Raw genomic sequence first — 57,372 nt, 5'->3', positions numbered from 1 at the left:
ACCCTGGCACGTTCACCGGTCATGTCGTTACAGAGTAGCAAGGAACATAAAGTGAACGGAATGACCACCACCGCCGTATGTTCCCCTCACCCTAACCCTCTCCCCGGAGGGGCGAGGGGACTGTTCAGTGCGGTAGCGCCACCGGGCTTTTTTCAGAAGCTGTAGCTCGCCCCGACCTGGAAGGTGCGGTCGCGGCCTATCCAGCAGTTGGTCGCGTCATAGCAGGTGAGCGTCTCTTTGTTGGTGACGTTCTGCGCGCTCGCTTTCAGCGTCAGCCCCTCCAGCGATGGCGCCAGTTCGCCCATGCGGTAAGATGCCGCCAGATCGTACTGCGTCGTACCGCCCAGCTTGCCTGCATCATTGGCTGGCGAGATCTCCATCGGCCCGGTGTAGCGTGCACCAGCCCCCAGCGTTAACCCTCTCAGCGGCGTGCTGTCAAAGGTGTAATCTCCCCACAGATTAAAGGCGTTCTCAGGGACCTGCGTCGGTCGTTTGCCCTGGTACTTGTCATCTTCGGTATTGATGGCGTGGGTGTAGGCATAATTGGCAATCAGCGTCAGGTTATCCGTTGGACGACTAATAGCGGAAAGCTCCGCGCCTTTCGATTCCACTTCCCCGGTCTGGCGGTAGTTGAGGAAGCCCGGATCGCTGGTCACCACATTTTTCTGACGAATGTTAAACACCGAGGCGGTGAAGGTAGTTGCATATTCCGCCAGCAGATATTTCACCCCACCCTCCACCTGCTTACTGGTGGTGGGCTTAACGTCTTTCGCGGTCAGCGTACCCTGCGGCGATACCGGTGCGAAACCTTCCGAATAGCTGAAAAACGGCGAGAGACCATTTTCGAAGGCATAAAGCGCCCCCAGTCGTTTGGTGAGGCGATCCTGAGATACCCAGGCTTTGTCACCGTTTTGCAGATAGTTGGTGGTGACGGAACGGTAGTCGTCAAAGCGCAGGCTGGCCAGCACGTTAAGCCCGCCAAACGCAATCTGATCCTGAAGGTAATAGCCATTCTGCTGATAGCCGAGACGGTTTTTCTGCGCGGTTTCAAGCCCCAGCGCATCGTTATCGATCTGCGAGTGATCCGGATTGCGCATATCGATACCCGGTGTGGACGAGGCGTAACGATAATGGAAGTGAGAGTTAAGCTTCTGGTAGTCAAAGCCCGCCAGCAGATGATGTTGCCAGTCCCCCAGCGCGACGGTTCGGGTAACCTGGTTATCAATGTTGAAGCTCTGCAAATCTTCATCCGTGGTATAGGCGAAGCGGTTAAGCTGGTAGACCTCGCTGCCCGTCCCGGTGGAATAGGCGCTGCGCTGGTGGGTATCCACGTCAAAGTAGCGCGCTTTCTGGTTAAAGCCCCAGCCACTGTCAAACTCATGCTCAAAGCTGTAGCCCAGCATCCACTGGCGCTGTTTGAAGCCGCTCCACTCATCCCCGGCATAGTCACGACGATCGGCGTATTTAGACCGCAGATAGCTTAGCGGCATCGGATCAGACGGCGTCAGGCTCGGCGTATTTTGCGCCAGCGCGTCAATGGTCAGGCGCGTTTTGTCATCCGGCTGCCAGGTCACGGAGGGGGCCACCAGATAGTTTTCATAGCGCGTGGTGTGCGCCTGTTCGTCACTTTCCGTCGCTTTGCCCAGCAGACGATAGTTCCAGTCGCTGTTCGCAATCTGCCCCGTGGAATCCAGGTACCCCTCTTTCAGATTGCGGTTTCCGGTATTAAAGCCCAGTTCCGTTTTCGCCTCTTTCTGCGGCTTTTTACTCTGAATATTGACCAGCCCGCCCGGGGAGCCGCCGCCATACAGCACGGATGACGGCCCCTTCAGGATATCGACGCTCTCAATCAGCAGCGGATCGATTCGCGCTTTGGTGTTCCCGGTGACGTTATAGGGAAGTTGCAGGCCGTTGTAGAACTCCTGATCAACGTTGAACCCGCGGATTTTGTACTCGCTCATGTAAGAGGTGCTCCCGCGCACCTCCGTGGAAACGCCCGGCGCATAGCGCAGGATCTCGTTTACCGAACTGGCGTGCCGCTGCTCAATCTCTTTAGAGGCGATGGTGTTGATCACCTGCGGCGTTTTACTTTCCGCGACGGCTGATTTCGTGGCGCTATTGGTCCAGGCAGGGAGCGCGCTGCCCTGCTCTGTACCGGTTACCACGATGGTGGGTTCTTCTGCGAAAGCCTGTGTCTGCAATGCCAGCGTAACGGCGCCTGCCAACGCGCATAACGCAAAACGTGAGGTGCTCATAGTGTCGTCTTATTATTAGATGATATTGGGAACGACAATTATTATCATTTTTATTACCGAATCAATATCAGCGGAGAAAAACAGATCGTTTGTATTAAGTTTCATGCCAGCGTGCCGATAACCCAGAGACAGTCTGTCATCTATCGAGGAGCCATCTGGCGTGAGTAGCTACAGTGAGCAGTTCCTGAAACAAAATCCGCTGGCTGTATTAGGGGTGTTACGCGACCTGAAAAAGGGCGAGGTGCCGCTGCGCATCAACTGGTCAACCAGCCAGTTTATCAGCAAGATCCTGGACGTGACGGCAGAACACCTGATCGTGGATCTGGGTAGCCAGAGCGATGAAAACCGTGCCGCGCTACAGGCAGAAAACCTCTCGGTGATGGCCGAAACGCAGGGGGCTAAAGTCGAGTTTATACTGCCTCGCCTGACCACGATCGTGTACCAGGGTTTGCCTGCGTTTATCACCCCCCTGCCCGCTAATCTCTGGTTCGTGCAGCGCCGCGAGTATTTTCGCATCAGCGCCCCGCTTCACCCGGCCTACTTCTGTAAGGCGAAAATGCCGGACAAAAAAGAGATCCGCTTTCGTCTCTTCGACCTGTCGCTGGGCGGCATGGGAGCGTTGATGGATATGCCGAAGCCGGAAGGGCTGGTGGAAGGTATACGTTTTAGTCAGATCGAGCTGGATATGGGCGGATGGGGACGCTTCTGGTTTGACGCCCAGCTGATTGCCATCAGCGAGCGCAAGGTGGTGGACGGCAAAAACGAAACCATTACCACGCCGCGACTGAGTTTTCGCTTTCTGAATGTCGGGCCAGGCGCCGAGCGCGAACTACAGCGCATCATTTTTTCACTGGAGCGTGAAGCGCGGGAACGCGCGAATAAAGTGCGCTGAAAGGCGTCGGGCAGCGTGCTGCCGCCCGACAAAGACGTTACATGGCGTCCATTGCTTTCTGTACTTTCCAGATATAACGTGGAGCCTGTGCTGACGGATGATTCTTCACAACGTGTTCGAAGAATTCATCTTTATCCATATCGTTAATCTCTTCTATCGCCTCTTTGCGATCGGATGAGAAGGTTCGGAGCAGCGCGCCAGCTCCGTTAACGTACGACACCACCAGCGCATATTGCATCACTTCCGGATCGTCAATCCCCTTCAGAATGCCATGCTCCAGAATGCTCAGGTAAGCGGTTCCCATAGAGATATTACGTTCCGGGTTTTTCAGCTCGCTGGTGGATGGCTGTCCCTTCCAGCCCATGTAGCGATAGACCTCTCTTCCCGCCGTAGAGGCTTTTAACTGCATCAGCCCCACCGCATTCGATTTACTCACCAGCGTCGGGTTCCCGCCGGACTCCACGGCGATGATCGCGGTGATCAGGCGCGGGCTCACGCCCCAGGCCTTCCCGGCTTGTTCGCTGATCGGCATCCACTGCATGGCCCGCTTTACCGGGACTTCGGGGTTCCAGGGGGGATTTTTATAATCATGTTTTGAACTACAGCCAGCGAGCAACACAATCAAAAAAGCAAACCATCTCAATTTCACGTCATCTATCCTTATAGCCGGTCATCGCGGTACGTCGCCCCTTGAAGCAGGCGGCGTATAAGCGGCATGATATAGACAATTAGATTCTCATTCAGCAAGGAATTGCCATGCCTCAGTTTCATCTCATTGCACCGTCGGGCTACTGCATCAACCAGGAGGCGGCACAGCGGGGCGTTCAGCGCCTGCTGGAAATAGGCCATCAGGTAGAAAATCAGACAATTATCCCCCGCCGCATGCAGCGTTTTGCCGGTACGGAGGCGCAGAGACTGAGCGATATCAACAGCCTGGCGACGCTGGAAGGTGAAAACACCATTGTGCTGGCCGTGCGCGGCGGCTATGGCGCAAGCCGGCTGCTGGAGAGCATCGACTGGGCCGGGCTGGCCGCACGCCAGCAGCAGGATCCGCTGTTAATCTGCGGACACAGCGATTTCACGGCGATCCAGCTCGGCCTGCTGGCGTTGCATAACGTCATTACCTTTAGCGGCCCGATGCTGGCCGGCAACTTTGGTGCGCCGGAGCTGGATGCGTTTACGCAGGACCATTTCTGGCGCGCCCTGCAAAACCCGACGTTTACCGTCGAGTGGCAAGGCAACGGACCGCACTGGGAATGTGAAGGGCAGCTGTGGGGCGGAAACCTCGCGATGCTGGTATCGCTGATTGGGACACCGTGGCTGCCGCAGATCGAGGACGGCATTCTGGTGCTGGAAGATATCAACGAACACCCGTTCCGCGTCGAACGCATGCTGTTACAGCTTTATCACGCCGGGATCCTGGATCGGCAGTCGGCCATTGTGCTGGGCAGTTTCAGCGGGTCAGCCCCCAACGATTACGACGCGGGCTACACGCTGGAGACGATGGTCGATTTCATTCGTTCCCGGCTGGATATTCCGGTGATCGCCGGTCTGAATTTCGGCCATGAGCAGCAAACCGTTACCTTGCCACTGGGTGCCCGGGCGCACCTTGCACACGGTAATTCAGGCAGTCGGTTAACAATCAGCGGTCATCCGGTCTTAAAGGCATAAAAAAGCCGTTATTCCCCCTCAATAAAACGCAGATACAGTTGTTAATATGTTAGGGTTTTAATAACAGCGTTCACATTGAGGTGGGAGTAAGACGACATTGAGTGCCACAGCGATAATCAGTCTTTTCATTCTGGGTTCCATCCTGGTAACCTTCAGCATTTTATTAAGTTCATTTTCATCGCGCCTTGGCATACCTATTCTTGTCATTTTCCTGGCTATCGGCATGCTGGCGGGGGTTGACGGAATCGGCGGTATCCCCTTCGATAATTACCCTTTCGCCTATATGGTAAGTAACCTCGCGCTGGCGGTGATCTTGCTGGACGGCGGCATGCGCACCCAGGCAAGTTCGTTTCGCGTTGCCTTAGGCCCGGCGCTGTCTCTGGCTACCGTCGGCGTGCTAATCACCTCCGGCCTGACCGGTATGATGGCAGCCTGGCTGTTTAACCTCGATATGATGGAAGGCCTGCTTATTGGCGCGATTGTCGGCTCTACCGATGCGGCGGCGGTGTTCTCGCTGCTCGGCGGCAAGGGGCTGAACGAGCGCGTTGGCTCCACGCTTGAGATTGAATCCGGCAGCAACGATCCGATGGCGGTGTTCCTGACCATCACCCTGATTGAGATGATCCAGCAGCACGAAACTGGCCTGAGCTGGATGTTCGCCTGGCACATCCTCCAGCAGTTTGGCCTCGGGATTATCATTGGTCTCGGCGGCGGTTACCTGTTACAGCAGACAATCAACCGTATTACGCTGCCTTCCGGCCTTTACCCGCTGCTGGCCCTGAGCGGCGGGATCCTGATCTTTGCCGTCACCACCGCGCTGGACGGCAGCGGTATTCTGGCGGTTTACCTCTGTGGATTCCTGCTGGGCAACCGACCGATTCGTAACCGTTATGCGATACTGCAAAACTTTGACGGGCTGGCCTGGCTGGCACAGATCGCCATGTTCCTGGTGCTGGGCCTGCTGGTGACGCCTTCCGACCTGCTGCCTATCGTCGTGCCAGCGCTGCTTTTGTCGGCCTGGATGATCTTCATCGCCCGTCCGCTGTCGGTGTTTGCCGGGCTGCTGCCGTTCCGCGGGTTTAACCTGCGTGAGCGGATATTTATCAGTTGGGTGGGGCTGCGCGGCGCGGTGCCGATTATCCTGGCGGTTTTCCCGATGATGGCCGGGCTGGACAACGCTCGTCTGTTCTTCAACGTCGCCTTCTTCGTGGTGCTGGTATCGCTGCTGTTCCAGGGGACGTCGCTGGGCTGGGCGGCGAAAAAAGCCAAAGTGGTGGTACCGCCCGTTGGCTGGCCGGTCTCCCGCGTGGGGCTGGATATTCATCCAGACAACCCGTGGGAACAGTTTGTCTATCAGCTAAGCGCCGATAAGTGGTGCGTGGGTGCTTCGCTACGCGATCTGCATATGCCCGCTGAAACGCGTATTGCCGCCCTGTTCCGGGATAATGCCCTGCTTCACCCGACCGGCAGCACGCGGCTGCGAGAGAACGATATCCTCTGCGTGATTGGCCGCGAGCGCGACCTGCCTGCCCTTGGCAAGCTGTTCAGCCAGTCGCCCCCGGTGGCGCTGGATCAGCGTTTCTTCGGCGATTTTATCCTCGAAGCCAGCGCCCGCTTTGCGGATGTGGCGCTGATTTATGGCCTGGAGGGAGGACTGGAGAATCGCGATAACCAGCAAACACTGGGCGAGATTATTCAGCAATTATTAGGGGCTGCACCGGTCGTCGGTGACCAGGTGGAGTTTGCCGGGATGGTCTGGACGGTGGCCGAGAAAGAGGATAACGCGGTGCGCAAAGTCGGCGTAAGGCCGATGGAGGAGGAGGCGGAGTAGCTGCTTTTTTGCCGGGTGGCGCTAACGCTTACCCGGCCTACGTTCGGGCTTTTGTAGGCCGGGTAAGGCGAAGCCGCCACCCGGCACACACATGTTACACCGTCACAACAGGCACTCTTGACGCCAGCGCGCACATCAGTTCATACCCGACAGTGCCCGCCGCAGCGGCCACATCATCAATTTTAACCTCGTTGCCCCACAGCTCAACCGGTGAGCCGATCCCCGCCTGAGGACATGGCGTCAAATCAATAGCCAACATGTCCATTGAGACGGTGCCTACCGTGCCCGTACGCACGCCATCGACCCACACCGGCGTACCGCTCGGGGCGATGCGCGGATAACCATCTGCATAGCCCCCCGCCACGATACCGATACGCTGTTCGCCCGCTGCCCGATAGCGGCTGCCATAGCCCACCGTATCGCCCGCTTTCAGGGTTTGCACGCCGATAATTTCGCTTCGTAACGTCATCACCGGCTTCAGGCCGCTGTTGGCGATATCCTGCCACTGACCTGAGGGTGACGCGCCGTACAGAACGATCCCCGGGCGCACCCAGTTGTAATGCGCCTCGGGATGCCAGAGCGTTGCCGCTGAGTTCGACAGCGAGCGCGGACAGTCCAGCCCTTCTGCCGCCTGCTCAATGCGGACCATGGCATCGGCAATGCCGTCCGGCTTTTCCGCATCGGCGAAATGCGCCATAAGCGTCATCTCACCGACGTTTTTCAGCGCACGAAGCTGCTGCCAGACCGTGTGCACCCGTTCAGGCTGAAAGCCCAGACGGTTCATCCCGCTGTTCACTTTGAGATAGATATCCAGCGGGGCATGCAGCTTCGCGTCCTGAATCGCCTTGATCTGCCAGTTACTGTGAACGCTGGTCGTCAGGCGGTACTTATCCAGCAGAGGCAGATCCTGCGCATGGAAGAATCCTTCCAGCAGCAGGATCGGTCCTTTCCAGCCGCGCTCGCGCAGCAGGATGGCCTCTTCCAGATTCAGCAGGGCAAAACCATCGGTGGCGCCGAGCGCACTCCAGATACGGTCGATACCATGACCGTAGGCGTTGGCTTTCACCACCGACCAGACACGAGAACCCGGCGCAGCACGGCGAACAATTTGCAGGTTATCCTTCAGCGCCTGCAAATCCAGCTGGGCCAGAATAGGACGGGACATTGCGACTCCTTAATTATGCGCGCCGTGCAGGTGTTGTGGACGCGATGGGGTAAACCCTGATTGATAGCGTGCGGCGCTCAAATCGTCAAACGGAATTGCCGGCGTCCGCCCGGAGATCAGGTCGCTCAGCAGCTGGCCCGAACCGCAGGCCATGGTCCAGCCAAGCGTACCGTGGCCGGTGTTGGTCCACAGATTTTTGTATGGCGTACGGCCCACAATCGGCGTGCCGTCCGGGGTCATTGGGCGTAGGCCGGTCCAGAACGTCGCCTGCTCAATGAAGCCGCCGCGCGGGAAGAGATCGCCCACGACCATCTCCAGCGTTTCACGACGCGGTTTAAGCAGCTCAGTATTAAAGCCCACGATTTCCGCCATGCCGCCGACGCGGATCCGGTTATCGAAGCGGGTGATGGCGATTTTGTAGGTTTCATCAAGAATGGTCGAGACCGGCGCACCGCTGTCCTCTTTCACAGGAATGGTCAGGGAGTAGCCTTTCAGCGGATAGACCGGGATATCCAGGATCCCTTTCAGCATCGCGGTAGAATAGGATCCGAACGCCATCACGTAAGCATCGGCTTTGATCACCTCTTCTCCACACTTCACGCCGTAAATCTTCTCCCCTTCCGACAGCAGCTTGTCGACAGAGGTGTTGAAGCGGAATTTCACCCCGGCCTGCTCACACATGCGCGCCAGACGCTGGGTGAAAAGCTGGCAGTCGCCAGTTTCATCGTTCGGTAAACGCAGGCCGCCCGTCAGCTTGTGCGCGACCTCGGCAAGTGCTGGCTCCACCTGGGCAAGTTGGCTGGCTTCCAGCAGCTGATACGGTACGCCCGCATCTTCAAGCACGGCGATATCGCGGGTCGCGTTTTCATACTGTTGCGCGGTACGGAACAGCTGAAGTGTGCCGCCCTGGCGCCCTTCATATTCGATCCCCGTTGAGGAACGCAGCGCTTTCAGGCAATCGCGGCTGTATTCTGCGAGGCGCACCATGCGCCCTTTGTTTTCCATGTAGTGGCGGGTATCGCAGTTGCGCAGCATCTGCCACATCCACTTAAGCTGGAACTGTGTGCCGTCAAGGCTTATCGCCAGCGGCGCATGTCGCTGAAACATCCATTTGATCGCCTTCAGCGGAACGCCCGGGGCCGCCCACGGCGCAGCGTAGCCCGGGGAGATCTGCCCCGCATTCGCCGCACTGGTTTCCAGCGCCGGACCGGATTCGCGATCGATAACGGTAACCTCATGTCCCGCCTGACTTAAATACCAGGCGCTGGTTACGCCAACGACACCACTTCCCAGTATGACAACACGCATAGCCACTCCATTATGAGCAAAAGAACAATCATCTAATTACAGATTGATAACCTAGCTGAAAATATTATTCAACATATGACTTTTTTATGGTGACTCAACTCACATATCCCGCTGTATCAGGGGATAGCGCTTATTTGGGATCTCCTGCTGCGCGTTATTTTTAACCAGTAGAAAATTCTGCGAGCACCGCTTTTTTTGCCGTATCGAAAACGGGAAATCGCAAAGAAAAAATTTCTGCGCCCCGCGTATTTGAATGGGGTGATCTATGCTTGAAAGGAGGCTCTCCAGTCAGAGAGAGCGACCAACAACGAGGGCGCGCTAATGGCTACACTAGATTCCATGTCAAGGGACAGCACACGTCTGAGCGATGGACCCGACTGGACCTTCGAATTGCTGGATGTCTACCTGGCGGAGATCGACCGGGTGGCCAAACTCTATCGTCTGGACACCTATCCCCATCAGATTGAAGTCATCACCTCGGAACAGATGATGGACGCTTACTCCAGCGTCGGGATGCCGATTAACTATCCGCACTGGTCGTTTGGTAAAAAATTCATTGAAACGGAGCGACTGTATAAGCACGGACAGCAGGGGCTGGCGTATGAAATCGTTATTAACTCTAACCCGTGTATTGCCTATCTGATGGAGGAGAACACCATTACCATGCAGGCGCTGGTGATGGCGCACGCCTGCTATGGACATAACTCGTTCTTCAAAAATAACTATCTGTTCCGCAGCTGGACGGACGCCAGCTCCATCGTCGATTACCTTATCTTCGCCCGCAAATACATTACCGACTGCGAAGAGCGCTACGGCGTGGACGAGGTAGAGAAGCTACTGGACTCCTGCCACGCGCTGATGAATTACGGCGTTGACCGCTATAAGCGTCCGCAGAAGATCTCATTGCAGGAAGAGAAAGCCCGGCAGAAGAGCCGCGAGGAGTATCTGCAAAGCCAGGTGAATATGCTGTGGCGCACCCTGCCGAAACGTGAGGAGGAGAAAACCGTCGCCGAGGCGCGTCGTTACCCTTCCGAGCCGCAGGAAAACCTGCTCTACTTTATGGAGAAGAACGCCCCACTGCTGGAGCCGTGGCAGCGTGAGATCTTGCGCATCGTGCGCAAGGTGAGCCAGTATTTCTATCCTCAGAAGCAGACCCAGGTGATGAACGAAGGCTGGGCGACCTTCTGGCACTACACCATTCTTAACCACTTGTATGACGAAGGAAAAGTCACCGAGCGGTTTATGATGGAGTTTCTGCACAGCCACACCAACGTGGTATTCCAGCCAGCGTATAACAGCCCGTGGTACAGCGGCATTAACCCGTACGCACTCGGCTTTGCCATGTTCCAGGATATCAAGCGTATCTGCCAGTCGCCCACCGAAGAGGACAAATACTGGTTCCCGGATATTGCCGGTTCTGACTGGCTGGAAACGCTGCACTTCGCGATGCGTGATTTTAAGGATGAGAGCTTTATCAGCCAGTTCATGTCGCCGAAGATCATGCGTGATTTCCGCTTCTTCACCGTACTGGATGATGACCGCAACAACTACCTGGAGATCTCTGCGATCCACAACGAAGAGGGCTATCGTGAGATCCGCTCGCGCCTGTCGTCTCAGTACAACCTGAGCAATCTTGAACCGAACATTCAGGTCTGGAATGTGGATCTGCGCGGTGACCGCTCTTTGACGCTGCGCTATATCCCTCACAACCGCGCACCGCTGGATAAGGGGCGTAAGGAAGTGCTGAAGCATGTGCATCGCCTGTGGGGATTTGACGTGTCGCTGGAGCAGCAGAATGAAGATGGCAGCGTGGAGCTGCTGGAGCGGTGTCCGGCGCGGTTGAATACGCTGTAGTGCGTTTTAGCCGGGTGGCGGCTACGCCTTACCCGGCCTACGGGTTTTGTAGGCCCGGTAAGCGAAGCGCCACCGGGCGAAAAAAACCTCTCAATCGAGAGGTTTTTTATTTCAGCGACTCTGAATCGCTAAATCACCCGGCAGGGTTTTCTGCATTCGGTGCCAGATTTCACCGGAGTCGTGGCCATAACGACGCACCGTTTCATAGACCTGATCGTGCAGCCCTTCGGTGCAGAGCTTGCTCAGTTTATGGTAGAAGCCGAGCGCCAGGCTGCGGGCTTCAGGGTTGGCAAAGTAGTGACGACCAATGCGTGTATATAATCCTTTCATTCCATTCAGGATCAGACCGTAAACCGGATTGCCGGAAGCAAACGCCAGACCGCGGAACACGTTGTAGTCGAGGGTCGCAAAGGCGTCCGCGTGGTCTTCCACCTCATTGGCGGTGGCAAGCACCTTCAGCGCATCTTCAGGATGCTGACGAAACGCGGTGCGGATGAAAATGGTAGCGATGTTGGTGCGCACCGAAAGCAGATTGTCAATCAGCTGCGGTACGCTTTCGTGATCGAGACGCGCCAGCGTTTCCAGAATATTCAGCCCGGACGTTTCCCAGAAGTTATTCACCTTAGTGGGTTTGCCATGCTGTATCGTCAACCAGCCATCGCGCGCCAGACGCTGGAGCACTTCTCGCAGCGTGGTACGGGTGACGCCAATCAGTTCAGAGAGTTCGCGTTCAGCAGGTAGAATTGATCCCGCAGGGAAACGATTATTCCAGATGCTTTCAATGATGTACTCTTCCGCGAAACCCGCCGGGCTCTGCGCCTTAATGACCATAGTGAGATTTCCATTACACAGCTTTAGCAAATTGCACTCATCATACCAGAGGCGCGCAGAGGCAGATAGCGCAGCAGAGACAGAAAAGAGGGATCGCCGTTTCATTTTTATGAAATTTACAAAATGGCTTTATCCCCCTCTCCGCCGCCGTTTTTGCGTATACTGATGTCTTGTCTTATTTGACGGGGAAAGGACGTCTGTCGTGGAAATTTCATTTGGGCGCGCGCTGTGGCGCAACTTTTTAGGTCAGTCACCTGACTGGTACAAACTCACTCTACTGGTATTCCTGGTCGTTAATCCCGTTATCTTTTTGCTGGATCCCTTCGTTGCCGGGTGGATGTTGGTCGCCGAGTTTATCTTTACCCTGGCGATGGCATTGAAGTGCTATCCGCTGCTGCCCGGCGGGCTGCTGGCGCTGGAAGCCGTGGTCATTGGAATGACCAGCGCGGAGCATGTTAAAAACGAGATTGCGTCGAATCTTGAAGTCCTGCTACTGCTGATCTTCATGGTGGCGGGGATCTACTTTATGAAGCAGCTTCTGCTGTTTATCTTCACCCGTCTGCTGCTGAGCATTCCGTCGAAAACGCTGCTCTCGCTGGCGTTTTGCCTCGCCGCGGCTTTCCTCTCTGCCTTCCTGGATGCGCTGACGGTTGTGGCGGTGGTGATCAGCGTCGCCGTCGGCTTTTACGGTATTTACCACCGGGTCGCCTCGTCTCGTCCTGGCGATAACTTGCAGGACGACAGCCACGTTGAGGCGCACAACCGCGATGTGCTCGAGCAGTTCCGCGCGTTTCTGCGCAGCCTGATGATGCATGCGGGCGTGGGGACGGCGCTGGGCGGCGTGATGACAATGGTTGGAGAGCCGCAAAACCTGATTATCGCCAAAGCGGCTGAGTGGCATTTTGGCGAATTTTTCCTGCGCATGGCGCCGGTCAGCGTGCCCGTTCTGATCTGCGGCTTAGCGACCTGCGTGCTGGTCGAAAAATTCAACCTTTTTGGGTATGGCGCGAAGTTGCCCGATCAGGTCCGTCAGGAGCTGCATAAGTTTGACGAGCAGAGCCGCAAACAACGCACGCGCCAGGAGACGCTGCGCCTGATTGCACAGGGCATCATCGGCGTGTGGCTTATCGCTGCGCTGGCCTTCCACCTTGCCGAGGTGGGGCTGATTGGTCTGTCGGTAATTATTCTTGCAACCAGCCTGAGCGGCGTCACGGACGAACATGCTATCGGAAAAGCCTTTACCGAAGCGCTGCCGTTTACCGCCCTGCTGGCGGTGTTTTTCGCCGTCGTGGCGGTGATTATTGACCAACATCTGTTCGCGCCAATCATCGCGTTTGTGCTTCAGGCCACGCCAGATTCGCAGCTAACGCTGTTCTATTTGTTTAACGGTCTGTTGTCTTCTATATCCGATAACGTCTTTGTCGGGACGGTATACATCAATGAGGCCAAAGCCGCGATGGAGCAAGGGATTGTCAGCAATGAACAGTTCGAGCTGCTGGCGGTGGCGATCAACACTGGAACCAACCTCCCCTCCGTGGCAACCCCGAACGGTCAGGCGGCCTTCCTCTTCCTGCTGACCTCGGCGCTGGCGCCACTCATACGACTTTCTTATGGAAGAATGGTCTGGATGGCGCTGCCGTACACGCTGGTGCTTACCCTTGTTGGTTTGCTGTGCATCAAAATTACTCTCGTTCCCTGTACGCAATGGTTGTTGCAAGCAGGTATACTTGCGGCGCATTAAAATTCGTTTACACTGCGCTGTCTAAGCATGTTCCAGGGAAATGATTATGTTGCGATTTTTGAACCAGTGCTCACGCGGTCGCGGAGCGTGGTTGTTGATGGCCCTGACCGCCTTTGCGCTGGAAATGGTCGCGCTGTGGTTTCAGCATGTGATGGGGCTGAAACCTTGCGTCCTGTGTATTTATGAGCGTTGTGCGCTGTTCGGCATTATGGGCGCAGGTCTGGTAGGTGCGATTGCACCTAAAACACCGTTACGCTATGCCGCAATTGCCATCTGGCTGTACAGCGCCGGGAAAGGGATTGCGCTTGCCTGGGAGCACACCCAGATGCAGCTTCACCCGTCGCCGTTTATGACCTGCGACTTTGCCGCCCGCTTCCCGAGCTGGCTGCCGCTGGATAAATGGCTGCCGCAGGTGTTTGTGGCCTCCGGTGACTGCTCTGTACGCCAGTGGGAGTTTCTGACGCTGGAGATGCCGCAGTGGCTGGTGGGCATTTTTGTCGCCTACTTCGTGGTAGCGCTGCTGGTGCTGATTGCCCAGCCGTTCAAGCCAAAGAAACGCGATCTTTTTGGAAGGTAAAAGCAAAACGGCAACGTCAGTTTTGTAGGTCGGGTAAGCGCAGCGCCACCCGACAAAATTGCGCACAATAAAAAACCCGCCTCGGCGGGTTTTTTATTATCACCGATTAGGGTGATTCATAATGTGGTCTTCCCAGTCCTGCACCTCGGACTCTTTCACCGCAATGTGGCGCACGGAAATACGCTCGCCGTGCATCGCCGCTTTCGACCCCGTCAACAGCGGATGCCATGTGGGCAGATCTTTACCTTCCGCCAGCAGGCGATACGCGCAGGTATGCGGCAGCCACTCAAAGGTCGGCAGATTTTCACGGGTTAACTTGATGCAGTCCGGCTCATAGTCGAAACGGCGCTCGTAGTTGCGGCACTGGCAGGTTTTGATGTTTAACTGCTTGCAGGCTACGTTGGTGAAATAGATCTCATCCGAATCTTCATCCATCAGCTTATGCAGGCAGCACTGCCCACAGCCGTCACACAACGATTCCCACTCCGCGTCGGTCATGTCGTCGAGAGTTTTGCTTTGCCAGAAAGGAATGTCGTTCATCGGGATGTCCACACGTCAAAATAGAGCGCACCTTATAACGAGTCTGGCACGTTGATGCAAGTTTTGCCGCCCTTTTCAGGCGGCAAGGTGCTTTTACAGCACGCGGGTTTTCAGCGACAGGCCGTTAAAACTGACGTCCAGCTCGTCGCCACTGTGCAGCGGCCCCACACCTTCCGGAGTGCCGGTAAGGATCACGTCGCCGGGTTTCAGGGTGAAGAAGCGGCTCATGTAGGCAATCAGCGGAACGATCTTATGGATCATGTCAGCGGTCGTCCCCTGCTGGCGGATCTCGCCGTTGACCTTCAGGCTGAGGGGCGTATTCTGCGGGTCGTCGGTAAATTCACTCACCGGAACGAAACCGGAAATCGGGCATGAATTGTCAAAGCCCTTGGCTTTTTCCCACGGCTGCCCCGCTTTCTTCATTTTGCTCTGGACGTCGCGCAGGGTCAGGTCGAGCGCGACACCGTAACCCGCAATCGCTTTCTCTACATGCTCTTCGGTCGCCTGGCGCAGCGTCGCGCCGATCAGCACCGCCAGCTCCACTTCATGATGCACCGAGCCCAGCCCCTGCGGCAGAACCAGCGGCTGGCGAATATCGCACAGTGCGGTTTCTGGCTTAATAAACAGAACCGGCTCATCCGGCACGGCGCTGCCCATCTCCTGAATATGTTTTGCATAGTTGCTGCCCACGCAGATCACTTTGCTGACGGGATAATCCAGTAATGCACCTTGCCAGTTATGATGTTGATACATGGTCGACCCCTAATCGGTTGATGAGTTGTTCCCGGAGTGACCCGGGCTTATTTCTTTCCGCTCACCTCAAGATGCTGTTTTAATAAATTCTCCGGTGGCGGCGGAAGCTGTAAATAATAGCCCTGCTCGGTTAACGCCTTTTTGACTTTCTCCAGATCGGCGTTCACCAACTTCTTACGGCCGTCCAGCGGCAGCAGCATCGCCAGTTGCGGTCGGCCAAAGCTTTTCATTAATTCCTCAGGCACGCGGGAAAAATCGTCTTTCTTTTCGACATAAAGGTAGGTCTGGTCGCGGCTGGTACTTCTGTAGATCACACAAAACATGTTTTTACTCTGAATTAATGGGTGGTTGCTTGCCTCAATATACTCCTGACTATAACATGCCTGATACTCTTCGGAATATCGCGGCGATGTGTTGCGGTTAATAGCAAATTGAGTAAGGCCAGGATGTCAAATACGCCCATCGAGCTTAAAGGCAGTAGCTTCACCTTATCAGTGGTTCATTTGCATGATGCAAAACCCGAGGTTATTCGTCAGGCGTTAGAAGACAAAATCGCGCAGGCTCCCGCTTTTCTTAAGCATGCTCCTGTTGTCGTTAATGTAAGCGACCTTGAGGGGCCGGTTAACTGGAAGCGACTCCAGCAGGCCGTCGTCTCCACGGGGTTGCGCATCGTGGGTATTAGCGGCTGCAAAGACGCAGAGTTAAAAGCCGAAATTGAACGCGCGGGTTTGCCCTTGTTGAACGAGGGCAAAGAAAAAGCCCCGCGTGCAACGCCTGCAACCGTTCCCGCTCCCCCGCCTCCGGCGCAAAATGTAGCCCCAGTCACAAAAACGCGATTGATTGATCTGCCGGTTCGTTCCGGTCAGCGCATTTATGCGCCAAACTGTGATCTGATTGTTACAAGCCACGTCAGTGCGGGCGCAGAACTGATTGCAGACGGCAATATTCACGTTTACGGTATGATGCGTGGGCGTGCGCTTGCGGGCGCCAGCGGCGATCGAGAAGCACAAATTTTTTGTACTCACCTGACGGCAGAACTGGTGTCTATCGCAGGTGAATATTGGCTGAGCGATAAAATCCCAGCCGAATTTTATGGCAAAGCGGCTCGTCTGCAGCTGGCAGATAACGCTTTGACCGTTCAACCGTTAAATTGATCCCTTTTAACAAGGAATTTCTATGGCACGCATTATTGTTGTGACTTCGGGTAAAGGAGGCGTTGGCAAGACCACCTCCAGCGCGGCCATCGCTACTGGTTTGGCCCAGAAGGGAAAGAAAACCGTCGTAATCGACTTCGATATCGGTCTGCGTAACCTGGACCTGATCATGGGTTGCGAGCGTCGCGTGGTGTATGACTTCGTGAACGTCATTCAGGGCGATGCCACGCTTAACCAGGCGCTAATTAAAGATAAGCGTACCGAGAACCTCTACATTCTCCCGGCGTCCCAGACCCGTGATAAAGACGCGCTGACCCGTGAAGGCGTGGAAAAGGTGCTCGACGATCTGAAAAAGATGGAGTTCGACTTCGTGGTCTGCGACTCCCCGGCCGGCATCGAAACCGGCGCGCTGATGGCGCTCTACTTCGCGGATGAAGCCATCATCACTACTAACCCGGAAGTCTCGTCAGTACGTGACTCCGACCGTATTCTCGGCATTCTGGCCTCGAAATCTCGTCGCGCGGAAAATGGCCAGGAGCCGATCAAAGAGCACCTTCTGCTGACCCGCTACAACCCGGGTCGGGTGAACAAAGGTGACATGCTGAGCATGGAAGACGTGCTGGAGATCCTGCGCATCAAACTGGTTGGCGTGATCCCGGAAGATCAGTCCGTATTGCGCGCCTCTAACCAGGGCGAGCCCGTGATCCTGGATACACAGGCAGACGCGGGTAAAGCGTATGCGGATACCGTTGACCGTCTGCTGGGAGAAGAACGTCCTTTCCGCTTCATTGAAGAAGAGAAGAAAGGTTTCCTCAAACGCCTGTTCGGAGGATAAGTTATGGCATTACTGGACTTTTTTCTCTCGCGGAAAAAAAGCACCGCCAACATCGCAAAAGAACGTCTGCAAATCATTGTGGCGGAACGTCGTCGTAGCGACGCCGAACCGCACTACCTGCCGCAGCTGCGCAAAGACATTCTGGAAGTGATCTGCAAATACGTGCAGATTGACCCGGAAATGGTCACCGTTCAGTTGGAGCAAAAAGACGGGGATATTTCGATTCTGGAGCTGAACGTGACGCTTCCGGAAGCGGAAGAGTCACGTTAATCCGTTTGTGGTTTTGTAGGCCGGGCAAGCATCGTACCGCCCGGCAATTTCCCCGGTGGCGCGGCGCTTACCGGGGCTACAATTCTTTAGCGCGGATACCCTTCCAGCAGGGTGTTCAGGCGTTCAGCCATCAGTTCCCCCCGCCATCCGGCGACCAGTTCCGGTAAGCCATTTTGCGGTTTCAACTTCCAGTGCCAGTTCAGCAGCTGGTTAATCTGACGACGTGAAGCCAGCAGCTCGGCGCTCAGTTTGCTTTCCCCCGCCACCGTCTGCACCAGCGCTTTGATATCTTTGAACGCCTTGCGGTAGCCCGGCATATCCATCAGGTTAAGCAGTGGTTCTGGCAGTGCGTCCTCCGGCAGCTGCTGAGCTTTCTCTACCAGCGCGAGCAGCGTTTTACCGTGGAAACGGATCTCACTCCCGGAAAGGCCAATGCTGTCCAGTTCGCCAAGGCTACCCGGCATATAGCGCGCTACCGCCCACAGGTGTTCTTCACGCACCACGAAGTTAACCGCCAGATCGCGCTCACGCGCTTTACGCAGCCGCCAGTCAGCCAGCAGTTGCAGACAGGCCAGTTGACGGGTGCGCAGCTGCCAGGCGTTAGTGATGTCACGCCAGGCCTCTTTCGGATCAACCACTTCCTGACGACGCTGCTGCGTCATGCGGCACTCGTCCAGGGCGGCAGACAGCCAACCGGACGCCTCAGCCTCTTTCATAAGCTGGCCAGCAATCGGCAGCAGGTAGAATACATCTGCCGCGGCGTATTCAAGCTGACGCGCCGTCAGCGGGCGCGCGAGCCAGTCGGTACGCGATTCGCTCTTATCCAGCGTCAGACCGGTGTACTCTTCCACCATCGCCGCGAAGCCCCAGGAGAGCGGACGACCGCTGAACGCCGCGAGGATCTGGGTATCAATCAGCGGCTGCGGCATGATGCCAAAGGTGTTGAGAAAGACTTCCAGATCTTCACTGCCGGCGTGCAGATATTTGGTCACGGCGGTATCAAGCAACAGCTCGCGCATTGGCGCCCAGTCGGTAATGCCGAGGGGGTCAATCAACGACACGTGTTTGCCGTCATACATCTGGATCAGGCCCAGTTGCGGGTAGTACGTGCGGGTACGGACAAATTCCGTATCCAGGGCGATAGCGGGGAAATCACGCGTCACCTCGCACAGCGAAGCCAGCTCGTCGTTGGTAGTGATCATCTGGTAATTCAAATCGGACTCTCTTTTGTTTGCGCCCATAAAAAACGCCGGCTTAACCGGCGTCTGGGCGATTAACGTGAAGCTCAGGCCTTATTGTCCACTTTGGCACGGGCTTCGTCACGTAATTCTCGTCGTAATATCTTCCCGACGTTGGATTTCGGCAGCTCATCGCGGAATTCCACCAGCTTCGGCACTTTATAGCCCGTCAGCTGCCGGCGACAAAACGTTATCAGCGCTTCCTCGGTAAGAGAAGGATCTTTCTTGACCACAAATATCTTCACCGCTTCACCACTGCTGCCGGAAGGAACCCCCACCGCTGCCACTTCCAGCACGCCGCTGTGCTGCATCACCACGTCTTCGATTTCGTTCGGATAGACGTTGAAACCGGAAACGAGGATCATGTCTTTCTTGCGATCGACGATACGCAGAAAACCTTCGTCATCCATCACCGCGATGTCGCCGGTGTACAGCCAGCCGTCTTTGATGATCTCATCCGTGGCATCTGGGCGCTGCCAGTAGCCCAGCATCACCTGCGGCCCTCTGACGCACAGCTCGCCCGGTTCGCCGTGAGGCACTTCGTTACCCTCATCGTCCACCAGTTTAGCTTCCGTCGACGGGACCGGCAGACCGATACTGCCGCTGTGGTAGTCGATGTCATGCGGGTTGACGCTGACCAGCGGGGCGCACTCCGTCAGACCATAGCCTTCCAGCAGATACTGTCCGGTGAGTTTTACCCAGCGCTCGGCAACCGCCTGCTGAACCGGCATCCCGCCGCCCGCAGAAAGATGCAGCGTGGAGAAATCGAGCTGCTGGAACTCTTTATTGTTAAGCAGCGCGTTAAACAGGGTGTTCACGCCGGTCATGGCGGTGAACGGGTATTTCGCCAGCTCTTTAACCAGCCCCGGAATGTCGCGCGGGTTGGTGATCAATACGTTTTGACCGCCAAGCTCGATAAACAGCAGGCAGTTCATGGTCAGCGCAAAAATGTGATACAGCGGAAGCGCGGTGATCACCAGCTCCTTGCCCGGGTGCAGTAGCGGCCCGTAGGTGGCGTTCACCTGTTCAAGGTTCGCCAGCATATTACGATGGGTCAGCATCGCCCCTTTAGCCACGCCGGTGGTACCGCCGGTGTATTGCAGGAACGCCAGATCTTCTGAGACGATCTCCGGCTTAACGTACTGCATCCGATAGCCCGCATGCAGCGCACGGCGGAAAGAGATGGCATCCGGCAGGTGGTATTTCGGCACCAGCCGCTTAACGTATTTCACGACAAAGTTGACCAGCGTACCTTTCGCGGTAGAGAGCTGGTCGCCCATGCGCGTCAGAATGACGTGCTTAACCTGAGTTCTTTCAGCGACTTTTTCCAGCGTGTGGGCAAAGTTGGAGACAATCACAATCGCCGCCGCACCGCTGTCATTCAACTGATGTTCCAGCTCGCGTGGGGTATAGAGCGGGTTAACGTTAACCACGATCATCCCCGCCCTGAGGATCCCGAACAGCGCCACCGGGTATTGCAGCAGGTTTGGCATCATCAGCGCGACGCGATCCCCTTTCTGCAAGCCCAACCCTTCCTGTAAATAGGCCGCAAACGCCCGGCTGCGCTCTTCCAGCTTACGGAAAGTCATCACTTCGCCCATATTCACAAATGCGGGCTGGTCAGCGTAGCGCCGTACCGAGTGTTCAAATAATTCAATCAGGGATTGATAACGGTCAGGATTGATCTCCGCAGGGACATCCGCGGGATAACGGTTAAGCCAAACCTTTTTCAATGCATCACCTCTGAAATGAGTGTTCGTCGTCATCACAGCCCCGATAATAAACAGTTTGTTAACATTATATTAACTCAGCGTACCAGTTTATTAATTGTTCAGATTGCAGGTTGCGAAGCGCGTCACTCTTTTTTTTCGTTTTATCCGTAAAAAAACAGAGACAGCGGCTGAGCCGCTGTCTCTTTCCTAACAATAACAGTAACTTACTCAGTTACAATTGTTTGAACCTGTGCAGGGCCTGGATTGTACCAACCCCAGCCACCGTAGCCGTAACGATACGGATGCGGACCCCACATCCACGGATCGATTGGCTGTGGCGGCATCACCACCTGCTGGGCGATACGCCAGCGTTTGTAGCCGTTCACCTGCACGGTCATAAATTTGTATGGCGTATTGCCGATTTTCCCCGCCACCGAACCGGTAATCGGACCGACGACGGTCACCAGCTGCCCGCGGAAATCTACCGGATCGAGGAAGCCGCTGACGTCAGCGTAGATCCGCCCGCGCGAGGCTTCACCCAGAACAGGCCGTGCGCCGCTGTCCAGTGGAACGGTGGCAATCTCCAGCCGGGTTTTCCCCTGCTGGTTTAGCACTTCAACCACCTTGCCGCCAAAGCGCGCTTCCTGCCCGACATACAGCTCCGGAGCATTCATCACGCGTACCAGATCCTGCTGTGGCGTCGGGCTGGTGCCCTTGATCGCATCAGGAACGGTGACGCACCCGCTCAGTGCTATGGCAACCGCGCCTGCCATAAAAAAGCGTACAACTTTAGTCTGAACCGCCATGATGCGACTCCTTTTTCTCAGTTCCTGTTACTGAGATTCACTCGCGGCCAGGAAGTTTCTTCCATGCGACGGTGTTTCGTAAATAAACCGGCTCGGCGTGTTCAACGACCACGGTTTTTCCTGCGGCAAGCTGCTGACAGGCAACAGGCAACATATCTTCGGCGGCAGGCAGGAGCATGTTACCGTCCACCAGCGTAAGGCCGGTGTCCTTCGCCATCTCAGGCCATGCCGGCCAGCCGGTTCCGACCGTCGCCCACTCACCGGTGAGCTGTTTCAGGCGCTCGGTGACGGCTTCAGGTTTAAGCACGGCTTCCGACTCTTCGCCGTGCCAGACGCCGTTTTCGTCACGGGTGTACTCCGCCCAGTAGACTTCACCCATGCGGGCATCAATCGCGGCCAGCACGCGGCTGGCACCGGTCATGCGCCAGGCACCCTGAGCCATAGTCGCAAGCGTTGAAACGCCGATCATCGGCAGGTCAGCGCCCAGCGCCAGCCCCTGCGCAATGCCAATCCCGATACGTACGCCCGTAAAGCTGCCCGGGCCACGGCCATAGGCCAGCGCGTCGAGGTCAGTCAGGGCGGTGTTGCCCTCGGTTAAAATGGTTTTTACCAGGGGCAGAATACGTTGGGTGTGTTCCCGTGGGCACTCTTCGAAATGAGCAAAAGTCGTACCGTCGTTCCACAGGGCAACGGAACAGGCCTCTGTCGCGGTATCAATAGCCAGAATTCGCATCAGTCGTCGCGCTCTCGCAATGGTCAGTCACAAAATGGCGCGCATCTTAACACACTCCGGGAAGAATTACTCCGCCGTCGGGTTCGCCAGGAAGCGGACCGCGCGTTTAATATCCCGTGTGCGCGGCGCAGGCGGCAGGCTGGCGAGGAAGGTGGCGCCGTAGGGACGCATCACCAGGCGATTGTCGCAGATCACCAGCACTCCGCGGTCGGTGACGTCGCGTATCAGTCGCCCTACCCCCTGTTTAAGCGTGATAACCGCGTCCGGCAACTGGACGTCGTCGAACGGATCGCCCCCGCGCAGACGGCAGTCCTCCATGCGTGCTTTCAGGAGCGGATCGTCCGGCGATGTGAATGGCAGCTTATCGATAATCACCAGCGAGAGCGTATCACCGCGCACGTCCACCCCTTCCCAGAAGCTGCTGGTCGCCACCAGCAGGGCATTACCGGCGCTGACAAACTGCTGGAGCAGCTGGCCTTTGCTGGTTTCCCCCTGCAACAGCACCGGCAACGTCATGGTCGCGCGGAACTGCTCGGCCAGATCGCGCATCATGGCGTGAGAGGTGCAGAGCATAAAGCAGCGTCCGTTGTTGGCCTCAATCATCGGCTTTAGCATGGCCGCCAGATGGCGCGCCGCCCCTGGCTGGTTAGGCAGCGGCAGATTGCGTGGCACGCACAGCAGCGCCTGTTTCTCATAGTCGAACGGGCTTGGGAGGAGTAAGGATTCAGCCTGCTCAATGCCGAGACGCTCGGTAAAGTGGTGCAGATCGTCGTTGACCGACAGCGTGGCCGAGGTAAAGACCCAGGTGCCGGGCTTTTGCGCCATCACCTCTTTGAATTTATCGGCAACGGTCAGCGGCGTGAGCGCCAGGGTAAAGTGGCGCGAGGTACATTCATACCAGTAGCTGTAGCCCGGCTGGTTGATCTCTTTCAGCCGCTTCAGCCGCCCACGGTAGAGCGTGGCCCGCTCGAAGGCGGCGTCCAGCAGCGCTGAACGTCCGAGGGACAGCTTCGCCACGTCGTAACAGAGTTCAAGAGCATCATCGAGCAGCAGCAGCGCGCGCTGGATATTTTTGTCCGCGAGCAGTTCGCGCAGGTTGCCGCGATAGCCCGGCTCGCCAAGCTGTAAGCGGAAATCCTGTGCGCATTGCGCCAGGCGGTCCGCGCACTTCTGCAACTGCTGGGTATCTTTGAGCTCGGTGCGATAGGCAATGGTAATATCTTTCGCCAGATCCTGAAGCTGACGGCTGGAGAGCGACTGGCCAAAATACTGGCTGGCGATGTCCGGTAGCTGATGGGCTTCATCGAAGATCATCACCTCCGCCTCGGGGATCAGCTCGCCGAAACCACTGTCCTTGACCACCATATCCGCAAGAAACAAGTGATGGTTCACCACCACCACGTCGGCTTCCATCGCCGTTTTACGCGCTTTCACCACAAAGCAGTCTTTATACAGCGGGCAGTCGCTGCCGAGGCAGTTGTCGTTGGTGCTGGTCACCAGCGGCCAGGCCGGGGAGTCTTCCGGCACGCTCGCGCAGGTGCTGATGTCCCCCTCCTCCGTCTGGTTGGCCCAGGCGCGCAGGACGATCACATCGCTGAGTGTTTGTACCGGCAGGTCACCGCCCGCCAGCGCCTGCTGTTCGAGACGCTCCAGACACAGATAGTTAGAACGCCCTTTCAGCAAGGCCAGACGCCCTTTGTATTTCAGCGCTTTCGCCACCGTGGGTAAATCGCGGCTGTAGAGCTGATCCTGGAGCGCTTTTGATCCCGTAGAGATGATCACCTTTTTTTTCGCCCGCAGCGCAGGAGCGAGGTAAGCGTAGGTTTTCCCCGTACCGGTGCCGGCCTCCACAACCAGCGGCTGCGCCTTGTCGATGGCGTGCGCGACGGCATGCGCCATCTGACGTTGAGGTTCGCGCGGTTTAAAACCGGGAATTGCCTGTGCTAACTGACCTTCAGGGGAAAAATCGTCTGCCACGGTGTTCTCTCACTGTATTTTTGCACAGGGATTATGTCAGCCCCTTCTCTCCGGTGCCACCCCAAATAGTGACGACGGCGGAACAATATGGCAGTCTTGCCGCCTGACGATGAAAGATAACGAGGATACGTTTATGACAATTACGCGCATTGATGCCGAAGCCCGCTGGTCTGATGTGGTGATCCACAACCAGACGCTGTACTACACCGGTGTCCCTGCCAATCTGGACGCCGACGCCTTCGAGCAAACCGCTAACACCCTGGCGCAGATCGACGCCGTACTGGAAAAACAGGGCAGCGATAAATCCCGCATTCTGGACGCGACGATTTTCCTGGCGAATAAAGACGACTTCGCGGAGATGAATAAAGCCTGGGATGCGTGGGTAGTGGCGGGTCACGCGCCTGTACGCTGCACCGTACAGGCCACGCTGATGAAACCGGAGTATAAGGTGGAGATTAAGATTATCGCGGCAGTTTAAGCCCGGTTATTCATCTTCATCTTCAAATCGCGCCACTATCCGCTCGCCGGTATGACTGGCGCGAATTTCCTGAGCGACGACGGTGATCGCTTCTCCGCTGCTCATACCCTGGCCCATCAGTTCCTGAATCCGCTCTACCGCTTTCTGCTGTTGGTCATGACTGAGAGAAGGTAAACCTGCAAACATCGTTAACTCCTGCTAAATTATTCGCGCTAATTATTTCACGCTACCCGGTAGTATGCCATACATGAACATGCGCTTCCCCACTGTTATGACCTTACCCTGGCGTGCAGATGCCGCCGAGTTCTGGTTTGCCCGTCTGAGCCACCTTCCTTTTGCCATGCTGCTGCACTCCGGGCATGCGGATCACCCCTACAGCCGCTTTGATATTCTGGTGGCCGACCCGGTTAAAACGCTGACGACCGATGCGCTGTCACCCACGGACGATCCGCTGATGCGGCTTCAGAACGAGATCCATGCTCTGGGCTTATCTGCCACACCGGATCCGGATCTGCCTTTCCAGGGGGGCGCGCTGGGCCTGTTTGGTTACGATCTGGGTCGCCGTTTCGAAAAGCTGCCCGAGCATGCGCAGGCGGATATTTCCCTGCCGGATATGGCGGTCGGGCTGTATGACTGGGCGCTAATCGTGGATCACCGTAAGCAGACGGTTTCCCTGCTTAGCCACCGAGACGTGCAGGCGCGTCTGGCCTGGCTTGAGGCGCAACGGCCCGCCACAGCGGAACACTTTATGCTGACCTCTGGCTGGCACTCGAACATGAGCGCGGCGGAATATGCGGAAAAATTCTCTCGCGTGCAGGCGTATCTTCACAGCGGCGACTGTTATCAGGTCAACCTTGCCCAGCGTTTCCAGGCGGCGTACCGGGGAGACGAATGGCAGGCATTTACCCGCCTCAATGCCAGCAATAAGGCCCCGTTTAGCGCATTTTTACGCCTTGAACACGGCGCCATCCTCAGCCTTTCGCCTGAGCGTTTTATTCATCTGGCTGACGGTATTATTCAGACCCGCCCGATCAAGGGCACCCTGCCGCGCCTTACCGATGCTAACGCCGACCGCCAGCAGGCGGAGACGCTGGCGGCCTCGCCGAAAGATCGCGCTGAAAACCTGATGATTGTCGATCTGATGCGCAATGATATTGGCCGCGTCGCCGAGCCGGGCAGCGTGCGCGTGCCGGAGCTGTTCGTTGTGGAGCCTTTCCCGGCGGTACATCATCTGGTCAGTACTATCACTGCACGCCTGCCGGCCTCGCGGACCGCCTGCGATCTGCTCCGCGCCGCGTTTCCGGGCGGCTCCATCACCGGCGCGCCGAAGGTCCGCGCGATGGAGATTATCGACGAACTGGAACCGCATCGCCGCAACGCCTGGTGCGGCAGCATCGGCTATGTGAGCCTGTGCGGAACCATGGATACCAGCATCACTATTCGCACCCTGACGGCCTGCGACGGTAACCTTTACTGTTCCGCAGGCGGCGGCATTGTAGCCGACAGCCAGGCCGGGGCGGAATATCAGGAAACCTTTGATAAAGTGAATCGTATCCTGAAACAACTGGAGAACTCACGGTGAAGAAAGACAACCTGACGCTGGATGATTTTCTGTCGCGTTTTCAGCTTCTGCGGCCCCAGGTTAACCGCGCCGCGCTGAATCAACGTCAGGCGGCGGTACTGATCCCGGTCGTGCGTCGTGAACAGCCGGGTCTGTTGCTTACCCAGCGCTCACCGCATATGCGAAAACACGCCGGTCAGGTTGCGTTTCCGGGCGGCGCGGTGGACAGCACCGATGCTTCCCTGATTGCCGCCGCGCTGCGCGAAGCGCATGAGGAGGTGGCGATCCCCCCGGAGGCGGTCGAGGTAATTGGCGTGCTGCCGCCAGTGGACAGCGTAACCGGTTTTCAGGTCACGCCGGTCGTCGGCATTATTCCGCCCGATCTTCAGTATCACGCCAGCGTCGATGAAGTTTCAGCGGTGTTCGAAATGCCGCTTGAAGAGGCCCTTCGTCTGGGCCGCTATCATCCTCTGGATATTCACCGCCGCGGGCACGATCATCGGGTCTGGCTGTCGTGGTATCAGCATTATTTTGTCTGGGGCATGACGGCAGGCATCATTCGTGAGCTTGCGCTACAAATCGGCCTGAAGCCTTGACTATACTTTACATTCCACCCTTTTCTGGCAGGTTTGCGATCGGCGTCGCGCTATTAGCTAAACCATCGTTAACCATTAGTTTAATTCATGTGAATAGTTAAGCCGAGGTTAGTGTTCCCTCTTACACTATGCGCAGTTATAACATCGTTACTGGAACCCCAGTAACCCTGTCAGGAGTGTGAAAGTGATTAGTATATTCGACATGTTCAAAGTGGGGATTGGTCCATCTTCTTCCCACACTGTAGGGCCGATGAAGGCCGGTAAACAGTTCGTCGATGATCTGGTCGAAAAAGGATTACTGGAAAGCGTTACCCGAGTCGCCGTAGACGTTTACGGTTCACTGTCATTAACGGGTAAAGGCCACCACACCGATATCGCCATTATTATGGGTCTGGCGGGCAATATGCCGGACACAGTTGATATTGATGCCATTCCGGCATTTATCCGCGACGTGGAAACGCGCGGTCGTCTGCTGCTGGCTAACAGTCAGCACGAAGTGGACTTCCCGCAGGATGACGGGATGCGTTTTCGTAGCGACAACCTGCCGCTGCATGAAAACGGTATGACCATCCACGCCTGGAGCGGCGAAAAAGAGATCTACAGTAAAACCTACTACTCCATCGGCGGCGGCTTTATCGTTGACGAAGAACACTTTGGCAAAGAGAGCGCGGGCGATGTGAATGTGCCCTATCCGTTTAAATCTGCCACCGAGATGTTGGCCTATTGCAAAGAGACCGGTCTCTCCCTCTCCGGCATGGTGATGCAGAACGAACTGGCGCTGCACAGCAAGAAAGAGATCGAAGACTATTTTGCTAACGTGTGGCAAACCATGCGCGCCTGTATTGACCGCGGGATGAACACCGAGGGGGTTCTGCCTGGGCCACTGCGTGTGCCACGTCGTGCCTCTGCGCTTCGCCGTATGCTGGTCACCACCGACAAATTCTCCAATGATCCAATGAATGTGGTTGACTGGGTGAACATGTTTGCGCTGGCGGTTAACGAAGAGAACGCAGCGGGTGGTCGCGTGGTGACGGCGCCAACCAACGGCGCGTGCGGTATCGTTCCGGCGGTACTGGCCTACTACGATCACTTTATTGAGCCCGTGACACCGGAGATCTATATCCGTTATTTCCTCGCGGCAGGCGCTATCGGCGCGCTGTACAAGATGAATGCCTCCATCTCCGGTGCCGAAGTAGGCTGTCAGGGTGAAGTGGGCGTGGCCTGCTCTATGGCGGCGGCCGGTCTGGCGGAACTGCTGGGCGCAAGCCCTGAGCAGGTGTGCGTGGCGGCGGAAATCGGCATGGAGCACAACCTCGGTCTGACCTGTGACCCGGTTGCCGGCCAGGTGCAGGTACCGTGCATTGAGCGTAACGCCATCGCCTCCGTCAAAGCGATCAACGCCTCACGTATGGCGATGCGCCGTACCAGCGAACCACGCGTGTCACTGGATAAGGTTATTGAAACCATGTACGAAACCGGCAAGGACATGAACGCGAAGTACCGTGAGACTTCGCGCGGCGGTCTGGCCATTAAGGTGCAGTGCGACTAAACCTTCCTTTTCGCCCATCTGCAACAGATGGGCGAATTTTCCCACCGCCTCTCGTCGCTTCACGTTTTCCCCACTACACTGTCACTGTTGCGTCTGGCTTTTCCGGCCGGTGCTTATCAGGCGACCGTTCATGCAAACTGCACAAACGATCATTAAAGACTATCGCCGAAAACGCGTTATCGTCTGTGTTACGGTTGCGCTCGTTACGCTCGTCCTGACGCTGGGCATTCGCTTTATTTCACAGCGCAACATTAATCAGGATCGGATCCACGACTTTACTCACCACACAGTGCGTGCGCTTGATAAGGTGCTTCTTGCGTTAGAAACCCAGCGTGAAACTCTACGTTTTCTGGTTGATATGCCCTGCGCTGAAGCGAATCCGATACTGCGAAAACAGGCGGCGATCCTCCAGACCGTGCGCTCCATCGCCCTCGTCAAAGACGGAATACTGTATTGCTCGAGCGTATTTGGCAGCCGAAATATGCCCGTCAGTGACATTGAGCCGATGCTTGCGTCCAGTGAACCCAGGCTGATCTTGTTGACCGATCGGTGGCTGTTAAAGGGCAGTCCGGTACTGATTCAGTGGTCACCCCTTGCGGGCGACGGCAGTGACGGGTTGATGGAGGTAGTGAATATCGATCTCATCACCAAAATGATTCTGGAGCCACAGCGGCCACAAATCACCGACGTGGTCCTGAGAGTAGGCGATAATTTTCTCCGCGACGGGCAGCAGGTGACGAATACGCCGACCTTCGATGAACACGCCTCCCTGCTGGAACAGTCTTCACAGCACTACCCTTTCAGCGTCACGGTCAGCGGCCCTGGGGCAGGCCAAATGGCATTGAAAAATCTGCCTACCCAGCTACCGCTGGCGTTGATGCTCAGTTTACTGATGGGCTATATCGCCTGGCTTGCCACGGCGCGACGCATAAGTTTCACCTGGGAAATTAATATGGGGATTGCTGCCCGGGAGTTTGAACTCTTCTGCCAGCCGCTGGTAAACGCCCGCACCCGGGAATGCGTTGGCGTCGAGATCCTCCTGCGCTGGAACAACCCGCGTCAGGGCTGGATTTCTCCCGATGTCTTTATCCCCCTGGCTGAAGAACATAGCCTGATTGTTCCGCTTACCCGCTACGTCATCAGCGAAACGGTGCGGCAGATAGGCTTTTTCCCGGCCTCACGGGATTTCCATATTGGCATCAACGTGGCCGCCAGCCATTTTCGCCGCGCTGCGCTGATCCGGGATCTTAACCGCATCTGGTTTAAGGCGAACCCTGTTCAAAAGTTGATTGTAGAGTTAACCGAACGCGATGCGTTGCTGGATGTGGATTACCGCATCGTGCGGGAGCTGCACCGCAAAGGGGTGAAGCTTGCGATTGATGATTTTGGTACGGGCAATAGTTCTCTTTCGTGGCTTGAAAAACTTCACCCGGACGTGCTGAAAATTGATAAATCCTTCACCACCGCGATCGGCACCGACGCCGTGAACTCAACGGTAACGGATATTATTATTGCGCTGGGCCAGCGGTTGAATATTGAACTGGTTGCAGAAGGGGTTGAAACCGAGGAGCAGTCACGCTATTTGCGCCGCCACAGCGTACATATTTTGCAGGGGTACTTGTATGCGCGGCCGATGCCGCTGCGGGAGTTTCCGAAATGGCTGGCGGAAAGTAACCCTCCGCCAGCCCGTCACAACGGACACATCGTGCCTTTATTGCCGTTACGCTAGATAGCGTTACTCTTCTTCGTCGTGTACAGAGTGCTCTTTAACAATACGAACCATATCAACGCGATAGTCGTTGGCTTCAACGATGGTAATTTGCAGCGGCGGCAGCTCAAGCACATCACCGATACGCGGGATCTGCCCGTTAACGGCAATCACCAGCCCCGCTACCGTGGCGATGTCTTCATCGTCATTGACCACGTTTTCGACGCCCAGCGTGTGCGAGAGCGCGTGCAGGTCGGTGGTGCCTTTCACCAGCCAGCCGTCACCGTCGGCAACGATTTCTGGCGTTTCATCCGCATCAGGGAATTCACCGGCAATGGCTTCCAGCACGTCCAGCGGCGTTACCAGACCTTGTACCACACCAAATTCGTTGGTGACGATAACAAAGCTCCCGCGAGCACGACGCAACACGCCCAGCAGGTTAATCGGATCCAGCGTCTCCGGCACCACGATGGCAGGCGACGCGGCCGCTACGGCCTCGACGTTGACGCCCTCTTCCAGCGCCACGAGCATCTCTTTCGCGCGCACCACACCGATGATCTCATCCAGCTCGCCCCGACAGACCGGGAACAGGCTGTGCGGCGAGGAGAGCAGCTGCTGGCGAATTTCGTCGACGCTCAGGTTGGCGTCCACCCAGCTGATTTCACCGCGCGGCGTCATAATGCCGCGCAGGGAGCGGGAGGCCAGCGAAAGCACGCCGTTGATCATGTAGCGTTCTTCTTCCACAAACGCGCCTTCCGGCACCGGAACCGGGTTACGGTTCTCGTTATCCGCCTGCACGTTCACCTGACGACGCCCGCCCATCAGGCGCAGGATCGCATCGGCGGTACGCGCGCGCAGCGGCTGATTCGACTGCTGCTTAATGAAGTTACGGCGCGCAATCTGGTTAAACAGCTCGATCAGAATCGAGAAGCCAATCGCGGCGTACAGGTAGCCTTTCGGTATATGGAAACCAAAACCTTCTGCCACCAGGCTCAGACCAATCATCAACAGGAAACTCAGACACAGCACGACGACCGTCGGATGTTGGTTGACGAAACGCGTCAGCGGTTTCGACGCCAGCAGCATTACCGCCATCGCAATCACAACAGCCGCCATCATCACCGGCAGATGGTTCACCATGCCAACCGCTGTAATCACCGCATCCAGTGAGAAGACCGCATCAAGCACCACAATCTGCAGGACCACCACCCAGAAGCTGGCATACCCCTTACCGTGGCCATCATCATGCTGCCGGTTCTCCAGCCGTTCATGCAGCTCTGTTGTAGCTTTGAACAGCAGGAAAAGCCCCCCCACCAGCATGATTAAATCACGGCCGGAGAAGGTGAAATCCATGACGGTGAACAGAGGCTTAGTCAGCGTAACCATCCACGAGATCACGGACAGCAGGCCCAGTCGCATGATCAGTGCCAGCGAGAGGCCGATCAGACGGGCTTTATCACGCTGTTTCGGCGGCAGCTTATCCGCAAGGATGGCAATAAACACCAGGTTATCAATACCGAGAACGATCTCCAGCACGACCAGCGTAAGCAAGCCTACCCAGATTGACGGGTCCATTAAGAATTCCATGACACGCTCCTGCTAAAGGAATGACAAAACGGTGCCCCGCTAATTTCGGGCATTTCAAAGGGAATGGGGGTCGATGCGTGGCGAAGGTCGCCGGTGAATAAGGCGCGGAATGGCCTGGAAGATGACTGACGTCGGTGACGGTCCATATAGTGGGCTGTAGCCCTATACTCCTGAATAATTAAACGGACGCTAAACATATCAGAGACAATGGGTTTTTAGCAAAGATTTACGTTCCTTTGCAAACTTCTGTAACACACGTGGTTTATCTTACAGAAAAATCTGTAAGGCGTAGCTAAATTACGGATCTTCATCACATAAATTATTTTTTCACTATCTAAAATAATTCGCGGAAGTCTTGGTTTTTTAGAACTCTAACCCTTATCTGAATCGATTCGGTTCGCCAATACGATTCTCAGTACGCCTGCCTGGCAGACGTATAAATGATAATAATAGGAGGTAGCAAGTGACCATTGCTATTGTCATAGGCACACATGGTTGGGCTGCGGAGCAGTTACTCAAAACGGCAGAAATGCTGTTGGGCGAGCAGGAAAACGTCGGCTGGATCGATTTCGTTCCCGGTGAAAACGCCGAGACGCTGATTGAAAAGTACACTGCTCAGCTTGAGAAGCTGGATATCAGCAAAGGCGTGCTGTTTCTCGTGGATACATGGGGCGGCAGCCCGTTCAACGCTGCCAGCCGCATTGTCGTCGATAAAGAGCATTATGAAGTCGTCGCCGGGGTAAATATCCCAATGTTGGTGGAAACCTTCATGGCGCGTGACGACAACCCAGGCTTTGACGAGCTGGTGGCGCTGGCGGTGGAAACCGGTCGCGAAGGCGTGAAGGCGCTGAAAGCACAGCCGGTTGAAAAACCTGCCCCTGCCCCTGCTGCACCAAAAGCCGCGGCACCGGCGAAGCCAATGGGTCCGAACGATTACATGGTTATCGGCCTTGCGCGTATTGATGACCGTCTGATCCACGGCCAGGTGGCGACGCGCTGGACCAAAGAGACCAACGTACAACGCATCATCGTGGTCAGTGACGAAGTGGCCGCCGACACTGTCCGTAAAACCCTTCTTACCCAGGTTGCACCGCCGGGCGTCACCGCGCACGTCGTGGATGTCGCCAAAATGATCCGCGTTTACAACAACCCGAAATATGCGGGCGAACGCGTGATGCTTCTGTTCACCAACCCGACAGACGTTGAACGCATTGTTGAAGGCGGCGTGAAAATCACCTCCGTTAACATTGGCGGTATGGCTTTCCGTCAGGGCAAAACGCAGGTCAACAACGCGATTTCAGTGGATGCGAAAGATATCGAGGCCTTCAACAAGCTGAATGCACGCGGTATCGAGCTGGAAGCCCGTAAGGTTTCCACGGATCAGAAACTGAAAATGATGGATTTGATCGGCAAAGTGGGGAAATAAGCCCGGGCCGGTTTTTCATATAGAGCTTATGTAATAGGAGAAGTGCAATGGAGATTACTACTCTTCAGATTGTGCTGGTGTTCATCGTCGCGTGTATTGCGGGTATGGAGTCCGTACTTGATGAATTTCAGTTCCACCGCCCTCTGGTGGCCTGTACGTTGATTGGCGCCGTTCTCGGTGACATGAAAACCGGTATCATCATCGGTGGTACCCTGGAAATGATCGCCCTCGGCTGGATGAACATCGGTGCGGCAGTTGCGCCAGATGCCGCGCTGGCGTCCATTATTTCGACCGTTCTGGTTATCGCCGGTCATCAGAGTATCGGTGCCGGTATCGCGCTGGCCATTCCACTGGCCGCGGCAGGCCAGGTGCTGACCATCATTGTTCGTACCATCACCGTTGCCTTCCAGCACGCGGCGGATAAGGCGGCCGATAACGGCAACCTGACAGCGCTCTCCTGGATCCACGTCTCGTCCCTGTTCCTGCAGGCGATGCGTATCGCTATTCCGGCCGTTATCGTGGCGATTTCCGTTGGGACCAGTGAAGTTCAAAGTATGCTGAACGCCATACCAGAAGTGGTCACCGGCGGTCTGAATATCGCGGGCGGTATGATTGTGGTCGTAGGTTACGCGATGGTCATCAACATGATGCGCGCAGGCTATCTGATGCCGTTCTTCTACCTTGGCTTCGTTACCGCTGCATTCACCAACTTCAACCTGGTTGCGCTGGGTGTGATTGGTGCGGTGATGGCGATTCTTTATATCCAGCTCAGCCCGAAATACAACCGTGTCGCGGGTGCCCCTGCGCAGGCTGCTGGTAACAACGATCTCGATAACGAACTGGACTAACAGGTGAGCGAAATGGTTGATATGACAAAAACTACCACTGAGAAAAAACTCACTCCGGGTGATATTCGTGGCGTGTTCATCCGTTCTAACCTGTTTCAGGGTTCATGGAACTTCGAACGTATGCAGGCGCTCGGCTTCTGCTTCTCCATGGTGCCGGCAATCAAACGCCTGTATCCGGAAAACAACGAAGCACGCCGTCAGGCAATTAAGCGTCACCTGGAATTCTTCAACACTCACCCTTACGTAGCGGCGCCTGTTCTGGGCGTAACGCTGGCGATGGAAGAGCAGCGTGCAAACGGGGCTGAGATCGACGATGGTGCTATCAACGGTATTAAAGTCGGTCTGATGGGGCCGCTGGCAGGCGTGGGCGACCCGATCTTCTGGGGTACCGTGCGTCCGGTCTTTGCGGCACTGGGCGCCGGGATCGCCATGAGCGGCAGTCTGCTTGGTCCCCTGCTGTTCTTTATCCTGTTCAACGCGGTGCGTCTGCTGACCCGCTACTACGGCGTGGCGTATGGTTACCGTAAAGGGGTGGATATCGTTAAGGATATGGGCGGCGGCTTCCTGCAAAAACTGACTGAGGGGGCGTCAATCCTCGGCCTGTTTGTAATGGGGGCTTTGGTAAACAAGTGGACGCACGTGAACATCCCGCTGGTGGTATCGACGATCACCGGTCAGGATGGTCAGACGCGCGTCACCACCGTGCAGACCATTCTGGACCAGCTGATGCCTGGCCTGGTACCGCTGCTGTTAACCTTCGCCTGTATGTGGCTGCTGCGTAAGAAAGTGAACCCGCTGTGGATCATCGTTGGCTTCTTCGTCATCGGTATCGCGGGCTACGCCGTCGGCCTGCTGGGTCTGTAATAAAATGCGTTACCGACCGGGGGCTTGCCCCCGGTCTTTTTATCTGGAGGATGAATGACTGTCACGGACACCGTACTGGTTTTATTTATTGTTGCCCTTCTGGCTTACGCGATCTATGACGAGTTCATTATGCCTCGCCACCACGGCGAGACGCTGCTGACCCTTCCCCTCTTACGCCGTGGGCGCATTGATGCGTTTATCTTCGCCGGTCTGGTAGTCATCCTGATTTACAATAATGTGACCAGCCACGGCGCAATATTAACCACATGGTTATTATGTGCGCTGGCATTAATGGCGATTTATCTGTTCTGGATCCGCTCGCCAAAACTCATTTTTAAAAAACACGGATTCTTCTTCGCCAATGTCTGGATAGAATATAACCGCATTAAAGAGATGAATTTATCCGAAGACGGAGTTCTGGTGATGCAATTAGAACAACGCCGCCTGCTCATTCGGGTCAAAAATATTGACGACCTGGAAAAAATCTACAAATTACTCCTTAAAACTCAATGAATTAATTTTATAGCATCGGCTATGTATTGTATTATTCTCATACCAGAAATATAGCCGATGCTATATCTCCCCTGCGAATTAACTTATATTTATTAACGATACTTTTACGCATAAACCTAAATGAAAATCGTTATCAACATAGTGGCTTTATAAAGCCATCTTCGTTGTTGTTTTATATTCTCAAAATATGTTAAGGTTGCGCCCGTCGTTGGGGAGTAGCCGATTTCCTGCCTGCGGGAAATGTACGTGTCAACATACTCGTTGCAAAACGTGGCGCGTACGGATCGTTTTCAGCACACTTACTGTGCCAAAAGCGATCAGGCGAGACCATAGATACATCAACTGCTGTTTACTGGGGGCAGTGATGTGTCATATGGATATCCCCGGTCTGGACGCACTTATGAACATCTCCGCTACGATCCTTCTGGCTTTTGGCATGTCCATGGACGCATTTGCCGCCTCTATCGGTAAAGGTGCCACTCTCCATAAACCTAAATTTTCCGAAGCCCTGCGCACCGGTCTCATCTTTGGCGCAATCGAAACGCTGACGCCGCTTATTGGCTGGGGTCTGGGGATGCTCGCCAGCCAGTTTGTGCTGGAGTGGAACCACTGGATCGCCTTCGTGCTGCTGGTGTTCCTCGGCGGACGCATGGTAATTGAAGGTTTTCGTGGCAACAGCGATGAAGATGATGCGCCGCTGCAACGCCACGGCTTCTGGCTTCTGGTGACAACCGCTATCGCAACCAGCCTGGACGCAATGGCCGTCGGTGTCGGTCTGGCGTTTTTGCAGGTCAATATTATCGCCACCGCGCTGGCGATTGGCTGCGCCACGCTGATTATGTCAACGCTGGGGATGATGGTGGGGCGGTTCATTGGCCCGCTGTTAGGCAAACGCGCCGAAATTCTGGGCGGTATCGTGTTGATCGGGATTGGTGCCCAAATACTCTGGGCACACTTCGCGGGTTAATCTTCGCGCTGCCAGCAATGGATGCTGAAATCCGTCTGGCAGCGAAATTCTGTCTGTGCTGCCAGCGTTTCCCACACCTCTGGTTTTGCCCGCCACGCAAACGGCGTCATTTGCAGTAACGCCACCGCTTCACTTCCCTGCAACGTCATCTCATACGCCACTGACTGCGCCTGCTTTAACGCGAAGCCCGCCAGCTGTTCAGAGTGCGGCGCATGCAGGTGAACTTCATCATAGATCAGCCCTTTTAGCTCCAGCAGATGACGCGGTCCCGGCGTAACGGTGATAACCCACCCGCCGGGCTTAACGACGCGCGCCAGCTCCTCTGCCTTGCACGGGGCATAGATACGCACCACGGCGTCCATACTCGCTTCCTCAAACGGCAGGCGGTGGCTGGAGGCCACGCAGAACGTTACCGCTGAGTAGCGTTTTGCTGCGGCACGGACAGCCACTTTCGACACGTCCAGCCCGTAAGTTTCGGCGCCCTTCCCAGCCGCGACGTCAGCAAACGTGGCGGTGTAGTAGCCCTCGCCGCAGCCGATATCCAGCATGGCGGATGCGCCTTCTGTCAGATATTGATGGAGTAAGTCGACAACGGTATCCCTGAGCGGTTGATAGTGCCCGGCGTCAAGAAACGCCCGGCGCGCCTGCATCATCTCCGCGCTGTCACCCGGATCCCGGGAGCGCTTGTGCTGTACCGGCAGAAGATTGACATAGCCCTCTTTAGCCCGGTCAAACTGATGTCCCAGTGGACAGATAAACGTTTTCTCCGCGCGCGTCAGCGGCGCGTGGCAAAGGGGACAACTGAAAGACATGACAGCTCCAGGGCGAAAACCAAAAGGCGAAGTGTACCGCTATTCGCCAGGGTTATAAACGGCTGGGTGACGCATCACGATCAGATGGTCAGAATCTGCCGGCAGCCCGTCTGGCTTCACGTTTTCCAGGCGCAAGACGTTACCCATAATTTCGCTGAACACGGGCGCGGAAACGGCCCCGCCGTAGTAGGCTCCGTTTTTCGGATCGTTGATCACCACCACCAGTGCAAAACGGGGATCGCTGGCGGGCGCAACGCCTGCTGTGTAGGCGACGTATTTATCCACATACTTACCGTGTTCATCGATTTTTTTGGCCGTCCCGGTTTTAATCGCCACACGATAGTTACGCACCGCCGCTTTGATCCCGCCACCGCCGGGTAACGCGACGCTCTCCATCATGTGTTCCACCTCGTGAACAATCTCCCCGGGCATCACCCGTTTGCCAATCACGGGGGGATCGATACGGGTGATGGACAGAGGCCGTTCAATGCCATAGCTACCGATGGTGGCATACACATGCGCCAGCTGGAGGGGAGTAACCATCAGGCCATACCCAAAGGCAAAGGTCGCCCTGTCTAACTGACTCCAGAATTTTCGCTGCGGCAGTAAACCTGAGCTTTCTCCCGTTAAGCCAAGCCCGGTACTCTCGCCAAAACCAAAGTTTTTATAGGTATCAAGTAACCGTTGCACGGGCATCGCGAGAGAAAGACGGGATACGCCCGTGTCGCTGGATTTTTGCAGGATCCCGGTCATGGTCAGCTCGGGGTAGTAACCCACATCGCGAATACGATGACCATCAATGGTGTAGGGATGCGTGTCTATCACGCTGTCAGGCTGCACCAGCCCCTGCTGTAGCGCCGTCATCAGCACCAGAGGCTTAACGGTCGAACCCGGTTCAAAGGTGTCGCTGATCGCGCGATTACGAAAGTCATCCAGTGTTGCCCCTTCCCGATTGTTGGGGTTGAAGTCAGGGAAGCTCGCCATCGCCAGAATTTCGCCCGTCTGGATATTAATCAGCACCGACGCGCCTGACTCGGCTTTATTCCACGCCACGGCATTGTCCAGCGCGTCTTCGGTGATAGTTTGCAGGCGTTCATCGATACTAAGCTGGATATTATGTGCCGGTACGGGCGCCACCTCCGTGAGGTTCTCAACCACATGCCCGTAGCGATCTTTCCTGACCAGCCGCACGCCTGCCTTCCCGGTGAGCTGCGTGTTAAAGCTTTTCTCGACGCCCTCAATACCCTGACCATCAATATTAGTGAAGCCAATCAGGTTTGCCGCCACGTGTCCGGCAGGATAAAAGCGACGGGACTCATCGCGTAGGTTGATACCGGGAAGACGCAGCTTATCAATCCACTTTGCCTGGGAGGGATCAACCTGACGAGCTAGATAAATGAATCGCCCGTGCGGATTGCTGTTTATTCGCGATGCGAGCGTGCTCAGAGAAAGGTGTAAAGCATTTGCCAGGGCCTGCCAGCGCGAATCAAAGCCGATCCCCCCTTTATCAAGCACAGTTTTAGGATCGGCCCAGACGGCCTGAACAGGTACGCTTACCGCAAGGGGACGCCCTTCACGGTCAACAATCATCCCACGCGGGGCGTCTATCGCCACTTCGCGCAGGGAACGCATATCCTCCTGCTTCACCAGATTATCCGGTTTGATAATTTGTAGCCATGCCACGCGGCCTAACAGAAAAGCAAGGCTACAAAAGATGGCGAGACACAGAAGTGCAAAACGTGCCGGTGTAAAGTTTCCGTTGGCCGTTATTGTCTTTTTTTTCACTTTAACCCCAGGGCTGTTAATCAACGCCCTGATTTAACGGGAAAAAGGGATAATAAGGCGGGAAAACAATGCTAATAATTTCGCGGGTTTGCAACAAGATAATAACAGAGGAGGAATACGTAACATTTTGAAAAATAAGTGAATAAAAAAGCCCCGCATCGGCGAGGCTTATGTCTGAGATCGAAGCGCTGAGCGCTTCAGTCAGCAGTGATTCGATCAGATAGCAGTTACGTTAACCGCAGCTGGGCCTTTCTGGCCGTCCTGAATTTCGAACTCAACGTTCTGGCCTTCAGCCAGAGTTTTGAAGCCGTTACCCTGGATTGCAGAGAAGTGTACGAACACGTCTTTGCTGCCGTCAGCAGGAGTAATGAAACCAAAACCTTTAGACTCGTTGAACCACTTAACTTGACCTTTAATCTTTGCCATTTGCAAAATTCCTTAGAGTGTTTTCTTAGCCCGCAGGCTTTAACATAGATAAAACTGAGACATTACTGCTTGAGGCACTAATATAAGGTTCGGCAGAGAAGCGGTATTCAACGACAACGTGTTTACTCAGGACTTCTTTACTGAAAATGCCACACATAAACAGAACTGTACCTCGTTTGACCCAAAACGTGTTATCACACACAACGTTTAATATGGCAAGCCATTTTTAAACGTGTCTCGATCCGCCGCACAAATTCAGGCGTTACTCCATAACAATCTGCACAGTTATGCGAATTGTCAAATGAAGCGCCACCTGACCTCACCGCCCACAGGGTGCGCTGACGCGCCCTGTAATCAAAGACTTTTTAAACATAGCTCAATCATTTCAAAGCGTCCATCCCAATCCCTGAATTTCTTTAAAGGAATGACTGAGTTAGAACATTTTGTGAAAAGTTATGCTGAAAACATCGCAATGCACCAGAGTGTGACAGTGAATAAACGATGTTAAATACATTTTGCTAACTGTATTAAAATCCACCATTTAATAAGCGTTATTCTGCACCAAAATAATGAAATTTTTATGACTCTGCCTCAAAACAAGGCAAGCAAAACGTTTCGATAAAAATAAAACACTTCGGGAAAGTTAAAGCTCACAATTTATTCAACGAAACGGTATGACTTGTATAAGGATAAATATTCGCCAGTTTTCAGTATACTGAAACAGTAGTTAACTGCTGCTTAATTATATGTTGGGATGTTATGGGTTACATTTGATAAGGGAGGAGATTTACGCCGTACGTCAGGCCACCTCCCCGTTCCGGGCAGACTATCGTTCGGCCACCAGGCGAATGAACTCTTCCTCGTCTTGTTTTTGAGCATCAGCTTCCTTCGGCACCGCTTTCTCCTCCGGCTCGTTGGCTTCGCACAGACGACGCAGCAACGCAGTCTGCCGTTTCTGCTGATCGAGCAATGCTTCCAGCAGCTCAATCTGCTCGTTTGTGCGGGAGCTGGCGCGATTAACGAAGAACCACAGCACCAGTCCAACAACCAGCACCACTAAAGACATTACCAGGGATGCAATGCTCAGCAGCCCCGAATTCATTAACTCACCCATTTCACCACCTCAGTAAAAACAGTCATTTTACCACTGCAGCCACGTAAGGACATCGCTCAGTGCAAAAATAGCCACTACCAGGGGATAAACTTATTGATTGAACAAATGCCGCTAAAGAACTGTACATCCTGATCGCACATCACATTGATAGTCTGCGTCCACAGCACCACGCATGCTATCAGCACTATAATCAGAATTACCCAGCGTATTTTTTTCACTCCACACTCCGTCTTATGACCTGATGTAGCCAGGTTATCACGGCTATCTTAAACAGGGGCTAACTGTACCTTCAACAGACGCTTTTCGGAATCGTGCACTTGTTTCACTGCGTAAACCCGTTACGCTTACTCCATGACAACAAAGAAAAAAGAGGCATCGATGCGTTTACTCGTTCGTACGATAATTGTACTGGCACTTGTGTGGATCGGCCTGCTGTTAAGTGGGTATGGCGTATTAATGGGAAGCAAAGAGAATGCCGCGGGTTTGGGTATTCAGTGTAAATATCTCACCGCCCAGGGGGTAAGCACGGCTCAGTACATCCATTCCGACAGCGGGATCATCGGGTTAACCAACTGTCCTGTGCTGCGTAAATCATCTGTTGTGGTGGATAACGGCTAATCAGAGCTAAATTTCGCTTACAAAAACGCCGCAAGAGTGCGGCGTTTTTATTGGAGGCATTGATCAGAACGGGTATTCGTTATAGCCCATCTGCTCTGAAATTTTGCGCGCTGCGGTATGCAGAATTGCCACATACTCATGAAGACGCTCTTCGGAGAAACGCAGCGTAGGGAAAGAGATGCTCAGTCCCGCAATGACAACGCCGAAGCGGTCAAACACCGGCACACCGATGCAGCGCAACCCTTCTTCCTGCTCTTCGTTATCTTCCCCATAACCCTGCTCACGCACTTTATCCAGCACGCTCAGCAGTTCATCCGTACTGGTAATCGTGCGATCGGTGCTGCGTTTGTATTCCACACCGTCAAGGATTTGCTTAACCTCTTCACGATCGCGCCAGGCCAGCAGGACTTTACCAATTGCGGTACTGTACAGCGGGTTACGACGACCGATGCGTGAATACATGCGCAGGTTGTACATGGAGTCAATTTTGTGGATGTAAACGATGCTGTCTTCATCCAGTGCGCCGAGGTGAATTGTCTCTTTCGTCAACCGCGAAAGTTCACGCATCTGAATGTCAGCGCTGCGGATCAGATCCACGTTCTGCAAGGCGCGGGCGCCCAATTCAAACAATTTCAGGGTCAGAGAATATTTTTCTGATTCTCCTTCCTGCGCGACATAACCCAATGATTTCATCGTCTGCAAAAAGCGATAAACGGTGCTTTTCGACATCATCACACGCTGCGACAACTCTGTAATACCAATTTCACGCTCTTCTCCGAGCGCCTGCAAGATGCCAAACACCTTCAGCACGGAAGAAACAGAATCTGGCTGCTTATCCAAATCTGCGATTGCCATTTATCACCTCATGGAGAGTGTTTTATAAAAATCAGAACCGGTTTTTATTATAAATTCGTGTGATGCGCGCTGCAATCTATCTGGGTTTACTTCGTTACAAATCTGCGACATAAAACCGAAATAACGATGCTAAAATAGTTACTCTGAAAATAATTTCACACTGAGTCATTCTTTTCCCATGCAAAAAAACGTTTCTGATGGCCTGCCCTTACCACAGCGGTACGGGGCAATTGCCACTATTGTCATCGGCATTTCGATGGCTGTCCTTGACGGTGCGATTGCCAATGTGGCTCTTCCTACCATTGCCAAAGACCTTAATGCTTCTCCGGCAAGCTCCATCTGGATTGTGAACGCGTACCAGATAGCGATTGTGATTTCCCTTTTGTCACTCTCTTTCCTGGGCGATATGTTTGGTTATCGCCGGGTTTATCAGTGCGGGCTGGTGGTCTTTACTCTCACCTCGCTCTTCTGTGCCCTTTCCGATTCACTGCACACCCTTACGCTTGCGCGTATCGCACAGGGTTTTGGCGGTGCGGCGCTAATGAGCGTGAACACGGCCCTGATACGGCTTATCTATCCTCATCGCCATCTGGGGCGCGGCATGGGCATTAACTCCTTTATTGTGGCCGTGTCGTCCGCCGCCGGGCCGACGATCGCCGCCGCCATTCTGTCCGTAGCCTCGTGGCAGTGGCTGTTTGCCATTAACGTGCCGCTGGGCATTGTGGCGATCTTCTTCGCCCTGCGCTATCTTCCGGAAAATGGTCCGAAAAACACCATGCCACGTTTTGACCTGCCCAGCGCTGTGATGAACGCGCTGACCTTTGGCCTGCTGATTACTGCGCTGAGCGGATTTGCGCAGGGACAGTCTTTGTCGCTCATTGCCGCAGAAATCGTTGCCCTGCTTATCATCGGCTTTTTCTTTGTACGACGCCAGCTGGCGCTGCCCGTGCCGTTACTGCCGGTCGATTTGCTGCGTATTCCGCTGTTTTCGCTATCAATTTGTACCTCCATTTGCTCGTTCTGCGCCCAGATGCTGGCGCTGGTTGCGCTGCCATTCTTTTTGCAGAGCGTGCTTGGCCGTTCGGAAGTGGAAACAGGCTTGTTGCTCACACCCTGGCCTTTGGCAACCATGGTGATGGCCCCGCTGGCCGGGTACCTTATTGAGCGCGTTCATGCCGGACTGCTGGGGGCTATCGGGCTGATCGTCATGGCAGCAGGACTGTTTGCGCTGTCGCTCCTGCCCTCCTCGCCGGGGGATCTGGATATTATCTGGCGCATGATCCTGTGCGGGGCAGGTTTTGGTCTGTTCCAGTCACCTAACAACCACACAATTATCACCTCTGCCCCACGTCATCGCAGCGGTGGTGCCAGCGGGATGCTGGGTACGGCAAGACTGTTAGGGCAAAGCACCGGGGCCGCAATGGTGGCGTTGATGTTTAACCTTGCCGGGCAAAATGCGACACACGTTGCGCTGATTACCGCAGGGACACTGGCGACCCTCGCGGCTATCATTAGCGGCCTTCGTGTGACCCAGCCAAAGGCGCAGGCATAAAAAAACCGGGCGGAGATTGTCTCCTGCCCGGTTTTTTTCATCCGGCGGGTATTACTTCAGGTACTCGCCGCTTCGCAGCGCTTCAATACGTTTATCCAGCGGCGGGTGTGACATAAACAGCTCGCTCAGCGACTTTGATTTACCATTGATGCAGAAGGCCATCATGCTGTTTGCTTCCTGCGGCTCGTAGCTGGTTTTCAGACGTTGCAGCGCAGCAATCATCTTCTCACGACCCACCAGTTTCGCAGAACCGGCATCCGCGTGGAACTCACGATGACGGGAGAACCACATGGTAATGATGCTTGCCAGGATACCGAACACCAGCTCCAGCACCATTGAAACAGCAAAATAGATCAGCGGGTTACCGTTGCTCTCTTCACCCTCATCACGGTTGCCACCCATAAATCCGGCAGCAATCTGCGCCAGAATACGGGAAATAAAGATAACGAAGGTGTTCACCACGCCCTGGATCAAGGTCATGGTGACCATATCGCCGTTAGCGATGTGGCTGATCTCGTGAGCAATAACCGCTTCCGCTTCGTCACGGCTCATGTTTTGCAGCAGACCGGTACTGACGGCCACCAGGGACGCGTCACGACGCGCACCGGTAGCAAACGCGTTGATATCCGGCGCGTGGTAGATCGCCACCTGCGGCATGGCTATGCCCGCCTGCTTTGACTGCTGAGCAACCGTGCTCATCAACCACTGTTCCATATCGTTACGCGGCTGCTCAATAACTTCACCGCCTACGGATTTCAGTGCCATCCACTTCGACATCAGCAGTGAAATGAAAGAGCCGCCGAAACCAAACAGCAGCGCCATAATCAACAGACCCTGAACGCTGCTCGACTGAATTCCCGTCAGGCTTAGCACCAGCCCGAATACCACCATCACCGCCAGGTTGGTGAGCAGGAAGAGCGCGATTCGCATCATAATATTCTTTTAACCTCAGTTTAACAAAACGCACTATGCGATTACCCACATCGTATGGGTATTGCGGCTATTTTCAAGCATCCAGACGGCGTAAGTCACCAGAAAGACACAACTTTACACAATTGGAAATCTGCCTGACGGAAGGATGAGGAACAAAAAGAAACAGGCACAATTTCTTGTGCCTGTTGGGGGATTATTTTGTCGGAGCAGGTTGTACGGCAGGTTTCTCTTTTTCCAGCTTCGCGAGATCAAGCGCGATATGCACCGTCTCGTCCAGATACGGATCGGGCTCCTGGTAATCCTTAGGCAGATCGTCCAGTTTTTTGAGCAGAGGCTTGCCTTCACGTTTGAAGCGATCGTTGATACGCGCCAGACGTGTCGCGTCATCTTCATTGTTCTCTTTCTCACGCTGGGCGTAGTTCAGAGAGACAATGTTCCGTTTCGCTTTCAGAGCGTTGAAACGCGCGATGTCCTTCATGATGTACTGGAATTCCGGATCCTTCCCGATGCGGTCGTTGTGATTTTTCAGCAGTTCCGGACCGAACTGTTTCATATCACCCGATTTCACGAATGTCGCGGCATCAATGCTATCCCACGGCAGCGCGTTATCTTCAAACTTCTCGCCCGTTTCCGTCTCTTCGGTACCTGTCGGCATCATGATGTCCGGCGTCACGCCTTTGCGCTGCGTACTGCCGCCGTTAACACGGTAAAACTTCTGAATGGTGTACTGTACTGAGCCCAGCGCCGGCCATTCAGGGCGCAGCATCTGGTCGTAAATACGGTTCAGAGAGCGGTACTGCTGAACGGTGCCCTTGCCAAACGTCGGTTCGCCGACGATTAACGCCCGGCCGTAATCCTGCATGGCAGCAGCGAAGATTTCCGATGCAGAGGCGCTGAAGCGATCGACCAGCACCACCAGCGGCCCCTTATAGTAGACCACGCCATCGGTATCGGCATCTTCACGCACTTTACCGTTGTTATCGCGCACCTGAACCACCGGGCCAGACGGGATAAACAGCCCTGAGAGCGAGACGGCCTCGGTCAATGCCCCGCCGCCGTTGCTGCGCAGGTCGATGATCACACTGCTGACATTCTGCTTTTCAAGCTTCTGGAGCTGCACTTTTACATCATCGGTCAGGCCAACGTAGAAGCCAGGGATATCCAGAACGCCAACCTTCTCTTTACCCACGGTTTTCACCGACATTTTCACCGCGCGATCTTCCAGACGGATACGCTCACGGGTCAGAGTAACGATACGGGTTTTGGTCCCCTTTCCGGCTGGCAGGATCTCCAGGCGAACTTTGCTGCCCTTCGGCCCTTTGATCAACGCAACTACGTCATCAAGTCGCCAGCCAATCACGTCCACCATGCTCTTTCCGGTTTGACCTACACCGACAATACGGTCGCCTACGCTGATCGCTTTGCTTTTCGACGCAGGGCCACCGGCCACCATGGAGTTGATAACGGTGTAGTCATCATCCATCTGAAGCACAGCACCGATACCTTCCAGAGACAGGCTCATTTCGGTATTGAACTGTTCGGTGTTACGTGGAGAGAGATAATTAGTGTGCGGATCAATTTCGTGCGCAAACGCGGTCATCGCCAGCGAGAAAACATCTTCACTGTTGGTCTGCGCCAGACGACGAATTGCGAATTTGTAGCGACGGTTTAACGTCTCACGGATCTCTTTCTCGTCTTTGCCTGTGAGCTTGAGGCTCAGTTCGTCATATTTGACTTTTCCGTCCCACAGCGCATTCAGTTCAGCCTCATCTTTCGGCCATGGCGCTTTGCTGCGGTCTAGATTAAAGGTGTCGTTGCCGGTGAAGTCCATCGGACGTTCCAGCACTTTCAACGCGTATTGATAACGCTCAAAACGGCGCTTTTGCGATAAGTTGTAAAGATCGTAGAAAAGATCCAGCTTTCCGGAGCGCAGCTCATCACCCACTTCGGATTTGCGTTTAGCGAACTGTTCGACATCGCTGGCCAGCAGTACGTTATGGCTGTAATCCAGCAAGTTCAGATAACGGTCAAAGATTTTGGCCGAAAAGGCCTGATCGAGATCGAACTGACGATAGTGCGAACGAGTAAAGCGCGACGTCACGCGCTCACTCACCGTCGCGTGCTGAGTTTCTTCCTTAAGAACCGGAATTTGATCAACACGCGTAATATCGTCCACAGCGAAAGCGTGGCCTGTTATAGCAAACAGGCCAGCCAGCGCGGTGAGCTTAAAAAAAGTGTTCATGCCAGGCTCGGCCTCCGTTTCAGAACAACAAGTGTTCTGCGCGTACAATCATTGACATACCAGAAGTCAGCTGTACACGAACGCCATCTTTGGTGATTTCCAGTACGGTGGCATCCATCGCATTGTTACCCGCTTTAACCTTCAGAGACTGACCTACGCTCAGGGCGTTGATGTCCGAAACTGGGGTGTGGCGCGGCTCTTCGCGCGGCGCACGTGGGGCTTTAGCTGCTGGTTTGTCAGCACGCGGTTTGCGATCGTTATTTTCAGTACGACGCGGTGCCGGACGCGGTTTACGCTCGCGACGAGGGGCGTCTTCCTGACCGTTTGCCGCTGCGGCTTCGCGTTTTTTGGCCTGCTGTTCAGCACGCTGTGCCTGAACGCGAGCTTTGGCTTCTTCAAGCTGCTTACGCGCATGTTCTACGTGCTGCTCGTCCAGCTCACCACACGGGTTGCCGTCAAGGTCGACACGGGTCGCACCCGGCTTGATACCGTACAGGTAACGCCAGCTCGAGGTATAAAGGCGCAAGGCAGAACGAAGCTGCGTTTTGCTGAGGTTCATCTCCCCCTCAACGCGCGCGACCAGATCCTGAAAGATACCGACTTTCAGAGGACGCGCTTCACCTTCAGCGCTGAAGCACTGCGGGAAACGCTCGGCCAGAAATGCGATAACTTCTTTACTGCTATTCAACTTAGGTTGATTTTCCATGAAATTTCCTGATTACAACGGACGTTGCCAACAAGCGCAGGCATGAACAGGCGACATTATAATGACGCTATCAGTAAATGCTACGTTATCCGTTGATTATCCTGCGACGCTCGCAAAGAATTTATGATAATCGGTCTCTGCCAGAACATTTTCCAGGTTTGCGGCCAACGCGCGCAGCCCCTGCTCATCCTCGGCAGTAAAGCGGCTGAAGACCGTGCTGTCGATATCCAGAACGCCAATAATCTGATTTTTAACCACCAGCGGCAGTACGATTTCAGAATTGCTGCTGGCATCGCAGGCAATGTGGCCGTCAAACGCATGTACATCTTCGACACGCTGAACCTGACGGGTCGCCACTGCGGTACCGCACACGCCGCGCCCTACCGGAATGCGTACGCAGGCGAGTTTCCCCTGGAAAGGCCCCAGCACCAGCGTGTCGCCTTCCAGCAGATAAAAGCCCGCCCAGTTCACGTCAGAAAGGCGTTCGAACAGTAACGCACTGGTATTTGCCAGAGTGGCTAAGAAACTGGTTTCCCCTGCCATTAATGCCTTAAAATCGCGATTCAGATCCGCGTAGAATTCTGTTTTGTTCATTATTCAATCACTTAGTTATCTTACATAATTACCGCATAGCCTATTAAAATAAGCATTAAATGCGCTCATGCTCAAGATGAATCCGTTCATGAGTTATTATAACTTTCAACAATACTTATCTGTGTGCGACTGATGGCCCTAAAAACACCCCAAATTACGCCGACAAGAAAGATCGTTGTCCGTACGGTAAGCCAGGCTCTGCCTCGTGCACATTATCAGCGTTGTCCCCAGTGCGATACGCTTTTTATGTTGCCGAAGATGAAATCGCACCAAAGTGCTTTTTGCCCTTGCTGCGATGCCAAAATTCGCGACGGCCGGGACTGGTCATTGACGCGTCTGGCGGCAATGGCGGTTACCATGCTGCTGCTGATGCCGTTCGCCTGGACCGAGCCGCTGTTAAAGCTCTACCTGCTTGGCGTGCGTATTGACGCTAACGTATTGCAGGGGATCTGGCAGATGACGCGCGAGGGCGATCCGCTCACCGGCGCTATGGTGCTGTTCTGCGTCGTCGGCGCACCGCTGGTGCTGGTCGCGGCAATTGCCTACCTGTGGTTTGGCAACATTCTGGGGATGAACCTGCGCCCTGTCCTGCTCATGCTGGAAAAGCTCAAGGAGTGGGTGATGCTGGACATCTATCTGGTGGGCGTCGGCGTGGCCTCCATTAAGGTGCAGGATTATGCGTTTTTACAACCCGGCATTGGCCTTTTTGCGTTTATTTCACTGGTCCTGCTGAGTATTTTGACCCTGATTCATCTGAATGTTGAACAGCTTTGGGAGCGATTTTACCCTCAGCGTCCCGCGACCCGGCCTGATGAAAACCTGCGCGTCTGCCTGGGGTGCCATTACACCGGTTTTCCGGATAAACGCGGGAGGTGTCCTCGCTGCCACATTCCGTTAAGATTGCGGCGCAACAACAGCCTGCAAAAATGCTGGGCGGCGCTTATCGCCTCACTGATATTTTTATTCCCGGCCAATATGCTGCCGATCTCCGTAATTTATGTGAACGGCGCCCGACAGGAAGATACTATCCTTTCGGGGATTATCTCTTTGGCGCACAGTAACGTGGGGGTTGCCGCCATTGTGTTCATCGCCAGTATTCTGGTGCCCTTTACCAAAGTGGTGGTGATGTTTACGCTACTTATCAGCATTCACTTTAAATGCGAACAAGGACTACGCACCCGCATCCTGCTTCTGCGATTCGTGACCTGGATTGGTCGCTGGTCGATGTTGGATCTGTTCGTGATTTCGCTGATGATGTCGCTCATCAATCGCGATCAGTTACTTGCTTTTACCATGGGACCCGCAGCTTTTTATTTCGGCTCTGCGGTGATATTGACTATTCTTGCAGTGGAATGGCTGGACAGCCGCTTACTTTGGGACGCACATGAGTCAGGAAACGCCCGCTTCGCCGACTGAAGCGAGAATTAAAACAAAACGCCGCATTTCGCCATTCTGGTTGCTGCCTGTCATCGCGCTGATGATCGCAGGCTGGCTTATCTGGACGAGCTATGAAGATCGCGGAAGTACCATCACGATTGATTTCCAGTCTGCGGACGGCATTGTCGCCGGACGTACCCCCGTTCGCTTCCAGGGGGTGGAAGTGGGTACCGTGCAGGATATTTCCCTCGGCAAAGGGCTGAACAAAATCCAGGTCCGGGCGAGCATTAAGTCTGACATGCAGGATGCCCTGCGCGCCGAAACGCAGTTCTGGCTGGTCACGCCTAAAGCCTCCCTGGCCGGCGTTTCCGGGCTGGATGCGCTTGTGGGCGGTAACTATATCGGCATGATGCCTGGCAAAGGTGAGCCACAGGATCACTTCGTTGCGCTGGATACCCAGCCGAAATATCGGCTGAATAACGGCGATCTGATGATCCACCTCCGCGCGCCGGATTTGGGCTCGCTGAACAGTGGCTCTCTGGTCTATTTCCGCAAAATTCCGGTTGGCCGCGTTTACGACTACGCCATTAACCCGAACAAAGATGGCGTGACCATTGATGTACTGATCGATCGCCGTTTTACCAACCTGGTAAAAAAAGGCAGCCGCTTCTGGAACGTCTCCGGCGTCGATGCTGACCTGAGCTTAAGCGGTGCGAAAGTGAAGCTTGAGAGCCTGGCGGCGCTGGTGAATGGCGCTATCGCCTTCGACTCACCTGCTGACTCCAGCCCTGCCGCCGCAGAGGATACCTTTGGTCTGTACGCCGACCTGGCACACAGCCAGCGCGGTGTCATCGTCAAGTTGACCCTGCCGGATGCCAAAGGCCTGAAAGCCGGTTCGACCCCGCTGATGTACCAGGGTTTAGAGGTCGGGCAACTGACAAAATTAACCCTCAACGCGGGCGGCTCCGTTACCGGCGAAATGACGGTGGATCCGAGCGTTGTGGACCTCCTGCGGGAAAAAACACGCATCGAGCTGCGTAATCCGAAGCTCTCCCTCAGCGACGCTAGCATCAGTTCCCTGCTGACGGGAAGCACCTTTGAGCTGATCCCCGGTGAAGGTGCGCCGAATAAAAACTTTGTCATCGCGCCGGCGGATAAAGCTCTGCTGCAAAAACCGGGCGTGTTGACGGTTAAGCTGAATGCGCCGGAAAGCTATGGTATCGAAGCCGGTCAACCGCTAATCCTGCACGGTGTGCAGGTGGGTCAGGTTCTGGAACGAAAGCTGACGGAAAAAGGGGTCTCCTTCTCCGCCGCCATCGATCCGCAGTACGGCAACCTTGTGCACGGCGACAGTAAATTTGTGGTGAACAGCCGGGTCGACGTGAAGGTGGGTCTGGACGGCGTTGAGTTCCTCGGCGCCAGCGCCAGCGAGTGGGTTAACGGCGGGATCCGCATTCTGCCGGGCAGCAAAGGCGCGCTGCGTGAGAGCTATCCACTGTTCGCCAATCTGGACAAAGCCATTGAAAACAGCCTCGGCGACCTGCCGACCACCACGCTGACCTTAAGCGCTGAAACGCTGCCGGATGTCCAGGCAGGCTCCGTCGTGCTTTATCGTAAGTTTGAGGTCGGAGAAGTGATCACCGTTCGTCCTCGTGCGGACGCGTTTGATATCGAACTGCATATCAAGCCGGAGTATCGCAAGCTGCTCACGCCAAACAGCGTGTTCTGGGCTGAAGGCGGCGCGAAAGTGCAGCTCAACGGCAACGGGCTGACCGTACAGGCGTCTCCCCTCTCCCGTGCCCTGCGCGGTGCGATCAGCTTCGATAACCTGAGCGGCGCGGGCGGCAACATGCGTAAAGGTGACAAGCGGATCCTCTTCCCGTCTGAAACCGCGGCGCGCGCCGTCGGGGGACAGATTACCCTGCACACCTTTGATGCCGGTAAACTGGCAGAAGGCATGCCTATCCGCTATCTCGGAATTGATATCGGGCAGGTTCAGAAGCTGACGCTGATCACCGCGCGCAATGAAGTTCAGGCTACCGCCGTGCTTTATCCGGAATATGTACAGACGTTCGCCCGGGCAGGCTCGCGCTTCTCGGTGGTTACGCCGCAAATTTCTGCCGCAGGGGTTGAGCATCTCGACACCATACTTCAGCCGTACATTAACGTTGAACCGGGTCGGGGCAACGCGCGTCGTGAGTTTGAGTTGCAGGAGGCGACCATCACCGATTCCCGTTATCTGGACGGTCTGAGCATTGTGGTTGAAGTACCGGAAGCCGGTTCGCTGGGCATCGGTACGCCGGTCCTGTTCCGCGGTATTGAAGTGGGGACAGTAACAAGCCTGACGCTGGGTAATCTGTCCGATCGCGTGATGGTCGGCCTGCGCATCAGCCAGCGTTATCAGCATCTGGTTCGCAACAACTCAGTGTTCTGGCTCGCTTCAGGCTACTCGCTGGACTTCGGCCTGACCGGTGGCGTGGTCAAAACGGGGACCTTTAACCAGTTCATTCGCGGCGGCATTGCCTTCGCGACGCCGCCTGGCACGCCTCTGGCGCCTAAGGCGCAGGCAGGAAAACACTTCCTGCTGCTGGAAAGTGAACCGAAAGAGTGGCGCGAATGGGGAACGGCGCTGCCGCGTTAATCTCGCAGGCTCCGGTGTCAACGCGCCGGAGCCTTTATGTTACACTGCGCGCCTGAATGTTTCCCTGTGGTGTGCCCGTGGCTCAAAACTCCGTATTTCTTCCTGAACAATTCCTCGCACAGATGCGCGAGGCGCTTCCTGCTCATCTCTCTTTCGACGATTTCGTCGCCGCCTGCCAGCGCCCTTTGCGTCGAAGTATTCGCGTCAATACGCTGAAAATCAGCGTCGGAGCGTTTCTGGATCTCGTCTCCTCCTACGGCTGGCAGCTGACGCCGGTGCCGTGGTGTGAGGAAGGGTTCTGGATCGAGCGGGATGACGAGGAGAGCCTGCCGCTCGGCAGCACCGCCGAGCACCTGAGCGGGCTGTTTTATATTCAGGAAGCCAGCTCCATGCTGCCGGTTGCCGCGCTGTTTGCCGACGGAAACCAGCCTGAGCGGGTGATGGATGTCGCGGCGGCGCCGGGCTCTAAAACCACGCAAATTGCCGCCCGGATGAACAACCGCGGCGCGATCCTCGCCAACGAATTTTCCGCCAGCCGCGTCAAAGTCCTGCACGCCAATATCAGCCGCTGCGGGATCCACAACGTCGCGTTAACACACTTCGACGGTCGCGTGTTTGGCGCTGCCTTGCCGGAAGCTTTTGATGCCATCCTGCTCGACGCGCCCTGCTCCGGCGAAGGCGTAGTGCGTAAAGATCCTGATGCGTTAAAAAACTGGTCCGTTGAAAGCAACCTGGAGATCGCCGCCACGCAGCGTGAACTGATCGACAGTGCGTTTCATGCCCTGCGCCCCGGTGGAACGCTGGTTTACTCCACCTGCACGCTGAATCGTGATGAAAACGAGGACGTCTGCCTGTGGCTCAGGCAACGCTATGCGGATGCCGTCGAGTTTCTGCCGCTGGACACCCTCTTCGATTCGGCCAGTCACGCGGCCACCCCTGAAGGCTTCCTGCACGTCTTCCCGCAGATTTACGATTGCGAGGGGTTCTTTGTCGCACGACTGCGTAAAACCCGCGCCGTCGATCCGCTGCCTGTCCCTAAGTTTAAGGTCGGCAACTTCCCGTTCGCGCCGGTCAAAGGCCGTGAGGCGGCACAGGCGCAAGCGGCTGCCAGCAAAGTGGGACTGCACTGGGATGAGAGCCTGCGCCTCTGGATGCGTGACAAAGAGCTGTGGCTGTTCCCGGTCAACATCGAACCGCTGATTGGTAAGGTGCGTTTCTCCCGCCTCGGTATTCGCCTGGCGGAGATCCACAACAAAGGCTATCGCTGGCAGCACGAAGCGGTCATTGCGCTGGCAGGCAATGAGAACACCTTCGCCCTGACGCATCATGAAGCGGAAGAGTGGTATCGCGGTCGTGACGTTTACCCGGAAGACGGCCCGTCACAGGATGAAGTCATCGTGACGTATCAGGGCTATCCGCTCGGGCTGGCGAAAAAAGTCGGCTCGCGGCTGAAAAATAGCTATCCGCGTGAACTGGTACGCGATGGTCGCCTGTTTACCGGTAACAGCCGCACTGACTGAAAAAACGCATTTTTTTACTGGCGATTTCTCTCTCCTTGTCTAGGATCAAAAATGGATGACTGCACTGGTCATACCAGATTTTGGGCAACAAACCGGAGAGCATTATGACGAAAACCAGCGTACGCATTGGCGCTTTTGAAATCGACGACGCTGAATTGCGCGGCGAAGCACAAGGCGAACGAACGTTAAGTATTCCCTGCAAATCCGATCCGGATTTGTGCATGCAACTGGACGCCTGGGATGCAGATACCAGCGTCCCGGCGATCCTTGATGGGGAACATTCCGTTCTGTACCGTGAACATTACGACAGTAAAACCGATGCCTGGGTCTTGCGTCTTGCATAACCCAAAGAGAACCCGCCCGAAGGCGGGTTATTTATTACTGAAGCTGCGTCAGCGTCAGAAAGCCCCCGAACACCGCTCCCGTATCAATGTAGTGCAGATTGTTGAAATCGTAGCGCTTGTCCACAGGCGTATGTCCGAACCAGAAGTGATCCGCACCGCTAATGCCCTGCCCTCTACCCACCATAAAGCCCATTAACCGGTCGCGATCCCACAGCACCCGCTGGGCATCTACAGGCTTATGCCAGGCATATTCGGCGGCGGGATAATCCGCATGAGCAATCACGTTCAGACCGTTTTTGCAGGTTATTTCAATAATGTGCGGTAAGTCCCGACACGCGTCGAGTAAATCCTTCGCCTGCTTTTGTTGAGCGACCGTAAGCCCGGTAAACCAGTTACCGCCATTTATCGACCAGAGACTAAAATCATTATTTTCAAGCGCATCTAACGCCATTTGCTCGTGATTACCGCGTACCGCATAAAACCACTTTTCCTGCATCAGCTGTAAACATTTCACGCTGTCGGGACCGCGGTCGATAATATCCCCCACCGAGATAAGCAGATCCGCATCAGGATTAAAATGCCGTCGTTTAAGCTCATCCATAAGCCACTGATAGCAACCATGAATATCGCTGACAACCCAGACATGACGCCAGTGTTCTCCCTCTATTTTCTGATACATAACGCCTCCTGTAAGAAGTATAGCTGCCACAGAAAATGTCATGCGCTGGCGTTGGATATCGCGAATCCAAACAAACCATAAACCAGCCGGAAATAAAGATCGCTGCGCTATTAATCCCTTATTCCCTGGCCTTTAAAATAATGCGGAATAAAAAGAGGGATTTTCACGTGTCAAACATACACCTGCAAAACGATGTTTTTTATCCGCATCGCACAAATATTATTTCTGAACTGGTGAGAGGGAAACGCGTTCCCGGCCCAATCTGGCACAAACGTGATTACCGGTTAAAGTTCCTTCTGCGCTCGCTTTTATTCTGGTCCTCCACCCATCGCATGCTGGAGGCGCTATCCGGGCGCGATGATTTCGACAGGCTGCTCACCTCTCAAATTACCTTGCCGAGCAAAACTCACCGCCAGTATCTGATGCGTGGCCTGAACTCAAACGACCGGGCCGATGCTATCGTCAGCCACTATCAGTGGATTGATAGTCTGACAAATACCGCCCTCGCCCACGCGCTGACTAATCCGCAAGAGGTGCCGGTTGTCCGGTTCGAGGCAAAAAACGGCGAAATCTATACCGTCCACGCCTCGTCCGCAGGTAAGGCTGAACGTGAAGGCGAAAGCACGCTTTGGCTGCATGACAATGACAACACGCTGCTTGCCAGCCTGACGTTCTGTGTCGCACGCAGTAACGGTCGTATGGTGCTGGTGATCGGCGGCCTCCAGGGTCCCCGTCGTCATGTTTCACGGGAGGTGATTAAGCAGGCTACCCGTGCCTGCCATGGGCTTTTCCCGAAACGCGTGCTGATGGAGGTGATCTTCCAGCTTGCCTCACGCTCGAACATCAGCGCGATTTTTGCCGTCAGCGATGAAGGCCATGTTTTCCGCGCGCTGCGCTACCGTCTGAGCAAAGGGCGTCATTTTCACGCCAGCTACGACGAGTTCTGGGAAGGCCTGAACGGAAAGAAACTCTCCGCCTTCTGCTGGCAGTTGCCGCTCCAGATGGAGCGTAAAGCACTGGAGGAGATTGCCAGCAAAAAACGCGCCGAATACCGTCGCCGCTTTGCGTTACTTGATGATATTGCGGCTTCCGTACATGCGCGCATTGATCCCACAGTCATCTCAGGCAAAATACAAACAAAAATTTAACAAAACAGCCAAAAAGGACTGGACTTACGCCTGCCGGGTTGTGGTATGTTTGAAGCAGGCGCACAGGAAGTGAACCTTCTGCTGAGACGAAAACCGGATTTTATCGTTTATTTTCATGCAGATAAAAAGAGACCGAATACGATTCCTGTATTCGGTCCAGGGAAATGGCTCTTGGGAGAGAGCCGTGCGCTAAAAGTTGGCATTAATGCAGGCTCAATCGCCTTGCCCTTTAAGAATAGATGACGACGTCAGGTTTTCCAGTCCACAGTAAAAGTGGTCTGAAAAAAAGCGTCAGAACATCACTAAATGTGAAAAACCGCAGAGCTTTTACAAGCACCTGCGGTTTTTTTTTACTGGAAACCTGACGGCTAGCAGAGCTTTTTAGCGCGCTCAATAAACGGTGCCAGACTCTTCTTCTGCCCGGGGTTTGCTGGGTCATCCACCTGGATCACGCTGACAGGCTGTCCGTTACTTTTCCCGCTGGCAACCTGCTGCTCCGCTACGTCATTTAACGGATACTGCACGAGCGTACTGGGATTGATGACATACAGCGCGTTACCGGGACGGCAGGTGAGCATGACCTCTTCACGATTAAATGCCCAGTTGTCCTTACCCACTTCAAACCGGCTGACGGTGATGACCTGCGGCGCGGCCAGCGCACTGCTGGCACAGGTGAGAAGTAAAAGAGAAAGCAGTGTCTTTTTCATAAGTTATTAAACCTTGTCAGAAGGGTTCCCAGGTCGCGAACAGGCTGACGGCCGCCAGTACCAGCGCGCCCAGCACCACTTCTGCCTGTGTCATCCTGATAAAAATCTGTTGTTCCCGCCCGGCATCAGGGCGAAAGCGTGGCACAAGAAAATACCGATTCGCCAGCGCAATTGCCACCATCATGATGACCAGCGCACATTTGAACAACAACAGCCGTACATAAGGCGCTTCCCACGGCACGTCTATGCCTACAATAAAGAGCGTATTGATTATCCCGGTCAGCAGCACGCCCGCCACGGCATAATGCCCCACGCGGGAGAAGCGCATCATGGTAAAGATAGCGGCTGGCTGCCAGCGGCCTTTCGCCAGCCGCATACAGAACAGCAGCGGCAGTAAACCGCCCACCCAGGTGGCGGCGCAGAGCAGGTGAAGCGCATAGTTCAGACGATGCAACGCACCCGGCGCGCCACCGTTCATCGCGGCATGTCCCACGCCCGCCAGCAGCACCAGTTGCCCCATCGCGAGCAGTAATAGCCGTGAGCCCTTTTGCGGGGTAAGCCATGCAGCGCCCGCGGTCACAGCGGCCAGCACCATTTGCCACAGCCAGACGCCACCAAACTGCGTGCCCAGCACGCTGCGCCAGACCGCCGGGCGAATGACATCCCCCCAGCCGTTACCCATTAACCCACTTTGCAGGCCGAACATCAGCAGAGCAGCCATCAGGCTGATTAAGGCCGCGATATTCTGCTGGCGCTGGAAACGCTGCGTCATGAGGCGCTGCAACGAAGACGGTGCAAACCAGACACTGTATAGCGCGTTGCCGAAAAGTAGTATCAGCGCAACAAAATGGATAAAGCGAAACGCTACGTAGCTCAGGGCCAGCATACTATTTCACGCTAAAGTGATAGCTGCCCTTGGTTTTGTGGCCGTCCACGGAGACCACATGCCAGTCCACCGTATAGGTGCCGGTCGTCAACAGTTTCTCAAGAGGAACAATCAGCTTTGCGTTATCCTTCTCGTCACGCTTCACCCCGCCGGTCTGGATTTTGTGCTGCTGCGCGTCCGTCACCACGACGCC

Annotated in this window: 56 protein-coding genes and 1 pseudogene (1 of these 57 cut by a window edge); 27 read left to right on the top strand and 30 right to left on the bottom strand. The window is 55.1% G+C overall.

Going from position 1 to position 57,372, the window contains the following annotated elements:
- Positions 1-152 precede the first annotated feature (152 nt).
- The gene (locus INF86_RS03100) at positions 153-2,255 is read right to left on the bottom strand and encodes a TonB-dependent siderophore receptor (protein ID WP_193543216.1); all 2,103 of its coding nucleotides are present in this window, start codon (positions 2,253-2,255) and stop codon (positions 153-155) included.
- Between the two features lie 160 nt (positions 2,256-2,415).
- Here INF86_RS03100 and INF86_RS03095 point away from each other — a divergent pair, with 160 nt between their 5' ends.
- A complete protein-coding gene (locus INF86_RS03095; RefSeq protein ID WP_193543215.1) occupies positions 2,416-3,147 on the top strand; it encodes a flagellar brake protein in 732 nt (243 codons plus the stop codon).
- A gap of 37 nt (positions 3,148-3,184) precedes the next feature.
- On the opposite strand, the gene emtA is transcribed toward INF86_RS03095, so the two are convergent.
- Complete coding sequence (gene emtA / locus INF86_RS03090; protein ID WP_022648424.1) at positions 3,185-3,796, bottom strand: membrane-bound lytic murein transglycosylase EmtA; 612 nt, start codon at positions 3,794-3,796, stop codon at positions 3,185-3,187.
- A 107-nt stretch (positions 3,797-3,903) separates the two neighbouring features.
- Between emtA and ldcA the strand changes: the two genes are divergently transcribed.
- A complete protein-coding gene (gene ldcA, locus INF86_RS03085; RefSeq protein WP_048966756.1) occupies positions 3,904-4,818 on the top strand; it encodes a muramoyltetrapeptide carboxypeptidase in 915 nt (304 codons plus the stop codon).
- Between the two features lie 97 nt (positions 4,819-4,915).
- Complete coding sequence (locus INF86_RS03080; RefSeq protein WP_063151970.1) at positions 4,916-6,649, top strand: potassium/proton antiporter; 1,734 nt, start codon at positions 4,916-4,918, stop codon at positions 6,647-6,649.
- 94 nt (positions 6,650-6,743) lie between these two features.
- Here INF86_RS03080 and dadX read toward each other — a convergent pair whose 3' ends face one another.
- Together dadX and INF86_RS03070 are read right to left on the bottom strand one after the other, a co-directional pair.
- Entirely contained in the window at positions 6,744-7,814 is a 1,071-nt protein-coding gene (dadX, locus tag INF86_RS03075; protein ID WP_022648427.1) for a catabolic alanine racemase DadX, read from the bottom strand.
- 9 nt (positions 7,815-7,823) lie between these two features.
- Entirely contained in the window at positions 7,824-9,122 is a 1,299-nt protein-coding gene (locus tag INF86_RS03070) for a D-amino acid dehydrogenase (protein WP_022648428.1), read from the bottom strand.
- Between the two features lie 321 nt (positions 9,123-9,443).
- Here INF86_RS03070 and INF86_RS03065 point away from each other — a divergent pair, with 321 nt between their 5' ends.
- Positions 9,444-10,976, top strand: a complete 1,533-nt coding sequence (locus INF86_RS03065; RefSeq protein ID WP_022648429.1) for a SpoVR family protein — start codon at positions 9,444-9,446, stop codon at positions 10,974-10,976.
- 111 nt (positions 10,977-11,087) lie between these two features.
- Here INF86_RS03065 and fadR read toward each other — a convergent pair whose 3' ends face one another.
- Positions 11,088-11,807: a fatty acid metabolism transcriptional regulator FadR gene (gene fadR, locus INF86_RS03060; RefSeq protein ID WP_015570315.1), complete on the bottom strand. Its 720-nt coding sequence runs from the start codon at positions 11,805-11,807 to the stop codon at positions 11,088-11,090.
- A gap of 202 nt (positions 11,808-12,009) precedes the next feature.
- Between fadR and nhaB the strand changes: the two genes are divergently transcribed.
- A complete protein-coding gene (nhaB, locus tag INF86_RS03055) occupies positions 12,010-13,548 on the top strand; it encodes a Na(+)/H(+) antiporter NhaB (protein ID WP_126490430.1) in 1,539 nt (512 codons plus the stop codon).
- 46 nt (positions 13,549-13,594) lie between these two features.
- Positions 13,595-14,125, top strand: a complete 531-nt coding sequence (gene dsbB, locus INF86_RS03050) for a disulfide bond formation protein DsbB (RefSeq protein WP_032622423.1) — start codon at positions 13,595-13,597, stop codon at positions 14,123-14,125.
- 99 nt (positions 14,126-14,224) lie between these two features.
- Here dsbB and INF86_RS03045 read toward each other — a convergent pair whose 3' ends face one another.
- The 3 genes from INF86_RS03045 to INF86_RS03035 form a co-directional block, all read right to left on the bottom strand.
- Positions 14,225-14,665 carry a YcgN family cysteine cluster protein gene (locus INF86_RS03045; RefSeq protein ID WP_022648432.1) on the bottom strand — a complete coding sequence of 147 codons (441 nt, stop codon included), beginning with the start codon at positions 14,663-14,665 and terminating at the stop codon, positions 14,225-14,227.
- Between the two features lie 93 nt (positions 14,666-14,758).
- Positions 14,759-15,418, bottom strand: coding sequence for a fumarylacetoacetate hydrolase family protein (locus tag INF86_RS03040; protein ID WP_022648433.1), 660 nt, complete (start codon positions 15,416-15,418; stop codon positions 14,759-14,761).
- A 47-nt stretch (positions 15,419-15,465) separates the two neighbouring features.
- Positions 15,466-15,741 carry a YcgL domain-containing protein gene (locus tag INF86_RS03035; protein WP_006810982.1) on the bottom strand — a complete coding sequence of 92 codons (276 nt, stop codon included), beginning with the start codon at positions 15,739-15,741 and terminating at the stop codon, positions 15,466-15,468.
- A gap of 123 nt (positions 15,742-15,864) precedes the next feature.
- Between INF86_RS03035 and minC the strand changes: the two genes are divergently transcribed.
- Genes minC through minE form a run of 3 tightly spaced genes read left to right on the top strand, consistent with a single transcriptional unit; the run spans position 15,865 to position 17,677 of the window.
- A complete protein-coding gene (gene minC, locus INF86_RS03030; protein ID WP_015570311.1) occupies positions 15,865-16,572 on the top strand; it encodes a septum site-determining protein MinC in 708 nt (235 codons plus the stop codon).
- A 22-nt stretch (positions 16,573-16,594) separates the two neighbouring features.
- Complete coding sequence (minD, locus tag INF86_RS03025; protein ID WP_003859938.1) at positions 16,595-17,407, top strand: septum site-determining protein MinD; 813 nt, start codon at positions 16,595-16,597, stop codon at positions 17,405-17,407.
- A 3-nt stretch (positions 17,408-17,410) separates the two neighbouring features.
- Complete coding sequence (gene minE, locus INF86_RS03020) at positions 17,411-17,677, top strand: cell division topological specificity factor MinE (RefSeq protein ID WP_003859937.1); 267 nt, start codon at positions 17,411-17,413, stop codon at positions 17,675-17,677.
- An 86-nt stretch (positions 17,678-17,763) separates the two neighbouring features.
- Here minE and rnd read toward each other — a convergent pair whose 3' ends face one another.
- From rnd to INF86_RS02995, 5 genes are all read right to left on the bottom strand, one after another.
- Entirely contained in the window at positions 17,764-18,879 is a 1,116-nt protein-coding gene (gene rnd / locus INF86_RS03015) for a ribonuclease D (protein WP_123059168.1), read from the bottom strand.
- A gap of 83 nt (positions 18,880-18,962) precedes the next feature.
- Positions 18,963-20,648 carry a long-chain-fatty-acid--CoA ligase FadD gene (gene fadD / locus INF86_RS03010; protein ID WP_074132809.1) on the bottom strand — a complete coding sequence of 562 codons (1,686 nt, stop codon included), beginning with the start codon at positions 20,646-20,648 and terminating at the stop codon, positions 18,963-18,965.
- Between the two features lie 203 nt (positions 20,649-20,851).
- Positions 20,852-21,433 carry a Slp family lipoprotein gene (locus INF86_RS03005; protein WP_193543214.1) on the bottom strand — a complete coding sequence of 194 codons (582 nt, stop codon included), beginning with the start codon at positions 21,431-21,433 and terminating at the stop codon, positions 20,852-20,854.
- Between the two features lie 37 nt (positions 21,434-21,470).
- Complete coding sequence (gene tsaB / locus INF86_RS03000) at positions 21,471-22,166, bottom strand: tRNA (adenosine(37)-N6)-threonylcarbamoyltransferase complex dimerization subunit type 1 TsaB (protein WP_058646899.1); 696 nt, start codon at positions 22,164-22,166, stop codon at positions 21,471-21,473.
- A 66-nt stretch (positions 22,167-22,232) separates the two neighbouring features.
- Positions 22,233-24,143, bottom strand: coding sequence for an ATP-dependent DNA helicase (locus INF86_RS02995; RefSeq protein WP_023300349.1), 1,911 nt, complete (start codon positions 24,141-24,143; stop codon positions 22,233-22,235).
- A gap of 133 nt (positions 24,144-24,276) precedes the next feature.
- Between INF86_RS02995 and INF86_RS02990 the strand changes: the two genes are divergently transcribed.
- On the top strand, positions 24,277-24,621 hold the full coding sequence (locus INF86_RS02990; RefSeq protein ID WP_022648440.1) for a RidA family protein: 345 nt from the start codon (positions 24,277-24,279) through the stop codon (positions 24,619-24,621).
- A 6-nt stretch (positions 24,622-24,627) separates the two neighbouring features.
- Here the strand turns inward: INF86_RS02990 and INF86_RS02985 are convergent, their stop codons facing one another.
- On the bottom strand, positions 24,628-24,807 hold the full coding sequence (locus INF86_RS02985; protein ID WP_022648441.1) for a YoaH family protein: 180 nt from the start codon (positions 24,805-24,807) through the stop codon (positions 24,628-24,630).
- Between the two features lie 61 nt (positions 24,808-24,868).
- Here INF86_RS02985 and pabB point away from each other — a divergent pair, with 61 nt between their 5' ends.
- The 4 genes from pabB to INF86_RS02965 all read left to right on the top strand — a co-directional run bounded on the left by pabB (position 24,869) and on the right by INF86_RS02965 (position 30,056).
- Positions 24,869-26,203 (top strand): aminodeoxychorismate synthase component 1, encoded by a 1,335-nt coding sequence (gene pabB / locus INF86_RS02980; RefSeq protein ID WP_193543218.1) that lies wholly within the window; start codon positions 24,869-24,871, stop codon positions 26,201-26,203.
- Positions 26,200-26,778 (top strand): CoA pyrophosphatase, encoded by a 579-nt coding sequence (locus INF86_RS02975; protein WP_022648443.1) that lies wholly within the window; start codon positions 26,200-26,202, stop codon positions 26,776-26,778. Before pabB ends, INF86_RS02975 begins: the two co-directional genes overlap by 4 nt.
- Positions 26,779-26,962: 184 nt before the next feature.
- The gene (sdaA, locus tag INF86_RS02970; RefSeq protein ID WP_193543213.1) at positions 26,963-28,327 is read left to right on the top strand and encodes an L-serine ammonia-lyase; all 1,365 of its coding nucleotides are present in this window, start codon (positions 26,963-26,965) and stop codon (positions 28,325-28,327) included.
- Positions 28,328-28,457: 130 nt separating this feature from the next.
- On the top strand, positions 28,458-30,056 hold the full coding sequence (locus INF86_RS02965; protein WP_193543212.1) for an EAL domain-containing protein: 1,599 nt from the start codon (positions 28,458-28,460) through the stop codon (positions 30,054-30,056).
- Positions 30,057-30,062: 6 nt separating this feature from the next.
- Here the strand turns inward: INF86_RS02965 and yoaE are convergent, their stop codons facing one another.
- A complete protein-coding gene (yoaE, locus tag INF86_RS02960; protein WP_023300354.1) occupies positions 30,063-31,622 on the bottom strand; it encodes a CNNM family cation transport protein YoaE in 1,560 nt (519 codons plus the stop codon).
- A 463-nt stretch (positions 31,623-32,085) separates the two neighbouring features.
- Here yoaE and manX point away from each other — a divergent pair, with 463 nt between their 5' ends.
- The 5 genes from manX (at position 32,086) to mntP (ending at position 36,240) form a co-directional block, all read left to right on the top strand.
- On the top strand, positions 32,086-33,048 hold the full coding sequence (gene manX / locus INF86_RS02955; RefSeq protein WP_193543211.1) for a PTS mannose transporter subunit IIAB: 963 nt from the start codon (positions 32,086-32,088) through the stop codon (positions 33,046-33,048).
- A 47-nt stretch (positions 33,049-33,095) separates the two neighbouring features.
- Positions 33,096-33,896 carry a PTS mannose transporter subunit IIC gene (manY, locus tag INF86_RS02950; protein ID WP_022648448.1) on the top strand — a complete coding sequence of 267 codons (801 nt, stop codon included), beginning with the start codon at positions 33,096-33,098 and terminating at the stop codon, positions 33,894-33,896.
- A gap of 12 nt (positions 33,897-33,908) precedes the next feature.
- Positions 33,909-34,760 carry a PTS mannose transporter subunit IID gene (locus INF86_RS02945; protein WP_006810994.1) on the top strand — a complete coding sequence of 284 codons (852 nt, stop codon included), beginning with the start codon at positions 33,909-33,911 and terminating at the stop codon, positions 34,758-34,760.
- A gap of 54 nt (positions 34,761-34,814) precedes the next feature.
- Positions 34,815-35,273 carry a DUF986 family protein gene (locus INF86_RS02940; RefSeq protein ID WP_193543210.1) on the top strand — a complete coding sequence of 153 codons (459 nt, stop codon included), beginning with the start codon at positions 34,815-34,817 and terminating at the stop codon, positions 35,271-35,273.
- Between the two features lie 400 nt (positions 35,274-35,673).
- The gene (gene mntP, locus INF86_RS02935) at positions 35,674-36,240 is read left to right on the top strand and encodes a manganese efflux pump MntP (RefSeq protein WP_032622454.1); all 567 of its coding nucleotides are present in this window, start codon (positions 35,674-35,676) and stop codon (positions 36,238-36,240) included.
- Here the strand turns inward: mntP and rlmA are convergent.
- The 6 genes and pseudogenes from rlmA to mgrB form a co-directional block, all read right to left on the bottom strand.
- A complete protein-coding gene (gene rlmA / locus INF86_RS02930; RefSeq protein ID WP_193543209.1) occupies positions 36,237-37,052 on the bottom strand; it encodes a 23S rRNA (guanine(745)-N(1))-methyltransferase in 816 nt (271 codons plus the stop codon). The two genes, mntP and rlmA, sit on opposite strands and share 4 nt — an antisense overlap.
- A 39-nt stretch (positions 37,053-37,091) precedes the next feature.
- Positions 37,092-38,837, bottom strand: a complete 1,746-nt coding sequence (gene ftsI, locus INF86_RS02925; protein ID WP_023300357.1) for a peptidoglycan glycosyltransferase FtsI — start codon at positions 38,835-38,837, stop codon at positions 37,092-37,094.
- 216 nt (positions 38,838-39,053) lie between these two features.
- Complete coding sequence (cspE, locus tag INF86_RS02920) at positions 39,054-39,263, bottom strand: transcription antiterminator/RNA stability regulator CspE (RefSeq protein WP_001062678.1); 210 nt, start codon at positions 39,261-39,263, stop codon at positions 39,054-39,056.
- Between the two features lie 12 nt (positions 39,264-39,275).
- Positions 39,276-39,420, bottom strand: a pseudogene (locus INF86_RS02915) (DUF2627 domain-containing protein).
- 669 nt (positions 39,421-40,089) lie between these two features.
- The gene (locus INF86_RS02910) at positions 40,090-40,377 is read right to left on the bottom strand and encodes a YebO family protein (RefSeq protein ID WP_023300358.1); all 288 of its coding nucleotides are present in this window, start codon (positions 40,375-40,377) and stop codon (positions 40,090-40,092) included.
- A 74-nt stretch (positions 40,378-40,451) separates the two neighbouring features.
- Positions 40,452-40,595, bottom strand: a complete 144-nt coding sequence (gene mgrB / locus INF86_RS02905) for a PhoP/PhoQ regulator MgrB (protein ID WP_003859906.1) — start codon at positions 40,593-40,595, stop codon at positions 40,452-40,454.
- A 160-nt stretch (positions 40,596-40,755) separates the two neighbouring features.
- Between mgrB and INF86_RS02900 the strand changes: the two genes are divergently transcribed.
- Positions 40,756-40,995, top strand: a complete 240-nt coding sequence (locus tag INF86_RS02900; protein ID WP_022648454.1) for a YobH family protein — start codon at positions 40,756-40,758, stop codon at positions 40,993-40,995.
- Between the two features lie 63 nt (positions 40,996-41,058).
- On the opposite strand, the gene kdgR is transcribed toward INF86_RS02900, so the two are convergent.
- Positions 41,059-41,850, bottom strand: a complete 792-nt coding sequence (gene kdgR / locus INF86_RS02895; RefSeq protein ID WP_022648455.1) for a DNA-binding transcriptional regulator KdgR — start codon at positions 41,848-41,850, stop codon at positions 41,059-41,061.
- 178 nt (positions 41,851-42,028) lie between these two features.
- Here kdgR and INF86_RS02890 point away from each other — a divergent pair, with 178 nt between their 5' ends.
- Positions 42,029-43,402 (top strand): MFS transporter, encoded by a 1,374-nt coding sequence (locus INF86_RS02890; RefSeq protein WP_022648456.1) that lies wholly within the window; start codon positions 42,029-42,031, stop codon positions 43,400-43,402.
- A 51-nt stretch (positions 43,403-43,453) separates the two neighbouring features.
- Here the strand turns inward: INF86_RS02890 and htpX are convergent, their stop codons facing one another.
- From htpX to INF86_RS02870, 4 genes are all read right to left on the bottom strand, one after another.
- A complete protein-coding gene (gene htpX / locus INF86_RS02885) occupies positions 43,454-44,335 on the bottom strand; it encodes a protease HtpX (protein ID WP_003859899.1) in 882 nt (293 codons plus the stop codon).
- Between the two features lie 193 nt (positions 44,336-44,528).
- Positions 44,529-46,577, bottom strand: a complete 2,049-nt coding sequence (gene prc, locus INF86_RS02880) for a carboxy terminal-processing peptidase (protein ID WP_003859896.1) — start codon at positions 46,575-46,577, stop codon at positions 44,529-44,531.
- Positions 46,578-46,596: 19 nt separating this feature from the next.
- A complete protein-coding gene (proQ, locus tag INF86_RS02875) occupies positions 46,597-47,283 on the bottom strand; it encodes an RNA chaperone ProQ (RefSeq protein WP_003859895.1) in 687 nt (228 codons plus the stop codon).
- Positions 47,284-47,379: 96 nt separating this feature from the next.
- Complete coding sequence (locus tag INF86_RS02870) at positions 47,380-47,877, bottom strand: GAF domain-containing protein (RefSeq protein ID WP_006811006.1); 498 nt, start codon at positions 47,875-47,877, stop codon at positions 47,380-47,382.
- 132 nt (positions 47,878-48,009) lie between these two features.
- Here INF86_RS02870 and yebS point away from each other — a divergent pair, with 132 nt between their 5' ends.
- From yebS to INF86_RS02850, 4 genes are all read left to right on the top strand, one after another.
- A complete protein-coding gene (gene yebS, locus INF86_RS02865; protein ID WP_022648459.1) occupies positions 48,010-49,293 on the top strand; it encodes a membrane integrity lipid transport subunit YebS in 1,284 nt (427 codons plus the stop codon).
- Positions 49,262-51,895, top strand: coding sequence for a PqiB family protein (locus tag INF86_RS02860; RefSeq protein WP_022648460.1), 2,634 nt, complete (start codon positions 49,262-49,264; stop codon positions 51,893-51,895). The genes yebS and INF86_RS02860 overlap by 32 nt, the downstream gene beginning before the upstream one ends.
- 71 nt (positions 51,896-51,966) lie before the next feature.
- Entirely contained in the window at positions 51,967-53,415 is a 1,449-nt protein-coding gene (gene rsmF / locus INF86_RS02855) for a 16S rRNA (cytosine(1407)-C(5))-methyltransferase RsmF (protein WP_197736826.1), read from the top strand.
- A gap of 104 nt (positions 53,416-53,519) precedes the next feature.
- On the top strand, positions 53,520-53,759 hold the full coding sequence (locus tag INF86_RS02850) for a YebV family protein (protein WP_006811010.1): 240 nt from the start codon (positions 53,520-53,522) through the stop codon (positions 53,757-53,759).
- Between the two features lie 34 nt (positions 53,760-53,793).
- Here INF86_RS02850 and pphA read toward each other — a convergent pair whose 3' ends face one another.
- A complete protein-coding gene (gene pphA / locus INF86_RS02845; RefSeq protein WP_045308320.1) occupies positions 53,794-54,438 on the bottom strand; it encodes a protein-serine/threonine phosphatase in 645 nt (214 codons plus the stop codon).
- Between the two features lie 167 nt (positions 54,439-54,605).
- Here pphA and INF86_RS02840 point away from each other — a divergent pair, with 167 nt between their 5' ends.
- Both INF86_RS02840 and INF86_RS02835 read left to right on the top strand, forming a co-directional pair.
- Positions 54,606-55,586: a VirK/YbjX family protein gene (locus tag INF86_RS02840; RefSeq protein WP_193543208.1), complete on the top strand. Its 981-nt coding sequence runs from the start codon at positions 54,606-54,608 to the stop codon at positions 55,584-55,586.
- A gap of 45 nt (positions 55,587-55,631) precedes the next feature.
- Positions 55,632-55,829: a hypothetical protein gene (locus tag INF86_RS02835; RefSeq protein WP_032609507.1), complete on the top strand. Its 198-nt coding sequence runs from the start codon at positions 55,632-55,634 to the stop codon at positions 55,827-55,829.
- Between the two features lie 125 nt (positions 55,830-55,954).
- On the opposite strand, the gene INF86_RS02830 is transcribed toward INF86_RS02835, so the two are convergent.
- The 3 genes in view from INF86_RS02830 to yobA are tightly spaced (at most 16 nt apart) and all read right to left on the bottom strand, a layout consistent with a single transcriptional unit that may run on beyond the window.
- Positions 55,955-56,293 carry a YebY family protein gene (locus tag INF86_RS02830; RefSeq protein WP_022648464.1) on the bottom strand — a complete coding sequence of 113 codons (339 nt, stop codon included), beginning with the start codon at positions 56,291-56,293 and terminating at the stop codon, positions 55,955-55,957.
- A 16-nt stretch (positions 56,294-56,309) separates the two neighbouring features.
- Positions 56,310-57,179 (bottom strand): copper homeostasis membrane protein CopD, encoded by an 870-nt coding sequence (copD, locus tag INF86_RS02825; protein ID WP_193543207.1) that lies wholly within the window; start codon positions 57,177-57,179, stop codon positions 56,310-56,312.
- A gap of 1 nt (position 57,180) precedes the next feature.
- Positions 57,181-57,372, bottom strand: the 3' portion of a protein-coding gene (yobA, locus tag INF86_RS02820; protein ID WP_045308323.1) for a CopC domain-containing protein YobA. Its footprint extends 180 nt past the window's final position; 192 of the gene's 372 nt are visible here — the last part of the coding sequence; the start codon falls outside the window, past its right edge — the gene reads right to left on this strand; the stop codon is at positions 57,181-57,183.

This window comes from Enterobacter cloacae complex sp. I1M (genome assembly GCF_014982425.1).
GTDB lineage: Bacteria > Pseudomonadota > Gammaproteobacteria > Enterobacterales > Enterobacteriaceae > Enterobacter > Enterobacter intestinihominis.
Note: the sequence above shows the minus strand (reverse complement) of the source record. Positions and strands in the feature narration are given on the sequence as shown.

What these genes read in the sequence shown, in the direction of transcription:
- INF86_RS03100 (WP_193543216.1), bottom strand. Translation starts at nt 2,255, where the DNA reads ATGAGCACCTCACGTTTTGCGTTATGCGCGTTGGCAGGCGCCGTTACG.
- ldcA (WP_048966756.1), top strand. Translation starts at nt 3,904, where the DNA reads ATGCCTCAGTTTCATCTCATTGCACCGTCGGGCTACTGCATCAACCAG.
- dadX (WP_022648427.1), bottom strand. Translation starts at nt 7,814, where the DNA reads ATGTCCCGTCCTATTCTGGCCCAGCTGGATTTGCAGGCGCTGAAGGAT.
- INF86_RS03070 (WP_022648428.1), bottom strand. Translation starts at nt 9,122, where the DNA reads ATGCGTGTTGTCATACTGGGAAGTGGTGTCGTTGGCGTAACCAGCGCC.
- INF86_RS03065 (WP_022648429.1), top strand. Translation starts at nt 9,444, where the DNA reads ATGGCTACACTAGATTCCATGTCAAGGGACAGCACACGTCTGAGCGAT.
- fadR (WP_015570315.1), bottom strand. Translation starts at nt 11,807, where the DNA reads ATGGTCATTAAGGCGCAGAGCCCGGCGGGTTTCGCGGAAGAGTACATC.
- dsbB (WP_032622423.1), top strand. Translation starts at nt 13,595, where the DNA reads ATGTTGCGATTTTTGAACCAGTGCTCACGCGGTCGCGGAGCGTGGTTG.
- INF86_RS03045 (WP_022648432.1), bottom strand. Translation starts at nt 14,665, where the DNA reads ATGAACGACATTCCTTTCTGGCAAAGCAAAACTCTCGACGACATGACC.
- INF86_RS03040 (WP_022648433.1), bottom strand. Translation starts at nt 15,418, where the DNA reads ATGTATCAACATCATAACTGGCAAGGTGCATTACTGGATTATCCCGTC.
- INF86_RS03035 (WP_006810982.1), bottom strand. Translation starts at nt 15,741, where the DNA reads ATGTTTTGTGTGATCTACAGAAGTACCAGCCGCGACCAGACCTACCTT.
- minC (WP_015570311.1), top strand. Translation starts at nt 15,865, where the DNA reads ATGTCAAATACGCCCATCGAGCTTAAAGGCAGTAGCTTCACCTTATCA.
- minD (WP_003859938.1), top strand. Translation starts at nt 16,595, where the DNA reads ATGGCACGCATTATTGTTGTGACTTCGGGTAAAGGAGGCGTTGGCAAG.
- minE (WP_003859937.1), top strand. Translation starts at nt 17,411, where the DNA reads ATGGCATTACTGGACTTTTTTCTCTCGCGGAAAAAAAGCACCGCCAAC.
- rnd (WP_123059168.1), bottom strand. Translation starts at nt 18,879, where the DNA reads ATGATCACTACCAACGACGAGCTGGCTTCGCTGTGCGAGGTGACGCGT.
- INF86_RS03005 (WP_193543214.1), bottom strand. Translation starts at nt 21,433, where the DNA reads ATGGCGGTTCAGACTAAAGTTGTACGCTTTTTTATGGCAGGCGCGGTT.
- tsaB (WP_058646899.1), bottom strand. Translation starts at nt 22,166, where the DNA reads ATGCGAATTCTGGCTATTGATACCGCGACAGAGGCCTGTTCCGTTGCC.
- INF86_RS02990 (WP_022648440.1), top strand. Translation starts at nt 24,277, where the DNA reads ATGACAATTACGCGCATTGATGCCGAAGCCCGCTGGTCTGATGTGGTG.
- INF86_RS02985 (WP_022648441.1), bottom strand. Translation starts at nt 24,807, where the DNA reads ATGTTTGCAGGTTTACCTTCTCTCAGTCATGACCAACAGCAGAAAGCG.
- pabB (WP_193543218.1), top strand. Translation starts at nt 24,869, where the DNA reads ATGAACATGCGCTTCCCCACTGTTATGACCTTACCCTGGCGTGCAGAT.
- INF86_RS02965 (WP_193543212.1), top strand. Translation starts at nt 28,458, where the DNA reads ATGCAAACTGCACAAACGATCATTAAAGACTATCGCCGAAAACGCGTT.
- yoaE (WP_023300354.1), bottom strand. Translation starts at nt 31,622, where the DNA reads ATGGAATTCTTAATGGACCCGTCAATCTGGGTAGGCTTGCTTACGCTG.
- manY (WP_022648448.1), top strand. Translation starts at nt 33,096, where the DNA reads ATGGAGATTACTACTCTTCAGATTGTGCTGGTGTTCATCGTCGCGTGT.
- INF86_RS02945 (WP_006810994.1), top strand. Translation starts at nt 33,909, where the DNA reads ATGGTTGATATGACAAAAACTACCACTGAGAAAAAACTCACTCCGGGT.
- INF86_RS02940 (WP_193543210.1), top strand. Translation starts at nt 34,815, where the DNA reads ATGACTGTCACGGACACCGTACTGGTTTTATTTATTGTTGCCCTTCTG.
- mntP (WP_032622454.1), top strand. Translation starts at nt 35,674, where the DNA reads ATGAACATCTCCGCTACGATCCTTCTGGCTTTTGGCATGTCCATGGAC.
- rlmA (WP_193543209.1), bottom strand. Translation starts at nt 37,052, where the DNA reads ATGTCTTTCAGTTGTCCCCTTTGCCACGCGCCGCTGACGCGCGCGGAG.
- cspE (WP_001062678.1), bottom strand. Translation starts at nt 39,263, where the DNA reads ATGGCAAAGATTAAAGGTCAAGTTAAGTGGTTCAACGAGTCTAAAGGT.
- INF86_RS02910 (WP_023300358.1), bottom strand. Translation starts at nt 40,377, where the DNA reads ATGGGTGAGTTAATGAATTCGGGGCTGCTGAGCATTGCATCCCTGGTA.
- INF86_RS02900 (WP_022648454.1), top strand. Translation starts at nt 40,756, where the DNA reads ATGCGTTTACTCGTTCGTACGATAATTGTACTGGCACTTGTGTGGATC.
- kdgR (WP_022648455.1), bottom strand. Translation starts at nt 41,850, where the DNA reads ATGGCAATCGCAGATTTGGATAAGCAGCCAGATTCTGTTTCTTCCGTG.
- INF86_RS02890 (WP_022648456.1), top strand. Translation starts at nt 42,029, where the DNA reads ATGCAAAAAAACGTTTCTGATGGCCTGCCCTTACCACAGCGGTACGGG.
- htpX (WP_003859899.1), bottom strand. Translation starts at nt 44,335, where the DNA reads ATGATGCGAATCGCGCTCTTCCTGCTCACCAACCTGGCGGTGATGGTG.
- prc (WP_003859896.1), bottom strand. Translation starts at nt 46,577, where the DNA reads ATGAACACTTTTTTTAAGCTCACCGCGCTGGCTGGCCTGTTTGCTATA.
- proQ (WP_003859895.1), bottom strand. Translation starts at nt 47,283, where the DNA reads ATGGAAAATCAACCTAAGTTGAATAGCAGTAAAGAAGTTATCGCATTT.
- INF86_RS02870 (WP_006811006.1), bottom strand. Translation starts at nt 47,877, where the DNA reads ATGAACAAAACAGAATTCTACGCGGATCTGAATCGCGATTTTAAGGCA.
- yebS (WP_022648459.1), top strand. Translation starts at nt 48,010, where the DNA reads ATGGCCCTAAAAACACCCCAAATTACGCCGACAAGAAAGATCGTTGTC.
- INF86_RS02860 (WP_022648460.1), top strand. Translation starts at nt 49,262, where the DNA reads ATGAGTCAGGAAACGCCCGCTTCGCCGACTGAAGCGAGAATTAAAACA.
- INF86_RS02850 (WP_006811010.1), top strand. Translation starts at nt 53,520, where the DNA reads ATGACGAAAACCAGCGTACGCATTGGCGCTTTTGAAATCGACGACGCT.
- pphA (WP_045308320.1), bottom strand. Translation starts at nt 54,438, where the DNA reads ATGTATCAGAAAATAGAGGGAGAACACTGGCGTCATGTCTGGGTTGTC.
- INF86_RS02835 (WP_032609507.1), top strand. Translation starts at nt 55,632, where the DNA reads ATGTTTGAAGCAGGCGCACAGGAAGTGAACCTTCTGCTGAGACGAAAA.
- INF86_RS02830 (WP_022648464.1), bottom strand. Translation starts at nt 56,293, where the DNA reads ATGAAAAAGACACTGCTTTCTCTTTTACTTCTCACCTGTGCCAGCAGT.
- copD (WP_193543207.1), bottom strand. Translation starts at nt 57,179, where the DNA reads ATGCTGGCCCTGAGCTACGTAGCGTTTCGCTTTATCCATTTTGTTGCG.